At 35.8% G+C, this 57,671-nt stretch carries 49 protein-coding genes (1 of these 49 running past the window's edge); 3 read left to right on the top strand and 46 right to left on the bottom strand.

Going from position 1 to position 57,671, the window contains the following annotated elements; all coding sequences use genetic code 11:
- A protein-coding gene (locus tag K364_RS0103320) for an IS3 family transposase (protein ID WP_156946389.1) occupies positions 1-361 on the bottom strand; the annotation gives its coding sequence in 2 pieces (ribosomal slippage) (positions 1-121 and positions 121-361; 1,161 coding nt in all); it reaches 799 nt to the left of the window's first position.
- Between the two features lie 300 nt (positions 362-661).
- Here K364_RS0103320 and K364_RS0103305 point away from each other — a divergent pair.
- Positions 662-3,169, top strand: coding sequence for a DEAD/DEAH box helicase (locus K364_RS0103305; protein WP_004103232.1), 2,508 nt, complete (start codon positions 662-664; stop codon positions 3,167-3,169).
- Positions 3,170-3,349: 180 nt separating this feature from the next.
- Here K364_RS0103305 and K364_RS22745 read toward each other — a convergent pair whose 3' ends face one another.
- The 4 genes from K364_RS22745 to K364_RS0103280 all read right to left on the bottom strand — a co-directional run bounded on the left by K364_RS22745 (position 3,350) and on the right by K364_RS0103280 (position 7,199).
- Positions 3,350-5,143, bottom strand: a complete 1,794-nt coding sequence (locus K364_RS22745) for a recombinase family protein (protein WP_035267768.1) — start codon at positions 5,141-5,143, stop codon at positions 3,350-3,352.
- A 74-nt stretch (positions 5,144-5,217) separates the two neighbouring features.
- Entirely contained in the window at positions 5,218-5,352 is a 135-nt protein-coding gene (locus K364_RS27500; protein WP_277995535.1) for an SHOCT domain-containing protein, read from the bottom strand.
- A 563-nt stretch (positions 5,353-5,915) separates the two neighbouring features.
- Positions 5,916-6,332, bottom strand: a complete 417-nt coding sequence (locus tag K364_RS0103290; protein WP_028306826.1) for a sigma-70 RNA polymerase sigma factor region 4 domain-containing protein — start codon at positions 6,330-6,332, stop codon at positions 5,916-5,918.
- A 315-nt stretch (positions 6,333-6,647) separates the two neighbouring features.
- A complete protein-coding gene (locus tag K364_RS0103280; protein ID WP_028306824.1) occupies positions 6,648-7,199 on the bottom strand; it encodes an ArpU family phage packaging/lysis transcriptional regulator in 552 nt (183 codons plus the stop codon).
- Positions 7,200-7,379: 180 nt separating this feature from the next.
- Here K364_RS0103280 and K364_RS0103275 point away from each other — a divergent pair, with 180 nt between their 5' ends.
- Positions 7,380-7,808 carry a helix-turn-helix domain-containing protein gene (locus K364_RS0103275; protein WP_028306823.1) on the top strand — a complete coding sequence of 143 codons (429 nt, stop codon included), beginning with the start codon at positions 7,380-7,382 and terminating at the stop codon, positions 7,806-7,808.
- 63 nt (positions 7,809-7,871) lie between these two features.
- The gene (locus K364_RS0103270; protein WP_028306822.1) at positions 7,872-8,378 is read left to right on the top strand and encodes an ImmA/IrrE family metallo-endopeptidase; all 507 of its coding nucleotides are present in this window, start codon (positions 7,872-7,874) and stop codon (positions 8,376-8,378) included.
- Between the two features lie 28 nt (positions 8,379-8,406).
- On the opposite strand, the gene K364_RS0103265 is transcribed toward K364_RS0103270, so the two are convergent.
- The 41 genes from K364_RS0103265 to K364_RS22690 all read right to left on the bottom strand — a co-directional run.
- On the bottom strand, positions 8,407-8,652 hold the full coding sequence (locus tag K364_RS0103265) for a hypothetical protein (RefSeq protein WP_028306821.1): 246 nt from the start codon (positions 8,650-8,652) through the stop codon (positions 8,407-8,409).
- A gap of 54 nt (positions 8,653-8,706) precedes the next feature.
- Positions 8,707-9,684 (bottom strand): hypothetical protein, encoded by a 978-nt coding sequence (locus K364_RS0103260; RefSeq protein ID WP_028306820.1) that lies wholly within the window; start codon positions 9,682-9,684, stop codon positions 8,707-8,709.
- On the bottom strand, positions 9,681-11,957 hold the full coding sequence (locus K364_RS0103255) for an argonaute/piwi family protein (protein WP_028306819.1): 2,277 nt from the start codon (positions 11,955-11,957) through the stop codon (positions 9,681-9,683). Before K364_RS0103255 ends, K364_RS0103260 begins: the two co-directional genes overlap by 4 nt.
- Positions 11,958-12,186: 229 nt before the next feature.
- A complete protein-coding gene (locus K364_RS22740) occupies positions 12,187-16,914 on the bottom strand; it encodes a DEAD/DEAH box helicase (RefSeq protein WP_051533785.1) in 4,728 nt (1,575 codons plus the stop codon).
- Positions 16,911-19,736, bottom strand: coding sequence for a hypothetical protein (locus K364_RS0103245; RefSeq protein WP_028306818.1), 2,826 nt, complete (start codon positions 19,734-19,736; stop codon positions 16,911-16,913). The genes K364_RS22740 and K364_RS0103245 overlap by 4 nt, the downstream gene beginning before the upstream one ends.
- Before the next feature lie 201 nt (positions 19,737-19,937).
- The gene (locus K364_RS0103240) at positions 19,938-23,177 is read right to left on the bottom strand and encodes a type I restriction endonuclease subunit R (protein ID WP_028306817.1); all 3,240 of its coding nucleotides are present in this window, start codon (positions 23,175-23,177) and stop codon (positions 19,938-19,940) included.
- Between the two features lie 49 nt (positions 23,178-23,226).
- On the bottom strand, positions 23,227-24,432 hold the full coding sequence (locus K364_RS22735) for a restriction endonuclease subunit S (RefSeq protein WP_051533784.1): 1,206 nt from the start codon (positions 24,430-24,432) through the stop codon (positions 23,227-23,229).
- The gene (locus K364_RS0103230; RefSeq protein ID WP_028306816.1) at positions 24,425-25,243 is read right to left on the bottom strand and encodes a KilA-N domain-containing protein; all 819 of its coding nucleotides are present in this window, start codon (positions 25,241-25,243) and stop codon (positions 24,425-24,427) included. Before K364_RS0103230 ends, K364_RS22735 begins: the two co-directional genes overlap by 8 nt.
- A complete protein-coding gene (locus K364_RS0103225; RefSeq protein ID WP_028306815.1) occupies positions 25,230-26,789 on the bottom strand; it encodes a type I restriction-modification system subunit M in 1,560 nt (519 codons plus the stop codon). The genes K364_RS0103230 and K364_RS0103225 overlap by 14 nt, the downstream gene beginning before the upstream one ends.
- 90 nt (positions 26,790-26,879) lie before the next feature.
- Positions 26,880-27,344, bottom strand: coding sequence for a hypothetical protein (locus tag K364_RS22730; RefSeq protein ID WP_207640821.1), 465 nt, complete (start codon positions 27,342-27,344; stop codon positions 26,880-26,882).
- Positions 27,345-27,446: 102 nt separating this feature from the next.
- Entirely contained in the window at positions 27,447-27,710 is a 264-nt protein-coding gene (locus K364_RS22725; RefSeq protein WP_051533783.1) for a hypothetical protein, read from the bottom strand.
- Between the two features lie 130 nt (positions 27,711-27,840).
- Positions 27,841-29,253, bottom strand: a complete 1,413-nt coding sequence (locus tag K364_RS22720; RefSeq protein ID WP_051533782.1) for a DUF4062 domain-containing protein — start codon at positions 29,251-29,253, stop codon at positions 27,841-27,843.
- A gap of 466 nt (positions 29,254-29,719) precedes the next feature.
- Positions 29,720-29,929, bottom strand: a complete 210-nt coding sequence (locus K364_RS0103200; RefSeq protein WP_035267765.1) for a helix-turn-helix domain-containing protein — start codon at positions 29,927-29,929, stop codon at positions 29,720-29,722.
- Between the two features lie 145 nt (positions 29,930-30,074).
- Positions 30,075-30,716 (bottom strand): helix-turn-helix domain-containing protein, encoded by a 642-nt coding sequence (locus tag K364_RS26045; RefSeq protein ID WP_084295468.1) that lies wholly within the window; start codon positions 30,714-30,716, stop codon positions 30,075-30,077.
- Between the two features lie 22 nt (positions 30,717-30,738).
- On the bottom strand, positions 30,739-31,752 hold the full coding sequence (locus K364_RS0103190) for a hypothetical protein (protein ID WP_028306813.1): 1,014 nt from the start codon (positions 31,750-31,752) through the stop codon (positions 30,739-30,741).
- Entirely contained in the window at positions 31,730-31,897 is a 168-nt protein-coding gene (locus K364_RS26905; protein ID WP_169734734.1) for a hypothetical protein, read from the bottom strand. The genes K364_RS0103190 and K364_RS26905 overlap by 23 nt, the downstream gene beginning before the upstream one ends.
- Positions 31,898-31,940: 43 nt before the next feature.
- On the bottom strand, positions 31,941-33,779 hold the full coding sequence (locus K364_RS0103180) for a VirB4 family type IV secretion system protein (protein ID WP_028306812.1): 1,839 nt from the start codon (positions 33,777-33,779) through the stop codon (positions 31,941-31,943).
- Entirely contained in the window at positions 33,779-34,000 is a 222-nt protein-coding gene (locus K364_RS0103175) for a hypothetical protein (RefSeq protein WP_028306811.1), read from the bottom strand. The genes K364_RS0103180 and K364_RS0103175 overlap by 1 nt, the downstream gene beginning before the upstream one ends.
- A 64-nt stretch (positions 34,001-34,064) precedes the next feature.
- A complete protein-coding gene (locus tag K364_RS0103170; protein ID WP_028306810.1) occupies positions 34,065-34,739 on the bottom strand; it encodes a TraC-like domain-containing protein in 675 nt (224 codons plus the stop codon).
- An 11-nt stretch (positions 34,740-34,750) separates the two neighbouring features.
- Positions 34,751-35,131: a DUF3846 domain-containing protein gene (locus K364_RS0103165; RefSeq protein WP_028306809.1), complete on the bottom strand. Its 381-nt coding sequence runs from the start codon at positions 35,129-35,131 to the stop codon at positions 34,751-34,753.
- A 17-nt stretch (positions 35,132-35,148) separates the two neighbouring features.
- Entirely contained in the window at positions 35,149-36,414 is a 1,266-nt protein-coding gene (locus tag K364_RS22710) for a C40 family peptidase (RefSeq protein WP_035267763.1), read from the bottom strand.
- A gap of 71 nt (positions 36,415-36,485) precedes the next feature.
- On the bottom strand, positions 36,486-38,210 hold the full coding sequence (locus tag K364_RS0103155; protein ID WP_028306808.1) for a DUF8193 domain-containing protein: 1,725 nt from the start codon (positions 38,208-38,210) through the stop codon (positions 36,486-36,488).
- 70 nt (positions 38,211-38,280) lie between these two features.
- Positions 38,281-38,823, bottom strand: coding sequence for a DUF6550 family protein (locus K364_RS0103150; RefSeq protein WP_028306807.1), 543 nt, complete (start codon positions 38,821-38,823; stop codon positions 38,281-38,283).
- Between the two features lie 86 nt (positions 38,824-38,909).
- The gene (locus K364_RS0103145; protein WP_035267813.1) at positions 38,910-39,458 is read right to left on the bottom strand and encodes a hypothetical protein; all 549 of its coding nucleotides are present in this window, start codon (positions 39,456-39,458) and stop codon (positions 38,910-38,912) included.
- A complete protein-coding gene (locus K364_RS0103140) occupies positions 39,455-39,865 on the bottom strand; it encodes a DUF4320 family protein (protein WP_028306805.1) in 411 nt (136 codons plus the stop codon). Before K364_RS0103140 ends, K364_RS0103145 begins: the two co-directional genes overlap by 4 nt.
- Positions 39,866-39,876: 11 nt before the next feature.
- Complete coding sequence (locus K364_RS0103135; RefSeq protein WP_028306804.1) at positions 39,877-40,749, bottom strand: hypothetical protein; 873 nt, start codon at positions 40,747-40,749, stop codon at positions 39,877-39,879.
- 19 nt (positions 40,750-40,768) lie between these two features.
- Complete coding sequence (locus K364_RS0103130) at positions 40,769-41,710, bottom strand: type II secretion system F family protein (protein ID WP_028306803.1); 942 nt, start codon at positions 41,708-41,710, stop codon at positions 40,769-40,771.
- A complete protein-coding gene (locus tag K364_RS0103125; protein WP_028306802.1) occupies positions 41,707-43,071 on the bottom strand; it encodes a CpaF/VirB11 family protein in 1,365 nt (454 codons plus the stop codon). The genes K364_RS0103130 and K364_RS0103125 overlap by 4 nt, the downstream gene beginning before the upstream one ends.
- Entirely contained in the window at positions 43,068-43,919 is an 852-nt protein-coding gene (locus tag K364_RS22705; protein ID WP_035267760.1) for an AAA family ATPase, read from the bottom strand. Before K364_RS22705 ends, K364_RS0103125 begins: the two co-directional genes overlap by 4 nt.
- The gene (gene cpaB, locus K364_RS0103115; RefSeq protein ID WP_028306801.1) at positions 43,909-44,724 is read right to left on the bottom strand and encodes a Flp pilus assembly protein CpaB; all 816 of its coding nucleotides are present in this window, start codon (positions 44,722-44,724) and stop codon (positions 43,909-43,911) included. The genes K364_RS22705 and cpaB overlap by 11 nt, the downstream gene beginning before the upstream one ends.
- A gap of 14 nt (positions 44,725-44,738) precedes the next feature.
- Complete coding sequence (locus tag K364_RS0103110; protein ID WP_242841643.1) at positions 44,739-45,308, bottom strand: prepilin peptidase; 570 nt, start codon at positions 45,306-45,308, stop codon at positions 44,739-44,741.
- Positions 45,305-45,571, bottom strand: coding sequence for a helix-turn-helix domain-containing protein (locus tag K364_RS22700; RefSeq protein WP_035267757.1), 267 nt, complete (start codon positions 45,569-45,571; stop codon positions 45,305-45,307). The genes K364_RS0103110 and K364_RS22700 overlap by 4 nt, the downstream gene beginning before the upstream one ends.
- A gap of 16 nt (positions 45,572-45,587) precedes the next feature.
- Complete coding sequence (locus K364_RS0103100) at positions 45,588-45,911, bottom strand: hypothetical protein (protein WP_028306799.1); 324 nt, start codon at positions 45,909-45,911, stop codon at positions 45,588-45,590.
- A gap of 128 nt (positions 45,912-46,039) precedes the next feature.
- Positions 46,040-50,605, bottom strand: a complete 4,566-nt coding sequence (avs2, locus tag K364_RS0103095; RefSeq protein WP_035267753.1) for an AVAST type 2 anti-phage system protein Avs2 — start codon at positions 50,603-50,605, stop codon at positions 46,040-46,042.
- 225 nt (positions 50,606-50,830) lie between these two features.
- Positions 50,831-51,607, bottom strand: a complete 777-nt coding sequence (locus K364_RS0103090) for a hypothetical protein (protein WP_028306797.1) — start codon at positions 51,605-51,607, stop codon at positions 50,831-50,833.
- 175 nt (positions 51,608-51,782) lie between these two features.
- Complete coding sequence (locus K364_RS0103085; protein WP_028306796.1) at positions 51,783-51,992, bottom strand: hypothetical protein; 210 nt, start codon at positions 51,990-51,992, stop codon at positions 51,783-51,785.
- Between the two features lie 12 nt (positions 51,993-52,004).
- On the bottom strand, positions 52,005-52,838 hold the full coding sequence (locus tag K364_RS0103080) for a conjugal transfer protein TrbL family protein (protein ID WP_028306795.1): 834 nt from the start codon (positions 52,836-52,838) through the stop codon (positions 52,005-52,007).
- A 316-nt stretch (positions 52,839-53,154) separates the two neighbouring features.
- Positions 53,155-53,550, bottom strand: a complete 396-nt coding sequence (locus K364_RS0103075) for a DUF6262 family protein (RefSeq protein ID WP_035267751.1) — start codon at positions 53,548-53,550, stop codon at positions 53,155-53,157.
- Complete coding sequence (locus K364_RS22695; RefSeq protein WP_035267808.1) at positions 53,543-55,078, bottom strand: tyrosine-type recombinase/integrase; 1,536 nt, start codon at positions 55,076-55,078, stop codon at positions 53,543-53,545. The genes K364_RS0103075 and K364_RS22695 overlap by 8 nt, the downstream gene beginning before the upstream one ends.
- Positions 55,075-57,330, bottom strand: a complete 2,256-nt coding sequence (locus K364_RS0103065) for a tyrosine-type recombinase/integrase (RefSeq protein WP_028306793.1) — start codon at positions 57,328-57,330, stop codon at positions 55,075-55,077. Before K364_RS0103065 ends, K364_RS22695 begins: the two co-directional genes overlap by 4 nt.
- The coding region (locus K364_RS22690) for a tyrosine-type recombinase/integrase (protein ID WP_035267748.1) at positions 57,323-57,671 on the bottom strand (349 nt) is incomplete at its 5' end. The genes K364_RS22690 and K364_RS0103065, both read right to left, overlap by 8 nt.

Genomic DNA, 57,671 nt, shown 5'->3' with positions numbered 1-57,671 from the left:
CTCCTACCTATTTCTAAGATTTGGCACATCTTCTTGACGGGAAATTCGGAGCTAAGTTCTTTTATTATTAAATACTTTATTTCACGTCTCTGCTGAAGATGGCCATGGCTTTTTTTAATATTGCATTTTCAACCTCTAAGTCTTTAATCTTTTTTTCTAATGCTTTTTGATCGGCATCAGCTGGCCGAAGATTTCCTTTGCCGGGAAAGGCGTCTTCTCCATGTTCACTATATTGCTTGACCCATCTTCTAACTGCTGTAGCACTTACTCCTATATCTTTGGCTACATCTACTGGCTTTTTACCTAATTCTGTAACAAGCTTTACTATATCTTTTTTATATTCTTCTGTAAATTTACTCATTGCCTTAACACGCCCTTTCTTATCTTTTATTATAGATCCTTTCTGCGTGTCCGGCAAACTCTCTACAGTCTAATGTTAATTCTTCCTCAAAACGGCTTTGCAGTTCTGGTTGATGAAGCAAAATATGCCGAGTTTGCAAAAAAGATTTCAGAAGTAAATAATATTAAAGTGGTATATTTTGTAACAAACTCGGAGGAAGCTTTCCGCGAAATGACTGATGGCATAAAAATAAAAAATACATACCAACTATACCGAGATTACATTGATAACTTTGTGTTGGGAAGTAGGAGGGATTCATAAATGAGAGTTACTTTATTTCCATTTCAGGAAACGGCTCTTGCAGAATTGCATGAGAAAATTAATAAAGCTCATTTAATGTGGAGCGAAAAAGACCCTCAGGTAATATCGTTTTCCGCACCTACGGGTTCTGGAAAAACTATAATTATGACTGCACTTTTTGAAGAAATCCTATATGGAGGTTCAGATAATATCGGCGATCCGAATTCAGTGTTTGTTTGGCTTTCCGATTCGCCGGAACTTAACGAGCAAACGCGATTAAAAATTGAAAGCAAATCAGACAAAATTCGTGTACGGGACTTAGTAACTGTAGATTCAAACTTTGATGCCGAGTATTTGGAGGGTGGACGTATTTATTTTATTAACACACAAAAACTCGGTTCTGACAAGTTATTAACAACTAAGTCCGATACAAGGCAATATACAATTTGGGAAACACTCACAAATACAGCTAAACGCATTCCCAAACAGTTCTATGTGGTCATTGATGAAGCACATAGAGGGACTTATACATCTGCTCAAGCAGAAAATAAAGCACAATCCATCATGCAAAAATTCATCAAAGGTAGCGAAGAAGACGGACTTTGTATTATGCCTTTAGTTATCGGCGTGACCGCAACACCCCAGAGATTTGATAACTTAATTGCTGGGACTACTTCGACAGTACAAAAAGTTATTGTTCCACCTGAACAAGTACGTGAATCGGGGCTTTTAAAGGACAGAATCATTATTCATTACCCAGATATCCAACTTGGTGCCGATATGACAATGTTCAAAGGTGCAGTCGAAAATTGGCTTAATAAATGTGCTCACTGGAAAGCTTACTGTGAACGTGAAAATGAGAAAATGGTAAACCCTATCCTTGTCGTCCAAGTCGAAGATGGTAATGAACGAGAAATAACCCGTACCGATTTAGGGATTTGTATCGATTTGCTGGAAGAGGCAATGGTACGCAAGTTATTGCCCGGTGAAGTGGTACATACCTTTAATGATTATGGTACGATCAAAGTGCGTGACGTTGAAATTCATCAAATTGAAGCTTCTAGAATCGAAGACGAAGAAAATGTGAAGGTTGTGTTCTTCAAAATGAACCTTTCCACAGGTTGGGACTGTCCTCGTGCTGAAACAATGATGTCATTTCGTAGCGCGCAGGACTATACCTACATAGCACAGCTTTTGGGGCGTATGATTCGCACTCCTTTGGCAAGAAGAATTGCCTCCGATGCTGAACTTAATAATGTAAGTCTGTTTCTTCCATACTTTGATAAAGATACAGTAAAAAATGTTGTTAATGCTCTACATGATAGTGAATCGGTTATGCCCACTGAAACTGGTACAAATAAAGAGCTTATAACACTCGGGCGCAACCTCGCTTATTCTGATGTGTTTGATTCAATGGATAAGCTCATTACATACCGCCTGGATTCATCCCGCAAGCAAGCACCGCTTAAGTTATTAATACAGCTTTCTAGAGCATTAACAATGGATGGTATTGATTTGGAAGCACAAAAAGCCGTTAAAAATGCAGTTTTATCAAAAATGGACGAAGAAATTGCTCGCATAAAAGAAAGTGGTGACTTTGATGGTCGAGTTGCTTCAATCACTGGATTTGCTCTTAATACGCTAACATTTGACTATGGAGAAAATGCTTATTCATTTGATGAAGCTACACAAACCATGACTGTTACCGAATTTGACATTTCTCGACATTTTGAACAAGCTGGAAGGATATTGGGAGAAGGCTTACATAAGGAGTATTGGATTCGCCACAGTACCCGAGACCATATTGAAGTAAAGATTGAAGTCATTGTGCTTACAAGTGATACTGCTGCTATGGAGCGAATAAACGCCTTTGCAGAAGAGAAATTTATTAGTCTATATGAGAATAATAAACGCTCTATTGCAAGATTAAATGAGGCTCGAAAAAACATCTATGAAAGATTAATAAATGCTTCCGCTCAACCAATAGCTATTCCTTGGGTATTGCCAGATTCAATCGATTTTTCAGTTTCAGATAACAGTATAAAAATTGATCGACACCTCTATTGTTCTGAGGATGGAACATTCCAAGCATCACTAAACCCATGGGAAAAGGGAGTTATTGAAGAAGAACTAAAAAACGGTGCCGTTTGCTGGTTACGTAATCTTGATCGTAAAAAGTGGTCACTTGAAATCCCATATGAGGTCGGCGGTGTTATCACTTCTATGTTTCCTGATTTAGTGGTAGTGAGAGCTGATGTACAAGGTTACATTTTTGATATTCTAGAACCACACGACCCCAGCCGTAAGGACAATTATCCCAAGGCAGTTGGCCTAGCAAAATTCGCAGAGAAACATTGGGATAAATTTGGAAGAATTCAACTTATCCGGCAAAAGAAAGGATTAGACGGTCGTGAACATTTCTATAGACTTGATATGGCAAAAGTAGCTGTTAGAAATAAAGTTCGTGGCATTACATCAAACGAGGAACTTGATAGAATTTTTGATACGGATGCTGAGCGAGAAGATTAAATTATACATCCATCCTGCACCCTCAACCCCCTGTAAAAAAGGGGGTTATCTAATCTGGTAACTCAACTATTAATTTTCTGGACGGTTGATATGTTCCCTCAAGCAACCAAAATAAGGGTTTCCTGACATTGCCACATCCGGCAGATCGGCCTCGGGAAAAACTAAATGTCTGGAAACCCTTTATTTACAAGCTTTTCTGTTCTTTATTTCTAAACCCTTGACATCAATGTGACGCACTCCACATGGCTGGTTTGTGGTATAAGAATACGAATTGTTACTGTCGTCTGATGATAAAGAACACGTTTTTTCGTTTGTTGACCCCTCATCCGATTTTTTATCACCTTTACAATTCCCATCAAGTTTTATCCCGGTTTTAAGAACAAAAATCACAACATAGGGATTCTTATTTCCATCTTCATCAATGTCACCCAATATAACTTTTTCAACTAAGCTCTCAAATATTTCTCTAGCAAATCTCTCAAGGGGAGTTTGTGTATTGAAAACTTTACGGAAGGCTTTTATTCTCTTTTCCATTGATTTTTCATTATCAAGAGTTATTTCTACATTCATCTTCTCTTCTTTTAATTCTGTTAACTTTTCTGATAGCTCCTGATATTTGTCCTCATAATCATCTATATCAATTGTTCCGTTTATTCTTAAATCAACTAGATTTTTTGCTTTCTTCTCTATTGATGATATTTCCTTCTTTATTTTTTCCAGGTCTTTCTTGTGAGCATTAGTGTCAAGAGCTTCTTCAATATTAGTCAGGAATTCCTCAATCATATCCCGGTTATCTTTATTAATCCTATTAAATGCCTGTACAAATGCTTCTTGCAGATATTCTTCTTTAACACCTTTGCTGTGTGCACAGGCTTTTCTTCCATGTTTAATACTTGTACTACATTGCCAGTTATAATTTTCATGATTTGTTCCACTATGCCATTTTCTTCTAATAGCAGTACCGCCACAAAAACCGCATTCAATCATACTACTGAAAGCATGTTTCCTGCTATATTTTTCAGTCCTGCCTTTATTATTAAAACATGAACTTCTTTTTCTTAAAATTTTCTGTGCTTCCTCAAACAGTTCTTCTGATATTATCGGTTCATGGTGATTACTAACATAATACTTTTCTTCTTCACCCATATTCTCTAATCTTCTATGAGTTATAGGATCTACAGTAAAAGTTTTTCCCATTAATAAATCGCCTTTGTATTTTTCGTTTTTAATAATTCCCCTTACGGTACTTTCATGCCAACGTTCATTTCCCTTTTTAGTTTTACATTTCATATTAGTTAACTCTTTTGCAATAACGAAAGCTCCAGCCCCTTCAACATATCTACGGAATATGTAACGTACTGTTTCAGCCTCTTCTTCATTGATAACGAGTGTTTTATCAATAGGATTATAATCATATCCTAAACAGCCTTGAAATCCAATCATTTCTCCACGTTTCATTTTCATCTTTAAACCCATTTTTACATTAGAAGAGATTGACTCACTCTCCTGCTGGGCTAATGAACTTAATATTACCAACAGCATCTCGCCATTCATTGTTAATGTATTAATGTTTTCTTTTTCGAACAGAATTGCGACATTATGTTCCTTCAACAGCCTGACATACTTTAATGTGTCCAATGTATTTCTTGCAAATCTCGAAATAGACTTTGTAATAATTAAATCTATTTTTCCTTCAAGTGCATCATTAATCATTTTTTGAAAAGCAATTCGTTTAGTTATTTGTGTTCCACTTATTCCTTCATCTGCATACACTTCTACAAGTTCCCAGGTCGGATTTGATTCTATCAACTGTTTATAGTGCATAACCTGTGAATTATAACTCAATAGCTGTTCTTCAGAATCTGTACTTACCCTGCAATATGGAGCAACTCGTATCTGTTCTGCAATATTTGCACTTTTTCTTCTTCTATTTAACAGATTACTATCTGCTTGAATAACTTTTACATCCCCCATACCCATACTCCTTTCAAACGTGTTCTTATTCAACTGTATGTTCATTATAGTATATAATACGTACAATTTCCAGTTTAACTTGCCTTAGCTCCATATTTTTCTTTTATGTAATTTTTAATTTTCTTGTATTCAACTTCTGTTATGAGCTTTTTACTGATAAGCTGATTTAGATATGCTATCTGTATACAATACTTCATATTATTATCCATTACCTGACCCCCTTAATATTGCTTAAAAGCAGAACCAATAATCAATGCAGCACATTGGTTATTGGCTCTGCTTTTAAAATAAAAATTAAAGGCAAGAGTATAGCTTAGCTCCTGCCTTTATTGCTTCTTAATTTATTTGGTATTGTATTTGCCACGCACCCCAATACGGGAATATTTCAGGCTATCTGCGGTTTGCAGACAACATAGGTATCTAAACCTCTCCCTCACCGAGCGAGCCGTCATCCATACGAGAAGTTAGGACTTGACGGAAGTATCATTATCCCTCTTGTGGATCATGGCGATTTATCAGAACCACTGATAATTTAAAGCCAAAAAAAGTCGCTTAGGAATTATAAAAATCCCTTCATGGCGTTTTCGCTTACGTCGCTTTCCGCTAATCACAGCCACAAGAGTAACGTACCTGAAATATTGTATATAGGCAGAAAAGAAAAACACTCTCTGCCGTTTTTCAAAGAGCATAGAAGGAATAAAAATATCCCCTCACCCTTTAGGTCAGTCAGAGAGTGTTTTTACGGAAAAACTTTTAAATTTTTTTTCTTTGCCTATAACTTATTCAGAACATCATTAAATTTCCGGCTCATTTCCTTGATTGATTTTTCTATTCTGTACTGAATGGATGTAACCGGCATAGCATATTTTTCAGCCATTTCACGGTACTTCATTTTATTAAAAAAGCGGTCAGTAATTATTTGCTTGTCCGTAGATTCCAGTCCATTGATAAGCTTGTCCAACGCTTGAAGATACATAGCCCAAATCACGTCTTCTTCAATAGGCACTATTTCCGGTAATGTACCCTGGTCATTTTCAATTCCATCAATCAGCATTGAATCCCACAGCAACTCATGCCTTCTACTCTTCCTGCTTTGCACGCTTTCTTCTCTTTTTAATTCGTCCAAGCATTCTTTCACCTGCTCATCAACCCATATTTCCTTACCTTCATAATTGATCTTTACTTCCATTATTCATTTCCTCCGTTTTTCAAATTTTTAGGGAATTGAAAAACAGAGGAATTTATGGAGAACGGCAGTGCTGGTTGACCTCGTACAGCATATTGACAACCCCTTTGTCCCAAAACGAAAAAAGGAGCCGCACAAAATTGTGCGACTCCTCTAATCGAGTCATTGTTATAATTTTCCTTTTTAAAAAAGGGCATAAAAATAGCCCTGTCACGTTATAAACGTTTCAGAGCATAAATTAACGCCTTTTTATTCCAGTATAGCAATTATAACAGTGTCAAAGTATGGTGTCAGTAGCAACCAGGTTTCATTTTAGTCTCAATATTCCAGCACATAGACCTGCTTTAGTTCTTTAGCTAACTTAGGAATTAAAAATCCCCACAGTATAGTTCCAAGTAGTCTGATTGCTCTTTTTTTTTCTCTAAAATATGTAGATCTTGAAACACATAAGTATTCAAGCATTTCTTCTTCACTATATTTATATGGACTAATATAAGCTTTATAAAGCAGAGAATAATACCTCTCACCATTATCAGGATGTGATTTCAACATAATTAATGCCTTGTCAACCAGATTGATAATACTCCTGCTTTCCTCAATACTTTGTAACCGGCTTTCAAATCTGGTTTTTGACAAATATAAATCAACATCAACCAAGCTGTTAATCAATTCATCCAGATGTTTTTGTGTAGAGTATAAACAATCTTCTCTAACCACATCTAATGATTGGTTTATTCTCCATAGTACTTTATTATACAAAGTAAGCAGCAGCTTGGTATTGTGATACACATTAGGACTGATTTTACTGTTATTAATGCAGGATGTCCTATGAATATCCATTTCCTTATATAAACCACTTTCCATTTCCATAATTTACTTCCTCCCTTCGCTGTATCTTCCCTTGACAGAAGTTACTTACTGATATATCATATAAATCAGTAAGTAGTTACTTATCAGTATACACAAGAAGTAAAATAGTGTCAATAAAAACCGGAAATTTATTTCTGATATGCAGAAACAACTTACTTATTACAACAGGAGGATGATACAATGAATTTTGGAGAAAAAGTCAAAAAACTGCGCAAAGAACTAGGATACTCACAAAAGGAATTGGCTTCAAATATTGGAGTATCTACAAAATCAATATATAATTATGAAACAGATAACTTATTTCCAAAAGATAAAAAGGTTATTCGAAAACTTGCCGAAATATTTAATGTATCAGTAGATTATTTAATAACGGATACTGATAATAGAAATGCTCTTTCCAAAACAGAAGATAATTTTATATCGTCTGCTAAAGAAGACTTTGGGTATAAAGGTAAGAAAGAAGCCGAAGCACTCGTAGAAAAAACAGCAGCAATGATGGCAGGTGGTTCATTGTCAGAAGAAGACCAGGATGCATTTTTTCAATCAATAACTAAAATATATTTTGATGCCAAAGCTAAAGCAAGAGAAAAATATGGTACGAAAAAATAAATCTGAAGAGTAAGAAGTATACGGCATTAACCGGAATACTTATGGGTGAAGGTAGGTGAAGTAATGATTAATATCATTTCAACTGAAGTTGAGAGATTAATAAAAAAATATAGAACTCGCAATCCATTTGAGATTGCCAGTGGAATGAATATTAATATTGTCTTTGAAAACTTAGGAAATTTGAAGGGGTATTATTTTTACCAGTCACGCTTTCGCTATATAGTTATTAACCAAAAAATAAATGATAAATTTAAGAGTATTATATGTGCCCATGAATTAGGGCATGATAGACTTCATCAGCATTTTGCGAGAAATACTGCCATCCGGGAATTCTCTCTTTTTGACATGTCATCAAAGCCGGAACGGGAAGCGAATCTATTCGCAACCGAATTGCTTATCCCGGATAATACGATTATGGATTTTGCAAAGCAGGAATATACATATGAATTCATTGCAGCAAAACTGGACATACCCGTTGAACTTGTTGATTTTAAGAGCCAAATTTTAAAAAACAAAGGATATGATATAAATCCAATTCAAATAGCTAATAGTGAATTTCTTAGAAAATAGTTTTCTCGGGGAAAATTATTTTCTTTTTTTATTCCTCATTTTTTACAGCATAATAACCTCCGGCTTTTTTACTTCCACGTCTTTCAATTAAACCCTTATTAGATAATTCTTTTATCTGTTTTTCTATAGTACTAATAGCACGATTATCTAATAATATTGAAGCATCTTTTGCTTTAATTCCTGGGTTATCTTTTATTGTGTCAAATAAGGATTTTAATCCGCTATTTAATCCGCCGTTTAATCCGCCATTTTCTATTTTATCTGCTAATTCCATTGTATCGCTAGATACTTTCTCATAAGACTATCAACCCAATATAACCTATATTTTCTATATTAATCCCCTTACTTTTTTTATCAATTTAGAAAAATATTGAGATAGCCACAAAAAAATCTTTTTGGTATTCTTTAGTATAGCTATTGGTAAGCCGATTACTCCAATTACACCAATCCCTGCAGGAATATACCATAAATTTTCATCCTTTATATATTCATAAACAGATATTTTGTATACTATAAAAATATAAAGTACAGCAACTGTTATTAATATCACAGAAATCAAAATGAAAGCATAAATTTTACCAAGCTTTTCAGCTTTGTTTATAGCCTTTCTATAATTGTTTTCGACGCTTATTACACCAAATTCAAATTTTTGAGCTATCAGTTTATCAATAACGCCACAAGCTAAGCAATCAAAAAAATCATCATTAAAATATGGGACTCCCATTTTCCAAATTTTTTTACTGAGTTCACATTGCTGAGTTAAGCAAGAATTCTTTTGTTTTTTTTCATATGACAACCAGGATTTAATTAAATTACTTTTATCTGATTGAATTCCAACAATAATATTTGAATCATTAATATATTCTTCCATCAGTTCTGCAAAGCCATAGTCAGTCTCTCGAAGTGTTGCAGATTTTTTATACTCAAAAAGCAACTTTTTAAGCCATTCGTAATGCTGTTGCAGTTTTAAATTCTTTACGGCAATTACCAATCCCATTAAAGCCATTTCATCATATACTAGATTATAAGTAGGGGATATCGTTTTCTGTGATATTCTATCCAATCCTTCTTCTAAAGATTGTAAAAGATTGAGTTTAATAGACCTATATCCTGCAAGAATAAGATAACAAATAGAAGCTACATTTTTATAGTCATTCAAGTCAACAATACTCTTTTCGATTTCTTCATCTGACAAATTTACGTAACCTTCTCCTAATGTATATAGCTTAAAACATTTCCTAAAAAACGTTTCATCCTCATTAAATAAAAAGTCCCAACTTTTGTTTTCAATAGCATTATCATTCATAAAAACCACCTATTATATTTCAACTTATTCAATAAGAAGTCCGAATCCCATCCTTTAATATCTCGCATATTACCTAATATTTTTGCTATCATCTGTGAATACCAAATAGTAACAGGTAATGGTGCACTTGAAAAGCTTCGATATGACATTGCAGCAAAATTAAATACTTGTTGTGATAAATAGTCTAAATCAAGAAAAGTAGACTCTCTGTGTAATTTCAACATGATAGGCTTAGCCATTCCATGACTTGCCATTTTAATATCTTTTGCATCTGTAAGTTGGATAAGACATTCGTTATCATCAAACTTTACACCAGTTCCTTTCTTCAGCATCCATTTTCCTTTTAAAGAACCATTATAAGAAGGAATACCTGCTTGTTCATCATCAATTAAAAACAATGGTGGTTCCTTTGCAATATGTAAAAAGGCATAAATAATATTCAAATCCCTGCTTAATTCTAACATAAGTTTTTTTATAGCATTAGCCTCACTGTTTTTGAAAGGCTTAAAACAGTGAAACACAAGTCGTACATTATCACCACTCCGCCATCCCTCATTTTTTTTGATATCGTTAAATACTGACCGCAGATTATAAAGTAATGCTTCAAAATAATCTTTAAAATCAACTTCTGCAGATTTACTGCTTAGCATATATCGCCCATCACTATTAAAAACGGTAGTTATGCCAACAATTCTTTTTTCATATTTAAATCTATCTTTTTTTATTATTGCATTCCCTAATCCTATCACCAATTCTCTGTCAATACTTTTATTTGACGGAATAACCCAAGGAGTTCCTCCCATTTTCGCATAACAAGCCAACGATATATTATTTAGAATGTAGACAATTTGTTCATCTCTTTTTTTCATTGTTTCTATATTGATTCCCTGGACAGGTATGTCATTCGCCATAAATTTGGCCTTTGCTAAATAATAAGGGCTTTCTGACGCTGGTAACAGTTTATGTTTTTCAGATGTTTGAATAATTGCCAAATCCCACTTTATAGTGTTTTGTAAGCATGATCTTATCGCCTTTTCATAATCATCTTTACAGTCACTATTAAACTCGTAAACAGACCAATTTATTGAAGATAGTTTGAACTTTCTAACAAAACCTTGACCATAAGGTTCAAAATGTCCTGATTTAATTGAAGGCAATCCTTGCTCAAATTTTTTTAAAAATTCAGTTACAATTCCTCTATCTGTTTTTTTACATATTACTGCAATATTAGGTGTTTTAGGTGTATATGTAATACTGTCATAAGGCCCATACTTTTTCAATCCCCTATCAGCATATGTATCTATTTTATCTTCACGTAAACTAAATATATAAGTAGGATTTTGTGCATTTATTGACTTCCATTGGCTATTGTCCGAGGAAAAAATATTTGTAAATCTAAATGAAAATCCTGATTTACTGTTGAAATTTGTCTTGATTAACCATTCAGCAATTCTATTAGCAGAACTAAATTGAGAATCAGCACTTTTTCTTGAACCAGAAGAATTCTTAATAATTTTAATTATTTCTTCAAATTTTTTATCTCCCAACAGCTCTCTCATTATTTCATTTCTATTCTTAAAGTTGTTTTCAACATAAATATCACTAAGTAGTTTCTTGCTTATATGTCCACTCTTTTCAATAACAGCTTCATCTCCATCTATATCAATAATAACTCCTAATAACACTCTTGATTTGGACAAAATTGAGATTGTTGGATCTGAAAACTCACAAACAAATCTGTTTTTAAGTTCAATTCCCTTGTCATGTAAAAATTTGCAGTTCAGTTTATTGTCCCACCTGTAAAAGGAATTAATTATAACCCCAATAAGGGCTGAGTCCTTATCTGGATAAAAAACTCTACTATCAATTTTTATGCCTTTTTTATACCCAAATATTGTTCTATATTCAGGTGGAACTACCTGACTTATTAAGTCATCTTCATTTTTCTCAGATATAAAAGTGATGGTAGTATACTTTTCAATCTTTCTTCCTATTTGATATATTTCTCTGAAAACAAGCTCATGGACAAACTTTTTAACTAATATCGTATCCTTTATTGGATTTACAGTATATTTTTCGGGTGTTACAACAGAATCGTCAGTCAGTGGAAATATTATAATCTTTTCTTGTCCTTTTATAGAATACCTAAAGAAAGCATGTGTCTCTTGATATCTATTCCTATAATCTTTAAGTTTTTCTTCAGTATAATCATCAATATATAAGTCAAAGGTTTTATTTAAAATGTTTGCTATTAAAAAATTACTTTTTTGCATTTTTTTATTCCCCTTTAATATTATCCTAAAATAGTAGCCTCAAATTTTCTAATGCAATGCTCTAAGAAATTTATTTTATGAGCTAATTCCTTTACAATCAGTTCAAGCATTTAATAATGAAATTCCTTAATGTCTGGAGAATACCCTATTGCCTATAGAGTTTTGCAATTATATTGTTTTTACTTCTTTTTCTGTCCAGTACGTTGATGCATTATCATTATTATTTAGATTAATTAGACAGCATCTCACTCAACCAATAGATTGCATTATATCTTTTTAAATCCTCGTGATATTTTTGATTATAATAATTACAAAGGCAACTATAACAAGCGGTATCCTTTTCATCCCCACCACAAGTACAGCTTTCAACTATTTTTAAAGATTCTCTTAGAACACCCGTTATCACGCTTAGGTCTTCTGACCCTAATCTTCTAACATGACCAGCTCCACCGGGAACATTATCAAATATAATAAAGCCAGATTCAAATTTCCCATTTATCCCTTTACGATAATGCAAGCAACCTGAGATATCATTCCTTTCTATACCCAAATATGAGCTAATACCTTCTAACAATGCATATAAAACAGAGTATGCTTCTTTTCTCGGGATATAGAAATCTGTAACAGAAATTTGAACAACATCCGTTTTAAATGTGTGTCCTAGAGCATGGCGCTTAAGTATTGTATTAGAACATTCTTTACCATATGGATTTTTATGTGGTTTTAAATCTTCAAATGTATTTCCTCTGCTTTTATATATTTTTGTATAACCGCACTCCTCACAAACATAAAACTCCGAATTATTGAGAACAGTTAATTCATCGTTTGAAGTAGAACAAATATTTATTTCATTTTTGCCAATAATATGAGTTATTTTATTGATTTCTCGCTTTTCCTTTTTATCTCCAATATAATGTATCTCTCCTTTATAAGTTTTCTGGGGTTTACGAGTAGTTGCCACTTCTGTTTTAGGTTCAATAACAAATCCATATTCAGGCCAAATGAAAATTCCTTCTTTGGGCACAATATCACCACATACTGGACATTTACCCATAAACATTTCTTCATCATCATAATCATATAGACAAACATTCATATAACCACATTCTTTATTAGGGCATTGTCCATAGTTAAACTTAGTCCAATCCTTTGACCCACCATAGATTTTTCTTATGTATCTGCTCGTATAGATTTCTCCATCGGCAATCACCTCAGAATCCGGCGCATATTCAGAGATAGCAATTAACAAATCTCGTTGCAATTCGATATGATAGTTCTCATTTTTATTGTTATAATCTACTGATGGTAATAGTTCAACGGTATCTACAGGGAAGCCATATTTCGGGATAACATTTTTTCTTGACATAAATGTCAAAATGTTATCCTTTTTAAGCTTGCCAATTATATATCCTACCTTACCAATTGCAGAACCAACATTCTTGCCATTTAATTGTTCGTTTATAAGGCGCTGTTGTCTTTCTTCTAAGGAATTAATGTCTGAAAAAAAATCATCCTTTGCCTTTATCAAAACACCGTTTCCACCGATTAAATCATTTATCCACTCTTTATTACTTTTGAAGATACCTTTAGGAACAAAGTCATCTATAAAAGTCATCAATTCTATTGGCTCACTATTTAAATATGAATCAAACCTATCAAATCCATCATTTAAAAAGAAATCTTCGACATTTTTAAAATACTTTGGTTCTTTCTTCCAGAAAAATGCCAATGCAGAAGCAAAAATATGTCTTTTAATGATTTTTTCATTCTCGACCTTAAACTTTGGGGGATATATCTTTCCTTTAATCATGTTAACAGGTTCTCTAAAAAAGTTTAAATCATGAGAACTCAGGCGACAAAAAGTAAGGGAATATGCAGCCGATTCAGTACGTCTACCAGCTCGTCCAGCCCTTTGAGCATAGTTAGAAGGACTTGGCGGCATATTTTTCATAAATACCGTTTCAAGCTCACCAACATCTACACCCATTTCAAAAGTGGTAGAACAGCTAAGTATGTTAATTTCTTTACGAACAAACTTCTCCTGATAAACTCTTGCCGTTTCAGAACTTAATTGTGCGGTATGCTCTTTAATAGTTAGTGGTGAAATATCAAGATTCAAGAATAGCTGTCTGTAATGATTATCGTTTAATTCCTGATCAATATTGCACTCATCTAATTTTCCATCACACATATACTCTGGGCAAACATTTCTTATATTGTATGGCGTAATTCTGTTACATTTATCGCATTCATACCATTTAATTCCTGAACTAAGCCCATTTTTTACCTTAAACTTCGATAAATTCAATTTATATTTATCACCATCACAAACTATCAAAATATCACCTTGGCTAAAAACCTTTTCCCACATACGTTTCAAAAACCTATTCGCTTTTTCTCTATCCCAACCGGTAATTTTTTCAATATAGCTTGTCCGTCCATTACCTTTATTACCTTTTGAACACCAGCTTTGTACATACGTCAATTTTTTATCAGAAAGCAACGTCATATAGCTATCATGTGCTTTATATAGAAAATACTCCTTATCTCGTTCAGTCAATTTATTATAGTTATACCACAGTTTACCATTGTTTCTAAAGCTATTAGCAAGGATTTTTTGCAAGGCTTCGGTTTCCTCTGTCGTAAAATCATGCAATGCATCTTTTACTGGAGCAAATTCAAATGAAAGTACACCTAACCCTTCAAGTCCAAATCGTCCATCATTATTACATACCTCGTATAGGATAGTTTTCCATGCTTCTCTCTCACGTTCGTCCTCATCATTAAATATTTTATATTCATTAAATAGAAGCACCAATTCATGCACAAATCTTTCAATACTCCATCCATCTGGAGGAATAGCATCAACATTCCTTTTGAGAGCCTCTACGATAAGTCGCTTTCTTAAAATATTATTATACGAAAAGTCAAAATAGCTCGCAAAATAAGCAGCTTCCTGCCTACTATCCGAAAAAACAAGATATTGCTTGGATAGATGGTTTTTCCATTTATTAACCTTGGTAATACCCCTACTTGTTCCAAACTCATCGTCATCTTTTATTTCTATTATTTCTCTTTTGACTTCATAGGACGGTAATTCCTCATAAAGGCTAGTACCAATAACGCTGGCTGCCGCTTCTTGCCCAATATAGAAATCTCGAAGAACGCTGATTTTATTGTTGACAAAAGAACAGGAAGGGCATTTATGCAAAACTTTCCCTTTTGGCACTATTTTTTTTACTTTATTAAGGTAAATATGTCCACAATTACAAGGTTTACCATTATGCGAAGTAACACGGTCAATAGCACCGCATAAGCTGCATAAATAATACAATTCATCATCGGCGACAACTTCAAACTCATCTTCTTCAGATTCTTCGTCACGAAAATTTTCAACTGCCAACATAAAATACTCTTTTTTTATATCGTCAACCTCTTTACCTCTTGCAAGCTGCCGCAATACATTATTTTCGTCAATATAGCCGACAATAAACAATTCACCGCAATTCTGACAAACAGACAATTCATATGCCCTGTATTTAACATCCCCAACCGGTACAAGTTCCATTGGCTCAACAAACAATTGCTTGTGCGGCTTTAAGGTAATATAAACTCCTTCAATTGCCCGTACAAACATGTGGTATCTTGCTTCAAGAACGGACTCATTATTCTTTATAGCTTTGCTTGCAACCGTAATAAAATTAACCAAATCATCAATATTTAGCTGTAAATCTGTCGTTAGCTTATAAACTGTCTGTGGATTATTTTTCAAGTAATTCTTTATCTTATAATAATTACTATCGTGCCTAATAAGCTCAAATAAAAGCTCGTTTATATTATCAGAATAAGGCATATCTATGTTATTTACTTTCAAAAACGAATATATCTGATTTACTGTTTCATTTTTCTCTAATAGTTCCTTAATTTCAGAATACAAGCTTAATTGAATATTTTTTACATCAGTTTGTGGCACTACAGGCTTTCTCGTCGCTCTAACAACGGATGAAGCGTCAAAATCAGCTCCACAACATAGTAGCTTTGCAAAACTGACAACATCATCATTGTCTTCTTCGTTGTTACCCAACGTAGCACTAGTTAGAATATATTGCAGTTTTTCTTTTGTACTTAAAGAAGCTTCCAATCGCCGTAAAAGCATCGATACTTCGATACCAGTTGCTCCTGTATATGTATGAGCTTCATCAAGGACAATAAATCTCCAGTTATTTGAGTTTTCGCCACCAAAAAAAACTTTATCTCCAGGTCTAATCATTAAATACTCTAACATTGCATAGTTTGTGATTAAAATATGCGGAGGAGTTTTCTTCATTTGCTCACGAGAAATAAGCTCGTTAGGCAAAGGTTCTTGCTTATTTAAACTTTTATATTTTGCCAAGGCGTCTTTATATTTTGGTTTTGTTTCTCCTGTATATGCACCAAAGGTGATATATTTGTAGTTCTCAAGTAAATCTCTCATCCGTTTTAGTTGGTCGTTAGCTAAAGCGTTCATAGGATAGATAATCAACGCCCGAACGCCGCCGGGAGTGAGTATATTATTTTGTTTTTGTTCTGTTAGATGATTAAGAATAGGGATTAAAAAGGATTCCGTTTTACCTGATCCCGTACCCGTAGAAACCACTAGATTTTTACCCTTTATCACCTTGTTAATCGCTTCCTCTTGGTGTGCATATAAAGGTCTTTCCAGTGGTAACTTGCGGCTTTTTATATTAAGCATCTCAGGACATAATATCCCCTCGTTTATTAACTCTATTAGTGTATGCCCCTTTTCAAAGGTATCAGATACATCAAGATAAGGCCCTTTTGCGATTTTATTTTTTTGCTTTAATATCTCCTTAAGCTGCTTCATATAGTTGTTATCTTTAATATAAAGTGAAGTGTTTATGTAGCGTATGTATTTATCAACAATTTCACTCGACGCCTTTATGGGATTAAAATTCATGACAATCCCCCCAAATTCACAATATAATAATCTGCGGTTTGATACCGTTTCCTATCTTTTTGTCCGCCATCCGGCATAATATGTTTAGTTTTTTTATCATAAATAAAACCATCGTCACTTTGTTCTCTAATCTCTATAGTAAATTGATATTCATCAACATCGATAATTTCAATTTTTACCGGATTGTTCTCATTTATATACCATTTAAACAACTCGCCGGTTTGCATTTTACGTTTATAAAAGAAAGCAGATGCCGTATATAGTAAATTTTCCTGTTCAATTCTAATGCTGTCAAAAAAGAAATTCTCCACTTCAAACCGTTTGTCAAAGTAAAAGCAGTTATCGATCTTCACTTCTTTACCTTTTAGCAAAAGATAGAATTTATCTCCTACTATAAGCGTGCTTTCGTGTAAGAGCACTTCATCATTTCCTGACTCACCAAATTCATCTTCTTGCTTTTGAGTAATTGTAACGTTATAAAAGCCGTAAGGTAAATTTATAGGTTCTTCAAAGCTATTAACACCATCAAATTGTTTCTTAAATACCAAATAGCCGTTTTCCCTTGAGGTAATCTTGATTTGCAAGCTCCCTTCCCCAATAAATTTCCAAAATCCAAAAACCGCCTGCAGATTCTTATTGTAAACAAAATCCGCTTCTGTGACTTTGGGCGTGAAGGTAATGCTTGCAAATTTTATATATTTCCCAGCAATCTCCACACCTACTTCAAAATCTTTTTCTAATTCAAAAAAACTCTTTAAATCGTAATAAATTGCTGTGTATCTTTTATCTCCATTAACTGTTTGTTCTTTGTTAATTAGCAGGTTTGGAGTATTAAAGTACCATTTTAGAGTAAAAATATAATCATGAATGCTATTATGCCAAATAACTGTTTCGTTGTTTTCAGGTGAGTAATTACCTAGCTTCCATGAAACAACCGGTAATTCAATAACCATTTCACATAAAGCCCCGTCAATTTGGCATTTGATTCTAGCAATGTTTTCTGCACCACAATGAACTGAAAAAGGGAACTGAATATCATGAAAGCAAATATTATCTCCTGTTATTCTTGAAATATTAACAGTTTTTTCGTTATAGTATATTTCTTTTTCAAAGTTACATCTAAAGTCGGGGATAATTATAAAATCCTCTTTAATTATCAGCTTTGAGTCTCCTGCTTTGCGAACAGTTAATGAATAAAATTTATAATCCTGCACTTGTCTTTCATTCAATATACATGAAATATAATCGTCACCAGAGCCGTCTTCAACCATAAAAAACTTAATTTTACCAAAGCCTGACAAGCGTAATTGGTTTTCATTTATGTTTACAACATATTTTTTAGCATTGACAGTACCCTCACACCGAATGCCAAAGGAAGGCAATGCAGTAAAAATGTTATAAGATTTCCCTTTATGATATATGTAAGCCCCTTTATATTTATATTCGTAGTTTAATCGACTTTCGTACATTTGCTGTTCAAGAGAATAAAACCTATTATCCAAAAGAAAACTGGAATTCTCACGTAAAAACAATACATAAATCACATAATTATCTTGAGTTATTCTATCAAAATTACAGTCCGGCACTAATTCTGTATCTAATGCGGCAACAACTTTAATATCTCCAACACAGAGGTCTTTTCCATTTATCTCGTCCAAACCGTCTGAACTAAAAAGTAGGCCACTCCTAAAAAGTGTTTCCTTTGAATCATAAACAATTTCGGTGCCACTAATTATTTCATATCGAAGCTCATTATATATACGATTGAGTTTTATAATTTCTTCCTCAGTCCTAAACATAACATGTCCAAATACCTTGAGTTTTTTGGTGAACTGAGGTAACAATTCTCCACCATTATATAAATTCAAAATTATTTCATTTTCAATCTGGTTTAATGTAAGACGCTGCTGTGGAATGTTTAGTATAAGTTCCGTTTCTTTTAGTTGGTAATATGCTGAAATAAATCTTTTTTCACGTCTAGTTTGTTCCTCCTTATGAGTTCGCATTTCTTTTAAATCGACTTCATAATTAACCAATTTTTCTTGTTGTTTATTTTTCCACCATGAAACAAATTCTTTAGAAAATAGTTCTGAATCTTCTGGAAACATACCTTTAAAGGATACTTGATCGATGTGAAAAATAGTCTTATTAATAAAATCTTTCATTATTTTTCTATGATTTAAACAGGCAACACGAAAAGGCTTTGTTAACATATAGTGCTTGCTTATTTTGATACCACTTGACAAAATATTATCACTTTCATCATCAAAATTTATGTAAGCGTTAAAATATTCAAACATAATGTCTATATACTCATCAATTAAGCTTGCATCATATTCTTCTTCCAAATCCCTTAAATAAGCATCGTACAGGAAGTTATACAATTTATATGCAGAGATACTTGGTATAACAGCATGGCAATCAACAGTTCTAACGTACTCATGTTGTTTGTCGTTCATATAAAAGAAATAATCGTTGAATTTTAAATATTTTAAAAGAATATCTTTGCTTTTTAAAACACTTTTATAATCAATGTCCAAAATATTACAAACAATAACCCAAAATTCACGTTCGCCTTCTTCGGACACCTCTCTAATAGCAATCTGAACCAATGTCAGAACAATTATTAGGCAACACTCAGAATAGCTTTTAATTATTTCAACAGGATACTTCTGTAAAAGGGAGCGAGAATGTATTTTTAGATCATCATATTCCTCATCAGAAACCTTGATAAATCCTAATAATATTTTGTCATCATATTTATTTTGCAATCTTTGAATCCGCTTTTCAAATCTATTCCCAAATTTCTCATAAATATTCATTATATCTCGCTCACCCCCAAAAGCTATTTCTATAACATTTTGAGTTGTTTATTAATATTGTCTTGCTCAGATATTAATTTCAATATCCGTCTTGGTTTTTATTTCTAAAGTAGTACTTTTATTAAATCTCCTTAATATTAAGCCGTATTATGTAAATCTGAACTATCCAATAATTTTAGAAAGTTCGCTCTAAGAAACATTCTATCTTTTATTGGTTAATTCCTCTGCAATAAGTTCTGCCTGTTTTAATACTGTTTCTGTTGCCAGTTTCTGCATATCCGGGGGATATCCAAATTGCCTTAAAGTCCGTTTTACAATCACTTTTAATTTTGCTTTTACGCTTTCTTTTATTGTCCAGTCAATTGATGCATTGTCTCTCACTTTTTCAAACAATACAACAGCCAACTCTCTCAATTTATCTTTTTGCATTAATTCTTTGGCACTATTATTATTTGCAATGGCCGTATAAAAAGCGTATTCATATTCTGACAAGCCCATTTCTTGTGGCTCTTTATCCATTTTTTGAATATCCTTACTGAGTGCAATCAACTCTTCAATAACTTCTGCAGCTGTCATTATTTTATTGTGATATTTTTTAATTGAACTTTCTAGCATTTCCATTAAAGCTTTACTTTGTACCATGTTCTTTTTAGTCCTTGATTTTATTTCATCATTAAGCAATTTCTTAAGGACCTCAAGAGCAACATTTTTATGCTCCATATTTTTTACTTCTAAAAGAAATTCTTCTGAGAGTATAGAAATATCGGGTTTTTTAATCCCTGCAGCATCAAACACATCAATTACTTGCTCTGTTACTAAAGCTTTATCAATAACTTGCCTAATTGCAGTATCCATTTCTTCATTTGTTTTGCTAGTGCCGGTACTATCAAACTTGGCTAATCTGGATTTAACAGCCTGAAAAAACGCAACTTCATCTTTCACATCCATTGCTTGTTCATGGGGAATAGCAATGGCAAAAGCTTTTGAGAATGCAGTTACTTCGTCTATATATCTTTTTTTGCCGTTTTCAAGACCGAGAATATGTTCCTCTGCTGCAAGGATTATAGATAGTTTCATCGATGTATCCGCATCAAAATAATTCTCATAAGAAAATCCATGGTACATCTGCGAAACAACTTCCAGCTTTTCCAACATCAACTGAACTGCTTTTTCCTGAGCAATGGCAGGGTCGCCTTTCCCTCCACTATCAGAATAAAAAGCTAATGCTTTTTTCAGATCAGAGGCAATTCCAAGATAATCCACCACAAGACCGCCGGGCTTGTCTTTATATACTCGGTTAACCCTGGCAATTGCCTGCATTAGGTTATGACCTTTCATAGGCTTATCAATATACAAAGTATGCATCGAAGGAGCATCAAAACCGGTAAGCCACATATCCCGAACAATCACCAGTTTTAACTCATCTTCTGGATCTTTCATCCTATCTGCCAGTAATCTTCTCTGCTCTTTTGTTGTATGATGCTTAGATATTTGGGGTCCATCAGAAGATGAAGAAGTCATCACCACTTTGATAACGCCTTTTTTCAAGTCATTGCTGTGCCACTGAGGCTTAATCTTAACAATTTCATCATATAGGTCAGCAGCAATCCTTCTGGACATGGACACTATCATACCCTTGCCATCAAATACTTCCTGTCTTTGTTCAAAATGATTAACAATATCCTGAGCAACCAGATTTATTCGATTTTCACTACCGATTAAGGCTTCCAGTTGCGTCCATTTTGTCTTGGACTTTTGGGTTTCCGTCAACTCGTCCTTTTCCATTTCATCATCCAAATCAGCCACCAGCTTTTTTCCCTCTTCGCTGAGATTTATTTTAGCCAATCTGCTTTCATAATAAATCCTTACCGTTGCTCCGTCATCAACAGCCTGGCTTATATCGTAGACATCTACATAATTGCCAAAAACAGCAGGTGTATTTACATCCGTGTTTTCAATAGGTGTCCCTGTAAACCCAAGGTAGGTTGCATTAGGTAGTGCATCACGCATATATTTCGCAAAACCATAGACTATTTTTTTGCCTATGATATTTCCCTGCTCATCCTTATCATCGACTGTCTTTGCTTTAAAGCCGTATTGTGTGCGATGAGCTTCGTCTGCTATAACAATAATGTTTTCCCTGTCGGAAAGTTGCTCATAAACATTGCCTTCATCCGGTTGAAACTTTTGAATAGTTGTAAATACCACACCACCCGAGGCAACTTTTAGAAGCTCTTTTAATTGTTCTCTGTCTTCTGCCTGCACGGGCTCTTGTCTGAGAAGTTGCTTTGAAGATGCAAACGTATCAAACAACTGATCGTCCAAATCATTCCGGTCTGTTATGATCACTACTGTTGGGTTATTCATGGCAAGAACTATTTTCCCGGTATAAAACACCATAGATAATGATTTCCCACTGCCCTGGGTATGCCAAACTACGCCACCTTTACGGTCTCCAACCGGTTGTTGTTTTACACCAGGCACACCATAGCTTTCCGGTGTTTCCATTAAGATATTTGTACCATCATTCACCGTTAGAGATAGGTATCCTGCAGCTCTTAATGTGGACTCGACAGCTCTGTTTACTGCATAATATTGATGATAAGCCGCTAATTTCTTGACAGTCTCAATGGTGATGATACCGGTTTCTTTGTCCTCTTTTTTGGATTTTTCAAATACGATAAAATGGCGAATCAGATCTAACAATGTTCCCTTATTGAGCATACCTTTAATTAGTGTTTCCAGTTGTCCAATGAGATGGGATGCTTCTGTTTTACCGTCAGATGATTTCCAGGTCATAAAGCGACTTAAACCTGCGGAAAGGGAACCTGCTTTGGCTTCCAGACCGTCGGATATTATCATAAAAGCATTGAACGTAAAGAGGCTTGGAATAGCTTGCTTGTAGGTTTGTAATTGTTGGTAAGCTGCTTTTACTGTTGCATTTTCATCGGCAGGATTTTTCAGTTCAATTATAACCAGAGGTATCCCGTTTACAAATAAAATAATATCAGGGCGTTTATTTACTCCGTTTTCAATTATAGTAAACTGATTGGCAACTATAAAATTATTATTTTCAGGTTTACTAAAATCAATCAGCCAGACTAAATCTCCTCTGTCGTTTCCATCTTGCTGATAGCTTACTTTTATACCTTCTGTAAGCATCCTGTGAAATGCTTCATTATTGGTTATCAGTTCAGGTGAATTTAAACGTTGTATTTGTTTGATTGCATCTTCCCGGGCATCAGTAGGAATTTTAGGATTTATTCTGCCAATGGCTGTTTTCAGGTGTTCCAGCAACAGCACATCTTCAAAGGATTGTCTTTCCGGTGCATCACTATCTGGTGCAATATCTGGGGCATATATGTATTGATAGCCTGATTTTTCTAATAACTCAATGGCAAATTCTTCTATCACATTTTCAGTTATTCTATTCATCACCATTCTCACCTTCTTCCCATTCAATAAATGCTTTATGCTTTTAACTTTTCAATTAGTCAGAGCCTCGTTGATCTTTATAATCAACTCTAACTTCACCGCTGATTAGTTTTGGTAATAACGTATCCCGCAGTTGTTCTAGTGTGTAGACTTGTTTTCTATTTACATCTTTCTTTTTCCAATACCCTTCAATGATTCTTGTAAACTTGATTATTGTTTCTTTCGGTGGCAGTTGAAATTCTGGCCTTTGAAGCCCATCTATTGCAAGCATATTTACTGTTGATCCATTAGTTGCTGAAATAATTTGCTCTCTTACTAATGGTGTCATTAATAAATAATAAATAAATTCTCTTGAAAGATAGGTTTGTTTCTTTGGACAAATCTTATAAATGTGTTGACTGAATAAACCTAAGTTGCCAAATAAATCAGGTACTACCGCTGGAAATCCAATTAATTTAAATTCATGCCCTTGCTCAGTATTTGTTACAATTATATCCCTAGAATTAATTAAATGTTTTTCTTTGTATTCACCTTTATAAAATTTAATACCTTCATATTTATAACCTCCTCCTTCACAAACAGAATTCAAGTTATGCATTGGTAGCCCGAAATCTCTTTCAGTTAAACCACTTCCTTTATAACTAATCCCACGAAAAACTTCAATATGTTGATCAAGTGTCGTTTTCTCCCAACCATCGTCTGTTTCCTCGACAAACCACTGTCTAAAAAGTGTTTCTGCCATTGCTTCGAGAGTTTCATTTTGACGATGCAGTAGATCTATTTTATCGTCTAGACTGCTTAGAACGGAAGCTATTACTTTTTGTTCTTCCTTAGAATTTGGGATATTCCATAATGACTGGCTCATAAAATTCCAATCGGCCCGGGGCATTCGTGTTCCTGCTTCACCAGAATTAGATAAATCAACAAATTCTTTATTGGCAAATAAGTAGAATAAATATTTTTGGTCTACTCCATTTTTTGAACGTACTACCCAAATATCTGTAGAACACACACCACTAAATTTGGGTATGATTACTTTTCTAAAGTACGGTCTCAATTTACCAAAAAGAATGTCTCCTTCTTCAAAATAGAATTTATTACTGGTTATATTATCAGAACATCCAATACCATTAAGTCTTAAAGATTGCTCCTGTATATGTTCCAAACCAATGTAAAATAATCCATCACCTTTTTGCGGGCTATACTTATCTTTAATAAGCTCAGCCACGTCCCCCAATTTTACTTCCTTCCACTCACTCATTGTTATTGCCCTCCAGCCTTTTAATACTTGATCCATTTGTTAAAATTCGCATTTGCTGTATGGCAATCTTATTAAGCCTTTCAAGACGAGTTTCCTGTGGCAGTCCTTCATTGATAAAAAGAGCATTAAGATTTTCAAGATTAGCAAGGCAGACCAACTGTGAAACATCAGCATAGTCTCTTATATTTCCTTTCTTATCAAGGTTTTGATCCCGCCACTGTGCAGCTGTCATTCCAAAAAGAGCCATGTTTAAAATGTCCGCCTCAGATGCGTAGATTCGGCTAATCTGTGATTTACTCAGCTCTGTCGGTATGAGGTTTTCTTTTATGGCATCGGTATGAATACGATAGTTTATTTTGGTTAGATTTCTTCTTATATCCCAACCAAGCTGTTTTCTTTCTTCGTCTTTAAGCCGCTGAAATTCTTTTATGAGATATAGTTTGAACTGTGGGGAAATCCAAGAAGCAAATTCAAAAGCGATGTCTTTGTGTGCATAAGTCCCGCCGTATCTTCCAGCCTTAGCAATAATGCCCTTTGAGTTTGTTTTTTCTACCCATTGCTTAACAGATAAAACAAATCTATTTAAACCAGCCTGATTTTTAATTCCCTCGAATTCGGGGGAATTAAAATCCGGGTTGTATATTTCTTCCCAAATACCAAGGAATTCAATAGTGTTTTTATTTCTTAACCATTTTTCAATCAGAGCTAATCCGTTTTCAATATTCTTAACCATATCAGTTAAAGATATAAAGTCGTTTTCCTCGTATTGATAATAGGCGATTTCAGTCCCTAGAACATTAATCTTTGCCACTCTTTATCACCACCTTGGCAAGATTTTCAATAATTAATGCATTTAACTTTTCTTCTTCTTTTAGTTGTTCTTCAAACTCTTTTCTTAGCTTTGTAAAGCGTTCATTAAAATCAAAATCATCTTCATCATCAGGCAAACCGACATATCTACCCGGTGTAAGCACATAATCAAGTTCTCTAACCTTTTCAATAGATGCAGAATTACAAAAACCTTTTATATCTTCATAATTTCCTTCAGGATTACGCCAATTATGATAAGTCTCCGCAATTGTTTGGATATCTTCTCTTGAAAGTTCTCTCGTCCTTCTATTTATTAGGTGTCCCATATTTCGAGCATCAATAAACAAAATTTCATCTGTTCTATTACGAAATTTTCCATTTTCCTTATTCCTGCTCAGAAACCACAAGCTGGCGGGAATTTGTGTATTCAAAAAAAGTTTTGCAGGTAGATTTACAATACAATCTACCAAGCGGGCTTCAACAAGCTCTTTTCTGATATCACCTTCACCGGAACTTTTAGAAGTCAAAGCACCTTTCGCCAGAACAAAACCGGCTTGTCCACTGGGATTAAGATGATAGATAAAGTGCTGTATCCAGGCATAGTTTGCGTTACCAACGGGCGGTGTACCATATTTCCATCTGCCATCTTTTCTAAGTAAATCGCCGCTCCAGTCGCTGTCATTAAAGGGCGGATTAGCAATTACATAATCGGCTTTCAAATCTTTATGACTATCGTTTAAGAAAGAACCTTCGTTGTTCCACTTTACTTGAGAACTGTCTATCCCCCTGATGGCAAGGTTCATTTTTGCTAACCGCCAGGTCGTCTGGTTGCTTTCCTGTCCGTAAATTGAAATATCGTTTACTTTTCCTTGATGGTCTTGAACAAATTTTTCTGACTGAACAAACATACCACCTGAGCCACAGCAAGGGTCGAATACTCTACCTTTATATGGCTCTAACATTTCTACCAATAACTCAACAACACTTCTAGGGGTATAGAACTGTCCACCCTTTTTTCCTTCAGCTAATGCAAACTCGCCTAGAAAATATTCAAAAACATGACCAAGAATGTCGGCACTTCTGGCTTTTGCATCACCAAGAGCTATATTTCCTACTAAGTCAATCAATCCGCCTAAATTCGTAGGGTCAAGATTACCTCTTGCATAAACTTTTGGCAGAACATCTTTAAGTGACGGATTCTCCTTTTCAATAGCATCCATCGCTCCATCAACGTCTTTACCAATCTCCGGGAGTTTTGCTCTTGATTGTAGATATGACCAGCGGGCCTTTTCGGGAACAAAAAAGACATTTTCTGCTTTATATTCGTCTTTGTCTTCAGGGTCAGCACCAGCATATTCCCCTTCACCTTTTTCTAATTTCCGGTACAAATCTTCAAAAGCATCAGATATGTATTTTAAAAATATTAAACCTAAAACAATATGTTTATATTCGGCAGCATCAATATTTTTTCTAAGCTTGTCTGCTGCTTTCCAAAGCTGTTTTTCAATTGGTTCTTCTTTTTTGCCGTTCATATTATTCTTCGCCATTTTGCACATCCTTTTCGTTATTTTGGGTTTCAAATAATTTATTTCTTTTTTTCTAGCTCTTTTATATATCTACCTGAAACAATTCTTGCCTTAATCCCATAAGATAGACTCAGTCCCGCCCTCATACAAACTATATTTGCCACACTTAGGACAAGGATACTTTTCAAGGTTAATTTCTTTCTCCTGCCAACCGTCAACCACGATGATATCATAATCAATCATTTTTAATGCTGTCTTACACTTTGTGCATTTATATTGCACTTCAAAACTACTCCCGTCATATTCTACACGGATATAAAATTGCCCAAAGAATTCCCCGCACTTCGGACAACGGTATATCTCATGACCATAATCATCTGAGATTTCTGCATTTTTTTCATTCAGTAATTCTTTAATATGTGCAAGCATCTTTTTTGACCGAATTAGATAGGGAAGCAAAGCGAACTCTGAGTCAAAATCTCTAAGATTATAAGGACTGTACATCATCCCAATTCCTATTCTAAAATCTTTTGTATAATCACATTCTCTACAACTAATTCGAAAACTGCTACCCATACTACCCCTCCTACAAAATCCAAGGCTTGACCTCAAAGGCAGCCAATTTGAAAATTTGATTCTTTAGTCGTTTCCCTCTAGGTGGAGGCTCTACTGTACCTATTACTTTTTTGACTGTATTATCTGAATGGCGTATTTTACACTCCCATGCCCAGCCATCACAGACTTCAATGGCAGGTATATATTCGGGGCAAAGATGTTCCACTTGTCTTTCTGCATGTACACATAGTTAGATTGCCTTACTGCTTTGACTTGCAGTTCATGAATTTTTCCGTTTTTCCCTTTAGCAATAAAATCTATACCATGATCATCCACTTCCGATGTATAGACCTTAAATCCATAGGATGCAAAACTCCATCTTTGCATAATATTCTGCATATCTGTCCAATTATAACTTATTCAGCTTAAACCAGTTTGTGTCCGGCATACAAGAACTGCTCCCCTCATCCAACCTCATGACGCTACTCTTCCGTAATTGGCTATTTGAGTAGCTTTCCTACAAATAGTTCTCTACATCAAAATACTTGACTGTTTCTTCAATAGTAACAGGTATAATAATTTCATCTCTTGTCTCATATTCTTCACATATAATTGACACCTTAATTTCATAACTACCTGCTTTCCTCGGTACAATTATATAATCTTCATCCTCAAAATTTAACTCATTGGTGTGAAGTAAATCATCAATGTTTATTTCAATTGTATTATCTTCCTCTGACACTGATAATGACTGACGAATGTTAAAGTTACCGAGTGTACTGCCTGCTATTTCACTTAGAGCTAATCTACTGCTAAACTGTTCTCCTGCGATTAAATGTGAGCCAAAAGCATTAACTATTTTGCTAAGATTTGTTACAGATTTAAATGCTGGACTCTGCTTCAACATCTCTTCTTGCCGTCTTTCTTTTGCTAAATCATATAGATGCTCAGGTAATCCCTCTGGTTTTTCTATTTCATCTAAATTTAAATTAGCAGCTTTCATAATTACAAGTTCATCAGGAAATTCAATGACTATATCAATGTCGTTAGCTTTTCCGGTACCATTATTAATAACAGTGATTACAGGTTTATTGTGGTTGTCTTTTAGATATTTGTCCGAACTGATTTCATCATTGTAATCATCCAATCCATAAATCTTACTCAATTGAGCATTATATTCATTTATATCATTAAGCTCTAAATATTTGGAAACTTCTTCGGGTAAATCTTCAAGTTTAACCGGCTTGTATAATTTATAGTCATTTCTTCTAGTGATCACAAATTTTAAGTCATTACTTCCATCTATTTGAACATCTATTCTAGGACTTCGAGCCTTAATCATATTTTCAAGACGTTTAACTTCATCTCTAAGAGTATGATTTTCTTTACTAAGTCGAACAAGTTCATCTGACATTGCATTAATATCCGCTTTATTTGCCCTTACCCACCCTATACCTTTCTTAGAGTTCATAGCCTTGAACAAGGATAACAGAACTTTACTCTCCAAGTCTGAAATATCATTCCAAAAATCAACCATCTTGCCTATCTTAGCTTCTTCTTTAAAAGCCTTTAATTTTTGAATCAAATCAGGTTCTTCGTCTCTTTCATCAGGCTTTGTTGCTACATTGTCATTTCTTATAAATATATGTATTGGAATTCCTTTTTCTTTTGCATACCTATATTCTTTTTCAGTATAACTGATGCCTTCATTCGTTAAGCTGCCGTATCTATGTCCGATAATTAGCACATAATAATCCGATACATCAATGGTTTTCTTGATTACTTCCCATTGTTCCTCATCCCCTGCATTAAACATTTCCATTCCTATGGGAATATGATACGAACTTAAAATAGCCTTCGTAATTTTTTCACGTGCTTCTTTCAAATCTATATAAGTTGAACTAATGAATACTTGATATTTTACATCCATACAATCACCCATTTATTAATAATACTCAATCTCTTTATTTTTCTTTCACTCCAACTTTTCTAACCTTTTCATTTCTTTTTCTCGCTCGTTCGGCCCAATATTCTTTTCTCTATAAGTAATTTCTCCCTGTTAACAGTATTAAAGCATGTCCTATTATTGTAACTACTAATGCGATGACAAATAAAATAATAAACGCTTGCTAACTTGTTGTGTAATGAGCTCATACATATTGAAAAGTATCAGGACTATCTATAAAAATATTAAATAATGATAATAATAAAAAACGGTAGCTTAGAATATTTTGTGTAAATGGTTTTTAAAATTAAATTTGGTAATACTAAAATGGCTCTTACTCATTGCATTTCCATCCTTAATTTTAAAATCCCTGAAAGTCCATGCTTTACAATTTCTAAAAGCAAGTCTGCTCTAGCCATTGTTCTACTCCTTTCTTACAAAATGTAGAATTTTATTTATTAAACTTTTCAGTAATATTTTTAGTAATATTTTTACTAATGCAGTATTCATGAAGTCTATGTTTTGCTAATTTACTTGGAGAAGTTTTACCATTTTCCCATCTGTTGATGGTTGAAAAGCTAATGTTCAAATCATGGGCAAGTTGTTCTTGACTAATACTCAATTCTCTTCTTATTTCCTTTACTAAATCTCCAAAAGACATAAATACACCTCCAATTATCCATGATATATTATAGCATATGCTATAGCATCATACAACAACTTTACACTATGTTGTATTCATGTATCTATAGAGGTTTAAAATAATACTTCTTTTTCAATATCCCAGATCGTTACCCTGTATAGTTCTATGGTACTGCAAAATTGTCGCCCTCCCTGCGACAGTTATGTAAGGCAAGTACATCATTAACAAATTCAGTATTATTTTCTGCTATATATTTCTCCAATTTTTTACTTTCATTAAATAAGTAATAGCTATTACATTCGCCACCCTCATGTAATATTTTCTCGAAAATAGATTTTGAGCTACTGATATTTTTCTTTGCTTCTGTGCTAGCATTTTCTCTTACACAAGTACCGTCATTTTTTCTCTCATAGAATGAGAAATTGACATACTCAACACCTACGCTTTCCGTTTCATGTTTTTCTTCTTTTGTCTCTTCTAGTGGTTTTTCTAGTGTAGAAGGTGGCTGTTTTTGCTCATCTTCATTTCCATCATCAGGATTAAGCACAAGGGTATAAAGATTGGAACTCTGCCCGCCATTTTCCCTGAACCGGTAATCTTTCTTTACATATCCTGCATCAATAAGATCGTTTATCGCTCTTTGTACCGTCCTTGCACTCATGTTGCAGTCTTTTGCAATGGTTTTGACCGCTGGAAAGCAGGTGAATTCCTTATTGGCACGGTTTACAAGGTAGAATACAACAAGGGTAGCCCTTTTTGTTAAATTAGCACTGTATATTTGGTTAATTATGTCTGCTTTATTCATCAACGATAGCCTCCTTTCTACTTTAGGTGATTCTCTCGAAAATATATTCACTTAAAATATCCTTCCAGATACGGTTATTGACGGTGCCGTCAAATAGATCCGGCGAGTAGTCGGCAAAATGGACTATGCTATTTTCAATTTGTAAATCATTTTTTAAGCTAACCCTGCCACGTTCCGGAATAAAAGATAGTATTATATTGATAGATAATTCCTTAAGCTTCAAAATCGCATTATACAAGGCTTTGAGTTCATACGGTTTACAACCACCGCATACAATAACTACCTTACTATATTTAAGAGCCTTTAAATTCCCATCATTAAGCACTCCAAAGTCAAATACACTTAAGTCACTGTTTTCTTTGTTCCCTGATTTAATAGTCATATAATTTACGCCTTTGTATCTGATACACTCATCCTCAGCCTTCATCCCCTTATATACATTAGGCAAAGTATTCAAGTGATTATTGGCATTGGCCTCGATATAACTAACCTTGGCTCCGATAGAAGCTAAATAGTTTGCTAGATTCATTGCTGTTGTAGTTGTGCCAATCCTACTTAATACCCCTGCAATACCAATTGTTATATTTTCCCCTTTAAACGAATATTCCGGCATTAATTCTCCTGCAGCAGGACCTTTTATTATATCGTGATAACCCATTCCTTCGTCACTGACACACATAACGATTTCAGATTTTATTTCCTCAATTTCTGTTGCTGTTATGATGTTATAAATCCCTTCTTCAACAAGACGTGATACAAAAGGATTAGAATAGTTCATGCCTTCTGCAAAGATAATTAGCCGGGAATAATACATGGACTTAAAAGCAATAACGGCTTCCATGATTTCATCCTCTGTATCTTTTAATGCTGACAAATCAATTGCAACAAAAGAATAGTGGCTTAAATTTCGCATATCATTGATAACAAATTTCTTCAGGTAAAACTCGCCGGAAAGCTTTTTGACGATAATCCCCTGCTTCTTTACAAGGAAATCAAACAGCCCCACATTCTGATTACTTGTCATGTATAGCAACATCGTTTTTTACTCCTTCCACTGTAATAATAAAATCAGATGGAATATTTCTAGGTTCTTTTTCCGGCTTATAAGTAAACAGCAATATAATTCCGATAATGGCCAAGATAGCGTATATAATCAATTCTATTAATAGTTTTTTCTTCATTCCTCTCTCCTCCCCATATTTATGAATTATTAAAGCAGGCAGATTATCTTCCGCCTGCTTTGCCCATATACTCAAATTTATATTCCGGTATTTCAAATGTTACATGAAGTCGTTTAGAACCAATTATCACAAGTGCACTACCCCGTTTTTTGCTTGCTAAAAGTTCTTCCTCTACATCAGTGAGATTGTAAAGTTCCTTTGTTTCCTGCAAATTCTTCCCATCACACCCCATCAGGATTTTAAAGCATGGTATGTCAAGAAGTGCCTGTCCATACATTTTTATAGCAGGATCGAGAAAGTCAACAACGGAATGACTGATAATTGCTACGCCTGCTTCATATTTTCTTGAACGCTTTTCAACATTTCTTAAGAATACAAGGGATTGGGGAACATTAGGATCGATCATCAGATAAGCTTCATCAGCTATGAGCAGCACTCTTTCATTCCTGTTTTTGCTCATCTGCTGCCAACACCAGGTAAGGATATTAAAATACTGTGTCCTCTTGATATTGTCCGAAGTATTCTGTAAATCGTGAGTATCAAGGCAGATACATCTTGTATTGGTTTGAATAGAACTGTAACCGTTCCAAAGAAAAGAGTCGCTTCCCTTGGCAATATCTTTAAAAAGCACAGCAAGATCAGCATAAACATTGGGTTCGCTTTCCTTTCGTGTTTTTTCTTTATCCTGTGCCTTTTTTTCAATGAGTTTATACAGGTCTAAAAATATGGGGAAATCTTTATTATTTAGCTTTGATACATCCGTGTCCCATGTTATATCAAAGATATGGTAAAGCTCTATCAAGCAGTCTTTTAAAACAGCTTTTTGCATATCTGTCAGAGACGGCAGGTATAAGCTAAAAAATATCTCTATATTTTTAATATAGATGGCCATATCACCCATACCATGACCATCATCTTTATAAACCTCGTCATCATCATCTACCGGCGTAGGGCGTATTTGCAAAGGATTAATTCTACCGTTACTTCCACCACCGGCATTTATCCAGTCACCATTGAGAGCTTTGCATAATTCCTTATATTCTCTTTCAGGATCTATGAAGATTATTTTTGTCCCTTTCATATATTCTGATAAAGCAATATGTTTGACTGCCGTACTTTTACCCACTCCTGCAACACCCATAATTGTAAAGTTGGTATTGGTTCTATCGTTGCCACGCTTCCAAGGGTCAACCACAATTAAACCACCGCTTGTATCACGTCCAAAGTAATAGCCGGTTCTGTCATTATATCCTGAACTAGAGAAGGGAAAACCGCCGACAAAGCTTGATAATGGAATAATTCGCTGTACAATCTGATCAACACTCTCTTCCCTTGTATAAAAAGGAGAAAGGGTTTTAAATGCTTGCTCCTGCAAATTTGCAAGCCCTCTTGGTTTACACTTGGCTATTGCACAAACACTCTCGGTCTTTCTGCAAACTTTATTAAACAGTTCTTCATCCCTGGATATAGGCATGATGGTAATACCCATAAGCCCTACCGTCTCGCCATTTTGGTCAATCTGCACCATGATACGTTCACCGTCTTTTGCTGCTCTTTCAGCTCTTTTCTGTACTAACGGGTCTTTTGCACTTTCAGCAGTACCACGGCTTTGGATAACGCTTCTCGAAAGGCTTTCAATAAAAGCACCGTTGTCGATAGGCGTAAAAGATATACTGACAATGGTGCCGGGAATGTTTGTAAGCTTGGCAAGCCAGCCAAAGTCTACTTTTTGCGGATATTTAACAATTCCATATACTTTTCCGGTATTTTCACCTATAACAAGACTGTTTCTCTTTATTTCAAATCCCATTGGTGTAATAATATTTAAAAGTGCATTATTTAGTGATATTTCTATTTGTGTATTCTTTTTATTCTTAATCATTATTCCATCTCCATTTCTTCATCATAATGATTATCTAAATATTTGTCCTCTGATAGTATTTGAGGATTAATCGGTCTTCCTATTTCATAGCTCTCTTGTATTTCTCTATCAAATTCCTCTTTATCTTTATAATACAGCGTTTCCATAACCTCGCCTTTCATAGAATAAAAATCAATTTTCCCATAAAAATTACTGGCTTTTTCATTGTCTATATATGCCATAATAAATCCCCCACGTTTTTAGCTTTACAAGTTATGCTATATCTTTTTTAATATATTGCTAACCCTAAATTAAAGGAATAGTAGCCTCAAACTCACTATCCTCAATGTTTGAATAAGCAGGATTATTTATCAGATTGCAAAGCTTTACAATGTCATTTTGTTTTAAAATTTCACAGCGGATGTTACTGCTCTCAAATTTAGATACAAACTCATAGCATCGTTTTGAGATATCTCGTTCCACGCTGTTCTCATACTGCTCCCATAGCATGATATAAAATTGCCTTTCCACCACTTCTCCCGAAAGGGCATAGTTACTCATAACAAGCATTTCATTTCTTAGCAGGTCTTTTTGTTTGCGGTCGCTTGTCGTTCCAATAATTTTGGTATATTCATTAATAAGCGGTGATATATCCACCGGACGGGATACGGCAAGGAATTTAAATGGTTTCTGCTCACTTGATAATTCCGCTGTCAGACTCTTGCACAACTGCTTTTTCTCTTGCTCAGAAAGCAACTCAATACTGATTGGATCAATTTTTATATACATGACGATATATCCATCTCTTGTATACAAGTATTTATCCTTTATATCTTTGACATTTACGAAATCATTGGCAGTTTGCTGTTCAACGCTAACTGTTTGCTCTCTTCTACCAGAGCTTACTTTCATCATAAATAAAAAAATGCCACCGCCTATCAGGCAAATGGCAATCACAATAATCGGTATAATCGGATTCATCATTATCCTCCTTACATCTCCGGTTCATAATCTGCGTCCAGACCGTAAACCTCAACAATTGCTGTTTCCTCTACTTCTTCATTGGTATATTCCTCTGGTTCTTTAAACCGCTCATAGAACTTTTGCAGTTGTTCGTCCGTAAGAGATATAAATTCGCCTTCACATCGGTCACAACCGCAAATAAAAAACGTGCCTGCTATTATATCTCTGCCGACACGTCGATTACCTTCAAGTCCCAGTAACTTTCCTTCTTCATTACATATAAGAGTAGCATTTTCGTCAATATCTACCGGTTGAATTAAGCCTCCAACCACCTTTTGCATAGCCGATAGGCTGTTATTAATTTTTGCTTCATAAGGTTCTTTCCTCGGTTCAATAATTAAAATTCTCATTTCATCCTATCCTTTCATTAGTGTTTTATTGTGATTTCTTGTGTTAAAACTACCGGTCTCCTGAAATATCTAAATCCTGTTGCTTTGGCTTCGGTTACATCTACATTGTTGGAACCCGATGCACAATGAGCTACCATTATCTTGTCACCTTCCTCAATACTGACTACAATACCCACATGGTTAACCTTGCGGGTACCGGGAATATAAAAAACAGCTATATCTCCAGACAGCACTTGTTGTTCAGATATGGGGATGGATAACTCCCACTGCCTCGTTACACCGTGCCCTACCGTGTCATTTATGTTTTCGACCGGTACACCTGCATTAATAAATACCCATGTAACATATCCTGAACAGTCAAGCCCAAATGGTCTACTCGTTCCGGTTGAGGAGCTACCCGGTGATGTGACTTCGCTCATTTCTCCCCAGCGACTATCCCAGCCGATCACGTGACTTTTTCCACCCCAAAAGTAATTCACTCTTCCCACAATACTGTAAGCAGCCATTACAACTTTTTTTCTTTGCAAATCCAAATCTGCTGGTAACATAGCTCTTATTTTTGAGATCTCCTCCTGTGTCAACACTGTATTACCAGTTCTTCCGGTAGCACCTGACATTAACATGGCATATTCACTACTTCGAATTTCAGCAAGCAGCTTTAACTGGATTTCATTAAAATTAAAACCGTCCACTACTTCTTCACATGTAAGACTGTCTACATATACTTTTTTTATTTTTCTTGTCACTGTTGTAGATTCTGTTTTGGTTTTACCATTTTCTCCAGCTGTTTCAGTCACTATTTCCTTTTCAATTTCCTCAATCTCAACAGTTATTCTATTCATATCCCGGTAAATATCTTTGAGCCTGCTTATTTGCTTTTTATTTAACATTGCCACCTGTTCGCCATTTTCATTATCTGTATTTGCTTCCACTGCAAATAAAGCCAAAACTTCCCCTGAATTATCAATAATGGTGCCATCTTCACTTCCCATAATAATAAGCTGTATGTCATCAATACCATCCTCCGGAATTTGTTCTGCTTCTATCCTCTGGGAAAACTCATATTTAAGGTTTTGCATAACAGTACTGATTGGTAAACTTTCTACTCCCGCACCCCCACCTGTTATTGCAAAGAAAATGGCAAAGGGTGAAGCAAGAATAAGTAGAATTATGATAAATGGAACAAGCACAGCACCAATGACAATGTTTCTTACATTCCTGTCCGTTGCTACTTTTTCAGCTGCAAGTAGTATAGCCTTAACTGTTGCCGGATCTAACGCCATGAAAAACACCTCTTTACGCCAAAAAGACGCAGATAACTATTACCTGCGTCTTATCAATAAATTAATCTTCTTTATTTTTTCGGACCAACATGCCAGTCATCATATAGGCTCCCTTTGATTGTTATTTCATCCGTTAAGTTTATGGATAACATGCCATCAGGTGTCCAGGCATCTATCACTTCTGCATAAACTGTATATTTTCCATCGGGAAACCAAACTGGCGTAAAATGCACTCTTTGATTATAGGTAGAATATTTATTACTTTTAAGTTGAAATTTTGCCGAATACCCACCTGTTGTTCTCTCCAGCAGCCTTAGATAATCTTGATAGTGGAACTCAGGATAATAGGATAATACATTTTGCGCACCTGTAATATGTGAACTTGGAGCATTAGAATTAAAGTTTGTGGATACATCCATATTAATCCCATAGCCTGATTTCATAGTAGATGATGAAGCTGTAGGCACCTTGTTGTCCGGCTTAATCTTGATGGTTGAGGATAGACTTGCACTATAGCTTATCCACTCATATTTCCAATCTCCATTATCTACCCAACTTCCGTTATCTTCCCAATATCCTCCACCTTCTCCATCGTCATACCAATCCCAATCCGATTCCCATTCCCATTTCGGTTCCCAATAGCAGTCCCATTCTCCCCAAGTAGCAGTTGTCTTTTGAGGTTTATTAGGAATAGCAGGTATTTTAAAACCTTCGTTTCTATCATTAGCAATTGGGTTTGGCGGCACTTTCTCATTGAGATCTACTATATTAGCTGTAATGGTTGATTTGCTCAACGATGCACCACTTACGCTTACATCAATCTTCACTGTTTGTGGAGTAATAGGTGTACGCCATTTAAACCATACAAGCTGGGATTCTCCTTCTGGAATATAAATATTATTAACTGTATAGGTTCTGCCATTTACTCTAAACTCTACTGTAATGGGATTATCAGGTGTACGTCTTCTTCCTGTGGTTACTGTAACAGCAGTTATAACGTCTGTATCGCATCTGTATTCGTAATCATGGCTACTTATTTCAGGAACTTCTTCTATTTCCCTAAAACTAACAATCCCAAGACCCAATGATGATTTAATCTGAGCATTTGTAACATTTTGATTGGTTGATCCAGACCATATTGGGAAACCTAAATCGGATTTTTCCAAAAACATTGCAAAAGGTAAATTTTTATGGGATAAACTTCCCATTTCACTTCTAAGTCCACCACTTAATTGTTCATCATATAAAGCTGCTTCATGGGCTGTCATCCCCATTTTTACTCCTTGAAAAGTCATGTAGGCTATAGGCTCTAAGAGAATCTTGTATTCTCCATTAATCAATGTCTCAAAATTAATTTCTGTAATATCTGCTATTAATTTGACTGCATATTCAGAGCAAAAATAGCTTTTTATAGCATCTATATTTACATTGCCATCAGTGCTTATTATTCGTGGGATTGGATTAGTAGGATTATAATATCTGTAGACGCTTGTATAAGGGATTATTGAGCTACCGCTTACATAAGTGATTTTGCTTTTCTTGCCGAAGTGTACTTGAGTACTATCCTGATTTCTATTTGTAATGTCTATGGGAGTGGTAACTGGAGTATTGTCATAGTTTTTTATGACAGTTACTCTTACCCCGTCATTTCCAGAACTCCAAAAGTTTTGACTAGTTCCACTTCCTACATCTCCCCCACCACCGTCAAAATTGCCATCTCCCTTAGCGAGAACATCTAGTGGAAAAATACTTATCAACAACACAAAGATAATGATAAATATTATTGTTTTTTTCACCCTGACACCTCCAAAATAAAAGAGAGTACAGCATTTGCCATACTCTCATTTTACTAGCTCTATTCTATTTTTAATTCATATTTCCAATTTGCTTATTAATATCTCCCTCAGAATCAACGATATGCCCCTCTCCTCCACCGCCTTTATCATCAACCCATCCAAATCCAGGTATATATATTTGACCTTTATTATTTCTTTCGTCACCCTTTGGAGTTTCAGGCTGGGCACTTGGTTTTACCTCTTTTTCCTCATAGATAGGTACTTTATTCTTATCAGTAATATCATCCTTTGACTCTGGTTTTTCTTTAGGTGGTTCAGGTATTACAACTTCCTCTTTTTTCTTGGAGCTGTCGGTATTGGTGTTAGGATTTATAGTGCTTTCCTTTTCATCTATTATAGGACCTTCAACTTCTGATGGCCCTTCAATCCCATTAATCTCGTTTTCTTCTATTTTTATCTGCAACTCTCCATTATCCGCTATAGCAACATTGATATCTTCATTGTTATCCTTTTCTATGAAGGGTGATATTAAAAGACCGCCCATAACGATAACACTTAATAATAAGAGAGAAACCACTATATTCTTTCTTGTATTTATATTTAATCTTTTCATTTTCTAACGACCTCCTTTTCAGCATAAAAAGGTTAACAACGCATTTTTTTACTCAATTCAACTTTTATGTAAGTGATATATTCACTTTAAAATTTCGACGTATATCCTGCTAAAACCTTCAAATTTGTTTTTAAAGGTGGTAGTTTATTCCACCCAAAGGATAATGGCACTTCAAGGATTATAAAGGCTTCTGCTTCAAACCTTTGAACATTTTCTATATTAGATGGGGCAAAGGGAGTATTTTTAAGATTAACATTAAGATTTGACAGCCTAAATTCCATTTCTCCCCCAGTTGTTTTAATATGATATATACCTTCGGTTTCAAGACCAAGCAAACTGTCAAGTTCAGTATATACATCCCCTGTATCCAATTGGCTTTGCCACTGATCTGAATCAGATAAATAGTATCCTCCACTATAGCCTTCACGAAGTCCGTTATATAAATTGTCGTAGTTTTCTGTGGCTACTGAAATAACAGCAGTTTGCAGAGCATCTCTAACACCCTTTGCAATTATTTGAAGCCTCATGTATTCACTCGCAGCACTAAATATAAGGATCAATGACATAACTATAGCACAAGCCAAGGGAAGGGCATTTCCTTTTTTCTCCTTCAATAACCTTCTTACTTTTGTCATTTCCAATAGACTTCACTCCTTCCCTTTGCCTTTGAAGTAAGTTCAATAGGAAAAGAACCGAAGCTAAAAAAGCCTATATCTACAGTTTGTGTTACGGTTACAGTCATTTCATTATTTAATTGAATTTTATTTGTTCCACTGATATAAGCAGCTTCCCATGAAATATCAGGATTAAGTCCGGTTTGTTCTGTTAAATCTTGTGCTTTTTTAGTTACTTCAGTTCCGATGCGGCCTGTAATCTGAGCTTCTCTACATAGCTCATTTGCAACAGTGTTTAATTGGTTTTTGACGATAAATACAGGAAATATTTTTACTGCAAGGGCAATTACTAACATAGCTGATATTACGATAACAACTGTATCAATGTATCCTTCGCCTCGTTTGGATTTTATTAAATTTTTCAAAATTCCCACCTCCCCTAAAACATATCTCCAAGGGTTTTAACGATTTCAACACCCATTACAGCAAGATACATAAATATAAAGCATAAAAGCATGGCAAAGGAATACTTTCTTATTTTTGCAGGTTGTTTGGCAGCTATAGTTTTAAGCCTTTGCAGTTCCAGCTGTTTTAGGTCATGGGATAGCATTTGAAAATATACTACCGAGTTATCTCCACGAATTACCCCAATTAATCCTCTTACAACCTCGGATAAAGATGAGCTTCCAAGTCTTGTTTCAAACCTTGTAAGAGCCGCTTCATAACTGCCAGATTTCATATCTGCAACTGTTATTTCCAATTCTTTTTTCATGCTTTTCCCTGCACTCTTTTTATAGGTTTCTAAAATTGATAAGACATCTCTACTTGCCTTTAGCTCTTGAGTAAGGGTAGATGCAAATCTAGGCAATTCGTATTCAATTTCTTCTTTCTGCTTTTTAACAGCTTCTTCTGCCCTTCCTATTTCCTTGAAATATACCGCAATACTTAAAAATAATATTATGGGACTGATTATTGGTAAAATTAATAAAGCAGGAATTATACTCAGTAGTATAAGACCTGCTTTCACAAAGGCTTTTGCTATATAGGTTTCCGGGGATAAATTTATCTGTGCTGACTTTAAGCTGGTAATCATTTTCCGCTTCTTGTAAGCATTGATTTTAATAAATTTAGCTAGCTTCGTTGATATATCTATTACCCATACATCAAAGTTCTTTGCTTTTTTCTTTTGACGTCTGCTTACATTTAAAATTGCTTTAGAAGCTTGATAGGTTGGTAGTTTCACTAAATCTGCCATAACCATATAGGACCCAAAAGAAAAAAAACACATAAAAGCAATTAATATACCTAACACCTTGTCACCTCCATTCCCTTTAATCTTGTTGGACTTTCCGATATTCAACAGGTTTGGTCAGTTTAATCACCGCTGCCAAAGAGATAAATATTGCCATGGCACATATTGCCAGTATTGCTTTACCTATAGCTGTATACATCAAGGTTTCATACCAGGATTTATTCAAGAAATACATCAGTGGAATATTTCCTACAAGAAGTATTGTCATGGTGATAAACTCTTTCATGGGCTCATAAAGCAAATAATCCAGCTCCGCTCCCACAATGCGCATATCTGAAAGTTTCGATACGATTGGATTTAAGGTATTTTTTAAGTTTTTGTCCTCTTGGCAAACAATAACAGTATCTACCCATTCCCTGAATACATCATTATCTATTTTTAGCTTTAAATTTTCCAGAGCCATTTTAATATTTGAATTGATAAGCTTTGTTTGTGTCAAAAAGCTCTTAAAAACATCTGCAACCGGTGGATTAATATAAGCTACATTTTCGTCAACTGCTGTGATAATACTTTCACTTCTTAGATAGGATGTAGTAATTACAGAAAGTGCTGTTTCAAGCTCTGCATTTAACTGTTTCTTGTAAAATGTAGCTGTAAATTTAATATACCAAAAGGGTATGAGCGAAAATCCTCCAGCAAGTACTGGAATTAAAAAGAAGTTATTCATGGATATTGCTATCATTACACCCAAAATAAATAAAGCAAAAGATGCTATACATAAGCTTGAAAACTGATTACTCTTATCAGTAGCTTCTAGAATTTCCTTGGTCTCTTTTACTAGAAGTTTCAACCCTTTTGGCTTCTTCTTATTTATAGCTTCTTTAACCCTTGATTTTATGGTTTTCTTATTCTCTTTAAAGGGTTTTGACAGAGCTTCTGCAAATTCAAAGGGTGATAAGGAAAGGAGTATAAAGCTACCTGCCACAAGCCCTAAGAATGCAATTAGATTTAATAAGGTCACTTCATTTCACCTTCCTTTCCTTCCTCTTGGAGTAGTAACTGCTCTAATATGGTTAAAGGCATACCATTTTCAAGCAGCCTTTTTTGCAGGCTCTTTGATAGGTTGTTTACTTTCTTATAATTTCCGATTATCTTTAGCTTTCCATCTACGGCTTTGTTTTCTTTAATATTAAAACGAAAAAGAGTGTGAAGCTGCCTTCTTCCATCGGGCATAATTTCACACTCTGTTATTTCCATTATTTTTCTTGAGTTATCTTCAAGTTTTTTAGAAAACAGGACAATTGGAAAGGCTTCTGTAACCAATGAATACAAGGTATCATCATTAATATCATATTTCATTTTACATAGCGTTACTATTCTGAAATATGTTGCTTCACAGCTATTTGCATGAGTGGTTGTTATGACTGCATGTCCGGTTCTTGCCGCTTCCTGGGCTGCAAAAGATTCATCCCCTTTCATTTCCGCAACACATATATAGTCCGGATTTGCTGTCAATGCACTTTCAAGAAGTTTTTCCTGATCGATATTTTGTCTTTTATCCTCACTGTAACGAGTAACGGTATGCACCACATTATTGATGATATTACCCTTTTCATCTTCTTTAACGAGGTTAAATTCCCGTGTACCGTTTTCTATAGTAAAGATACGCTTATCGTCAGGGATGGTGGATAACAGCCAGCTCATCAAAGTGGTTTTCCCGGAACTGGTTGCACCAGTAACACACATGCTTAAACCGTATCTAAGGCAAATACTTAAAAAATCAAGCATTTCTTCTGTTGCTGTACCATGCCTAATAAAATCTTCTTTGGTTAACTTTTGCGGATTGACAATACGGATGGATGCGGCAACACCGCTGTCCTCATCAATAATACCATTGCCGAACACGGTTATTCTGATTTTATTTGATAAATGACCTCTTACAATAGGCTGTGAGTTATCTAATATCATCCCGGATTTATGAAGCAGCCGCCTTATTACATCAATGGCATGGGAAGGCGAATTGAATTTTTCTTTTGCAGGCAGTATTTGACCATTGGTGTAGGTTATTTTAATGTCTCTCCAATGGTTGATATTGATTTCTTCTATATCATTTCTAAACAGATATTTTGTCAGGAATGAAAACTCTGCCATCTCTGAGTATAATTTTTCTACAAGCTCATCGAAGGACAGTCCTTCTACCCCAAGAGAATAGTCCATCAGATATTTTGCAATATATGATTTGATCTGCTCCCGCTGCTCTTTTGGGTTACTGGATATAAGGGTAGAATATTTGCTTGAAATATACTCTTGAACTTCCTGAAGTATGTCGGCAAACTGCTTTATATTCTGCCCTGTATTGAAAAATATTGCCGCATTGTTCATGACCTGCCTCCTCTCATGCCCATCAAGACTTTATCTAAAAATGAAGCTCCTGCCTCTTTTATTTTTTTTGTTTTAGCAGGTTTTGGTTCTTGTTTCACTTCCAAGTTTTTATTCAATACAGAAGTAATTATCTGTTGAATTGTTTGCGTATATTTGATACTCTGCTTTGATTCAAGGGTTCCAAACAACCGTCCGGTTAAATACTGTTCTACAATTTCCTCTATATAAGGCAGTTCATACATAACCCCATTATATTTTTCTGCCATCAGCTCACTGGGTTCATCTGCTTTTACTTTAGACAGCACTTTGATATGCCTGTCTGTATTAAAGCGTCTGTCAGCAAGCAGGGGCAGGGATGAATTGAAATAGGACAATGCCTTTAAATTACAATTTGATAAACGAATCACACTGTCCGCTAATTCAATGGCAGTTACTGAAAGCAGATCAGAAATGAAAAACGCCGAACAATCAACTACTACATAATCTGCAATATGACGTAAAAGTATTAATAAATCTACTGCTCTGTCTTTAGCATATTTAGCATAAGTAAAGCTATTTTCCCCCTGTGAGTATCCAAGCAGGCTAATATACTCATTTTTGTCCAGTGTAATACATTTCGATAAAATCTTTTCTTGAGTAATTTCTGGAGCCGAAAGTAAGCTCCCCAAAGACTTTTCATCTGTATTTTTATCTGGAAGCACCATCATTAAATCAGGAGCAATAGTATCACAGAACACCAGTATGACATTTTTCTTTTTTAAAGCTAGTTCTCTGGCCATCTTAATACTTGTAACTGTTTTTCCTGACGATGGATTACCCCAAACTGCAATTATTTGATTATTCTTCATTGATTATTTCTCCCTCCGTTTTTTCAGATTCTAGCCCGGACACGAGATTATCCTCTGATTTATCGTCTGCTTCTAATTCGGGATGCAAAATCCTATTAATAACTCCCTCCTGCTCATCCAAAAATTTTTGTGCATTTTCTTGGCTTCCCCTGTAAACCAAAGTAAAATGTATTTTACTTTTTTCTTCAAGTTCTGCAAGCAGTCTTGCTTGTGTTGGGTTAACAGCTAATGTTACAGTAGAAGGCAGTTCCCCTTCTTCGCCTGTCATATGACTGGTTTTATCTAAGCCTTGATTATTAGTTACCGCAAGAACCTTAACGTATTGAAGTTCAACAGGTACAACCGTTTCTCTGAATTCTCCGTAATCAACTGCAATAATGGATACTATATCCCCTTTTTCAAGCTTCCCGGATAAACCTGTAGCAAAGGATTTAATAGTTACTGATATGGCTCTTTGTGCTCCATTAAACTCATATAAGTATTCATTTTCCGCTAATGCATTATCAGAAACCTTTGTATTTAGTACATAGTCACCTTTGAATAAATCTGCTTTTGCATATTTGCCGACTACATTATCCTTGTTTTTCAGCACTGATCCGGGCAGGTTATATCTGCCGACTTCTACGACTTCCACTTGTGCATTGGTTATCAATTCACCTTTTGAAACGTCTTTTGTTATTCTTACTACTTCTGTTTTGGCCTGTAACGCCTTATTAAACATTGGCGTTAAGGCAAAACAGATAATCAGCGACAACACGATGCATGTAAGACCTAATACTGTTCTGTTTCTCAAAATATTCTTCATTGAAACAACCTCCATTACATTATTTTAAGGTATGCAATAAAACACCCGATTGATAAATAGGGTGCAAGAGCAAAAGAAATATTTTTATCCTTGGCTTTGATTTTGTAATATACTCCGTTTACAATCACAGCCAATACAAGTCCGATAATACTTGCAGTGAAGCCTCCTTTAATGGCAAGTAAGAATCCGCTGGCTGCCATCAGTTTTATATCCCCACCGCCAATGCCTTTCGGCTTTATAATGGCAGTTATCATGTAGGGAATAGGTACAATTAAAATACCTGCCAGGGACTGTACCGGCGAAAAGTTAATCAGACCTATGATCAATATAAAAATGTGGACCATATCGGGAATGATTTTTGTCTTTGCATCATAGCAACCGGCAAAGATTAGTATTTGGGCAAACAAAAAACCTTTGATGATGATTATTTCTTCACCAAAGGTCTTAAAAAGAGCCAGCATTGCGATAACACTCAATATTACTGAAAACGGATATTGTTTTTGCTGTAACAGATACATCAGCAAAATATCTGTTAAAATGCCCATTACCAAGGCAATTATCAGCCATGTTAACATATTCATCATTTAATGATATATATGTTGGCAGCCCGACCGCCATCCTCACGATACACAGACCTAATATGAATATATCCGGCTTCCTCAAGCCTGTGTAAATTTCTCCTTACCGTATTCTTGCCAATCTTAAGTGTTCTGCTGATTTTACCGACCGGTATTTGAACTTCTCCGCTTTCATTTGCCAATTCACTGAGTAGGGTGTAAATGTACTTTCCTGAGATTGTGGTTTCTAAGTTTCCTGCCAATTTGTATTTCATCATTTCTTCTTTCATATTGTTGTCACCGACTTCACTTCCATTCATCTAAATATTTGTACTTATACTTCTTTTGGGACCTGAAAAACCTAATCATAAATCCTATCTGATCCACCACCGATATGTTTGTTTTGTCCTTAGTAAGCATCATTACGCTTCCTGCAATAGCAGTTAATATAAAAACCACGGTAATTGCAGTATTTTTAGTTATCAAGTAGATAACACCATCAACCAACGCTGCAATTAATGTAATGATGATTGTTTTGAATAATTCCTCCTTTCCGAATCCATCAAAGATTTCTACTTGTGTTTTTAATCCCTGGGGGATATATAGGGTGTGTTTTTCATTGTCTTGCATAGTTCACCTCCTGAAAAGTTGGCATAAAAAAACACCTAGCTTATAATGCAGGTGTTTTTTCAGAAAAATATATATTGCTTAAATAAATTTATTAGCGCATCACAGAACATATTCAATGTATACCAACATCATCTATTCCGCCCTTTCTCTTCTTCAAACCATAATTCACCTTTTAATTCATCATTCAATAAAGTAAAAATACCACTATAAACTAATCTTCCAAAAAATTTATCAGCTCTAAAGGTAAACAATTGCTTTTCTCCACCAATTAGCCAAACAATCTGTAGATCATTTTCTTCGAGCCACTGTTCCATTATATCTTTTCTAATTAAACCGTAAGATGGTCCTTCATACATAGTGCTCGGATCAATAAATACTAATTCTCCTTTTCCATTTATCCATTTTCCAGGGTTCATACTATTAACTAAATTTAAATCATTAATTAATTTAGGAGACGGCATATAGAATCTTATTGATTCATCAATAGAATGATCTACACTTCCACTTTCCCATTCATACTCTAACACAGGAACATGATATTCTACGTTTATTCCTCTATCCCATTCATCATCTTCATTTCTCCATTCAGCTATATTTTCATAGTATGGATGCCAAGAATATTCTCCAAAGTACCCTTGATTACCTGTAGAAGAAATGCCAACAATATCTGGATCACATAAAGGTTTACCTTTCATATAAGACTTTAAATTCTTATAATCATTTTTATGGATAATGCATGAATTAATCCTATACCAGCCATCTTGTTTTGGTATAACATCTTTTTGGCTAAGCGGTTCCTGATCCCATTTCGAAAATCCTTGCAACACTATCCATTGAATATTATCTTGTGGATTAGTAACAGTTAATAGTTGCTTAAATGGGGGGACTATTGACTTATCCCAAAGCCATTCAATTTGAGCTTCTAGTTTATCTTCAACAAATGGAAATTTATATGGTTGCCACCAAAACATTTTGTCCCATTTATCCCATCCACTATCCCCTGTTTTGCTAAGCCATATCGTTGGATCAATATCTCTTTTATGAATCTGCCATGGTCCAAAAAATTTATGATCGTCTAAATCACTATATCCACGATCAATCCATATCAAATTATCAGACATTCTTGCCAGAATCTCGTGAAATGCAATCCATTGATATTTTTTTCCTATGCGTTCTATCCTTCCGCCTTCTCTACCGTGACCTCCTCCATTAGAATACATTTTCTCAAAATCTGCAAATAATTCATCTGACCATCCTAATTCATATGCTTTTTTACAAACCCACCTTTGTGCCCATTTTCTACTAAATGCTGCAGGTCTTTCCCCGTTATTCAAACCATTTAACCAACGGAATTCTTCCTTATCAATTTCATTAATAACATTGTTTATGTCTTCCTTAAGACACTCCCATGAATCTTCTTCTATATTTTCTTCATTTTCACTATCTGTTTCGTCCCATGCTTCCTTAGATAATTGCTCTAACCAACTTTCAATATCTATTTCCTCACTTAACCTATTAGCTTTCACTTGATCATCTAAATATTTTTCATATCTAATTCGCAATTTGTTCGGCAATTTCTCTGCGAATATTCGTTTCAATTCAATTCCAGTCTGTGGCTTCTCTTCAGTAATAGCTGTTGGAGACCAATCATGGACACAACTCATTGTGTAGTTACCAAAATCCCCTGGAAAGCCCATAAGAGAACTTTTTATTGAAGACGAAAATTCATCGCCAATAATCTTATTAATTTCCTCTTTTGACGGATTTTCTATAGGCCAATCACTAAAATAAGGTGGTCTAAATATTTCGGGATTATCCAGAACATCATTTAAAAGATTTTTGTGATATGCAAATTCCATTATTCCTCTTGCATAATCTCTCAATAAGATATCAGGATATGGCCTGTAATCTTTAAATTGATGATTATATACACAAACCGATACATCTTTAATAATTAGATTACTATCTAAATGTACAACCACACCATAAATGGATGCATAAAGCCTTTCTACAAGATAAACATCATCACAGTTATTAAATTTTTCTATAAAACTCACTATGTGTTGAGGAATATGATATAACACACGGGCTAATGATTTAGTGGCTTGATCACGTACTTTTCTATTAGATGTCGTTGTCATCCATAGTAAAACAACTGCTGTCAATCGTAACCTCTCTAATTCTACTTCTTCCAATTCAGCATTCAATGACCAGTCAATTAATGTTCTTACAACAGTTTCTTCGCCATATTCATTTTCAGAATGATCATTTATTGCAACATAAGTAGACCAAAAGGCATCTCTTTTTGGCATATCCATCCTACTTAAATTTGCATCTAAAAAATCTGCATTCCATGGATGTTCAGGCTCAGTTGATAATGCCAAAAGAATATCTAAAGACTGATTGTTATAGCTATAATGCTGTACTTTATTAAGCATCTCAAGTGATTTTTCAGTAACTGATTTGCCTGTTCTCCATAAAATTACATTTGTAAATGTTTTTTCAAAAAACCAATTATATTCATATTCTTCTTCATCATCAAATTCCATAAATTCAAGAAACTCTTTATTAAATTTCTCAGGAATACTAATTCCTAATGCCTCAATTATTCCACTGTATTTATACTTGTTATTTTCATTAATTATTTTTCCAATTGTACCATCTGGCAAAAATAATTTACCTATATCTTCTTCTGTTGCACAATTTTCTATTATATACATTGCTATTGCATAATCACTAAAACGCTCATATGTAAATCTAACAACCTCAATTCCCCGTTCTTTTTCAACATGACTGGGTATTACGTCAAAAGCAAGTACACCTTCGTCAATGAGCAATTCAAAAAGACTTTCTCCAATATTAGGTTTGGGATCTATTTTCGTTATTATCTCTCTAGCTTCACGAATGGGTAACCCCGATATATAATCTGGATATAATTCACTTACAAATCTCCTAATTGCTTCTACCACAATATGTTCACTACTTCTATATCTTTTCTTTCTGCTAATAACTCGTTCAGCACTTTCAATGTAAAATTCATATAATTTATTGAAACCATTTAGACCTTTAGGAAATTTATTTTCTCCCATTCCCTTTATAGCTTTACAACATGTTTTTAGAAATAATGGATTCGTAAATTCAGGGGTTAGGATGGGGGTGCCCGGTTTTGAAATTCCTTGTTTTGCCAAATACTTAAATGCAGCTCTATGCTCATATCCGCGAAACCCATAATGTTCTATTTCAACTAGTTTATTATCATTTTCTGGTATTAAATAATCTTTGTATGTACTTCTACAACTCAAAACAACTGCAATGTGTTGATAATCTTCAAGTTCAGTTAAAAATTGTATGATATTATCATGCCAAGCTTCTCTATTAATTCCTTCATTTATTGCATCGATTACTATTAATAATCTTGTATCTTTGCTTTCACCCAAAGAATCTAAAGCTCCTAAAACAGTTCGATATGGATATTTTGGTAACCCTAACTCAGAACATATGAAGTCAAGTGGATTACCTCCTAAATAATGTTGCCCTAATAAAAACAAAGTTGGAAAGCCTTCATCAAGTCTTTTCAAGGATATATCACACAATAAGTGTGACTTTCCAATACCAGCTTCACCTAATAGTAACATTGATTTATTTTTTCCAGCAGAAATGGCTTTATCATTTAAAAAGTCATTGATATCATCTATTTTTTTAGATATTTTACGTAAATCATATGATATTTCTTGCAATTTCTTTTTTAATTCAGTGTCATTTTCCTTATATGAAGCTTCAAAAATAGTTTCATTGCAACTATTTACTTCTTTATATATAGTTTCAGTGAGGCTAACTAATCTATCAATGCTTTGAAAAATCTCTCCTCTATATACAGTAGACAAGAATTCACTATAGAATTCTTCAATATTTTCATTTAACTTATTCCAAATAGTTTTATCACTAAATGAATCAATTCTATGTTTAAATATCCTTTTGTACTCCTCACTAATCTCACTTATAATATTGCATTGACCCCTAAGTTGTTTTTTCCATCTATTTGTTAATCCTAAACAATCAAATTTATTAGCAATTGGAAGTTCAACATGAAATTCAGGTGTAAATCGTTCTCCTAATGTTTCTTTTGATTTTTGTGCGATTCTCAAAAGAATTTCAGTACTGATAATTGGTTCATTAAACCAATAGAGTGCTCTTCCTGCAAATTCCGGTTTGTCTACTTGCAACATTTGGCTTATTTCATGCTTGCACCAATATTCAAATTTAACTTTCATTCCCTTTTTACTGGCTAATTCTTCCCATGACTTTACATGTTCAACCCACTTATCCCACGAAGAGTTAACAGTTTTTCCTTTAACTGTCTTCCGGCTGTCTGTCCAATCCCTAGGTAAGCAAATATAATACTTTGTCAGTTTAGGGTGCTTCTCCAATGCAGTCTCAACTGATTTGGAAATTTGACTCCATTGACTGTCAGTCATAACATTCAAAAAGTATTTTGCTTGCCATGCATGTTCTGTTTCATCATTTAATTTCCAATAACATTCAACACCTGCGTCACCGCCATCGCCCTCTTTTCTAACAAAATATTGAGCATTATCTGGTGGTTTTAGATGAGCAAGCTGACAAACTAATTCTTCAAATCCTTTATCTTGACTTCCGTCATGCTTCCTTATATTTGGAAAATCTATATTAACCATTCTAACCTCCTTACTTAACTTCATTTATTTAGATAAATAAAGCAATTATAGCTCTTACCAAATATGTTAATTTACTTATAACTGTTTTTATATTCCTAAAACTTTTAACAATATAGAAATGCGCATAGCTTTTGTAAATATGTATTATTACTGATATTTAATTCTAAAATTATAGTATTACGTAGCCTTTGTATATATCTACTTTAAATGATTCTGTTCTTAAACTTACCATGCCCAGAATACTTCACCGCCTTTTTCACCGATATAAAAAGTTGATGTTTTAAACTGTGCGGTCTCCCTCTCCTTTGAAGACGATATTGCTGCAAATTTTAATCTATGAGTTCCATCTGTCTCAAGCAAAGAATAATCATAACCTCTTCTAAAAAACCCTAGTGCCATTCCTAACATTGGATTTACCTTAATATCAATACTATATTTTTCATCCCATCTTATCCAATTTTCATTTGGAGCTGGATACCAAACTCTTATGGTCTTTGCACCTTTAATATGTTCGAAACTTTTAAAATAAGCTCGTCTCATTTTTTCATGATCTTTTAGTATTAACTTAATCTCTTCTACATCCCAATCTTGAATTTCGGGAAGTTGTTTGCTCATATTTTCTAGTTTGTTTTTTAAGAATTTATTTGTTCGTAATTCTTTATACCAATTATTAATTATTGCATCAGCTAACGCTATAATAATATCCGGGGAAATAGTTAATTGAAAATCCAAAAATTCCATTCCAATTGATAAAACAAAGTCATTAAATGAAATCTTTTCTTTATTTGTGTCAAACGTCTCATAATAAAATCTCAGCATAGTACGATGTGTTGCTAATTCTTTTCCAAATCCTGTATCAAATTCTTCTGAGTATGCTATTGCTTTCTCGAATGCTCTACACCATGCATCGATACCATATAGCTTATTTATTTTTTCAATAACTTTATCTCCAAAAATCTTAATGAATAAATCTAAGACTTTTTCTCCTATTATTGCTAGCATTAATTCACCTTCTCAATTATATTTATTATTTGAAATCAAAAAATTAAATTAATTTTTACATAATATCTAATTGGATAGGACATACCATCATTCAATTTCTAGTTTTTAGATTTCCATATATATTAATTTCAGTATACCATAAAAACCGTCGTTTCTGTTATATATCAGGCAATTTTTACCCATAATATCCCAACACCAGCTCTTTAATCTGCCAGATGCATTCTGCCAATACATAGAACACAACTGTATTTCTTCCTCTTTTTCTAAACATCGCTGCTTCTTCCTCAGAAGTGCCCATACGGATAAGACAGTAGATAATTCTGAGGGTAGAGCCGGAACGAATCAGCATAACAAAGGCATCTGCCATCTCTTTTAACAAATCCATACAGCACCTCCCCTATTTCTTGAAAGTTGATTTTGCAATCTGCACAAGCCTTACTGATTGATAAACTGTTCCCATTCCTCCACCATGTCCACCGGATACAATAATAAATTCTTGTAAAAATCTTGGCGTTCTAAGTGCAAGTAGTAATGCAGCAATCCCCCATAAAACATGAGTATTAAGCATAAGAGCTACCCCCATTTTAGCTAATACTATCTGCACAAGTACTGCTAAAGTTGATTGAAAAAATTTCTGTATATAAGTCCTGAAAACACCTTTATCGGCATCCATTAAACCAACACAAGCCAGTGGTAATCCGACTCTCAAAATAAAAATCTCCAGTCCCCTTGTAAGAAACTGAAGATACAAAAGAAAAAAGCATATGAAAAATATGAGAGAAATAATTGCCGTAAATAATCCTGCACTTGAAATACCAGTAATCACTGCTGTAAAATCTGTCTCCATACTATTACTGATAACAGCAATCAGCTGATCAGTTAAATCCTCAATAATCTCAGCTAACCATCCATAAAGTGTTGGAAAAGAAACAGCTATGGCTAAAGCTTTAAAGAACCCTGTAAGAAGGATTAATGGTTCAGTATCTGCATCACCTTCGGTCCACAAAATATATTGCTCAAATCCCTTTTTTAAAAATTTTAGCACGATTAAAGATACACCAAACCCGAAGAAAATATCAAATATCTGACTTAAACCACTGGTGCCAAGTAATGAATCCATATAACGATCTGCATAAAGAGCAATGGATACCAAGTCGTTCAAAAGTGAATTCACATAAACTAAACACCCACTCAATAGACCTGCTATAAGCAACACTAATATTACTTCCACCTATCACCACCTCCCATATTTAATAGATCAACGGTCTATAGAGTTATCTCCATCTCCATAGACCGTTTAACCACAGAATTATCCTTGAAAATCGAACATTTCTTTAATTCGATCCGTTAGAGTTGGAAGCACTTTTCTGCACGGTCGATTGACACGATTAAAGTATGCGGTTGTCGGTGGTGCGAGAATGGTAAACTGAATATGCTTGTTTTTCAAGATAAATTCCTTCTTTCATTTTTGATTTTTAAATAAAAAACACGACCAAACCTCATAGTTTAATCGTGTTAAATATTTCAGTGAAAATAGAATCGGTTTTCTACTCCAGTGACTGCCGCTGCATCAGGAGATACAACTTGCCCCTTAGCAGTTCGCATTCACTTTTCAAAGCGGTATTTTCTTCGGTTAGCCGACGAATCTGTTGTTCCTTTTCCTCAAGCTTTTGCTTCATTCGTTGTTGAACAGTGGATTTAGGCGGCGTGCGCTCTGCTCCGCAAGCTTCTGCGGCTACAATTCCCTGACTGACCAAAACAGCCCGGATATGCTTTTTGCCGAAAACAGACCGCGACAATCCGGTATAGTCCATAAGATTCTTAATCGTCAGCCTGTGCCCTTCGGCCCGAAGCTCTGAAATTGCTCTCAGGACAGTATTGACCGTGGTTTGGCGCTGGTGCTCCTGCCGGGCAATAAGCTCCTTGGGTACTTTGCTATTCATCTTTCTCACCTCCCAGCAGTTTGGCTGCGATCCTCTCAAATAAATCCGCGTTTCTCAACGCATTGGCGTGAATGGCCGGGAAATCCGAGAAACGGTCTGCTTTGCTGCGCCATGCGGACGCTTGTTCCTCGAAATAGGAAAGCTGATCTCTGTCCGGGATAAAATGCCCGCACTCAAGACAATCCCACATATCGCTTTTGCATCCGGTAACGTCGCCGCAGATGCCTCCCGGAACCTTATGGGCCCGGAGGTTTTTAAGCAGCCGCTTTTCAAGCATTTCCTCCATATGGAGAATTCGTCCGCCGAACAGGATATATGGATTATCCGGCGGCTTTGGCTCATTCAAAACATACCGCTGCTTTTGCAGGATGGTCTTAGGCTTTAAATCCAGATGGGAATAGGCGTTCCATATCATGGCGTTTCCGTGGTGGCCCGTCATGTCGGCAATCTGTTCCAGCGTGAAGCCTGCTTCCAGCCGGTCGGTAATTCCGTTGTGGCGGAATTGATGGGATGTCAGGTTGTAGACCTCCCCATTTTCATCCAGGACGCCGTACTGCTCACAAATTCTTTTGAAATGGTAGTCCACAACGGCAGGACAGACACTTTGAACCCTGCCCGGCTGAGAAGCCGTGCCGTTTTTGTAATGAAGCACCCTCCGATAGGTAAAAAGACAACCGCGTTTGTTTTCAGGCAAATGCTCCTGCAATTTCTCGGCTACTGTCTGTTGTGCCCGAAGCAAATCCAGAAGATATCCGGCAATCCCCGTATCCTCAATGTGGACAGAACGCAGGATCGGTTCCATGTTGCCTCCGTTCTGCTTCCATGTTGGGATAAAGAGAACGAAATTCCCGTTGTACGGCTTTACGCAGTCGATTGCCATGGCCAGCACTTCGGATATCCGGGACGGAATGAGCCGCAGCAGCCAGTAAATACACCGGATGTGCAGATCTATTTCTTCTTGCCGGAAGATACCGTCCAGCTTTTCAGCCACCTTATCCGGGATATATTTGGAGTCCAGCTTTTCAGCTCGCGCATATGGATTGCAGGCAAAAGGATTTTTGCAGGGTACCCCGTCAAACCCGTTCATCATGCGAAACAGAGAACCTGCCTCGCGCCAGATGTCCCGTATGGTACTGTCCGCCAGGCTGGATGCATCCAGATGCTCTTTCAGCCTTGAAGCCGTCCGTATGTCACAGCCCGAAAGCAGGGGGGCCGAGCAGGCTGCGGCCAGGAACTTCAAGAATGGAACCAGACGGGCTATCCTTGACCGGATCGTTCTGACCGTATCACCATGCAGCAGCCGCAGGAGTGAATAGTATTTCACCATTTCTTTGTAAGCAGATGGAACGGCAGAAAAGTAGATGTTCATGTAATTCTTCGGCTCCGCCGCACTTCGCATTCGTTTGTCACACACCCATGTGTCCTCATCGAAGTGAATATTGCTGCCAAGCTGCGGCAAAAGGGCAAAGTACCGGCTCTTTTGCTGCTCGTCGTAGTTTTCGATGTATTTGTATTGCGGAAGATTCATACCGAGGCACCTCCTTCTATGGCGTTTACAATGTTTTCATAGCAGTTAAGAAGGAATGTTGCCTGTCTGTATTCTCTGAATTCCTCATAGTCCGTAATACCAGCCTCAGCATAAGCGGCGAGGAGGCTGTTCACAACCTCGCGCTGTCCGTTCATGAGACTCTGCCAGTACGGAAGATACTTGGGTCCTGTACAAAGATTTTTGCAGTTTACACAGTTGATCAGGCTGCTCCTGCTTGTACAGCCGCCATCGGCCAGCTTTTTCAGGCAGAATCCAAACTCCACCCGCCGTTGTTCCAGTCGGAAATCCATATACAACAGCCTGCGTTCTTCCTCTGTGTACTCCGCAAGCTGTTCATCCGATAGCAGAAGATCGAATTTTTCCCGGAAGAAGCTTGTATTGAGCTCAGCCAGCTTCATTTTCCGGACTTCGGCGTAGTAATTTGAGGCAGTGTTTCTGCTAAGATGTCCGAGCCAGTAAGCAAGCTCATCCACGGACGCTCCGTTTTCAATCAGGGTAACCGTCAGTGTTTTGCGCTGCTGTTTGCTGGTAAAATGCCATAGCCGGCCGTTTTCATCACGGAGGTCATATTTTTCAATGAGCCTGTTGATGACCAGCAGATAATTGCTCATACTGATCATGCTGGCCCGAAAATTCGGCCGCTTGTTGACAAACAGATACGGCACGCCAAGTTCCTTCCGCCACTCTTTCGTTTTGTGAATCTGTCCGGAGATTTCATCTGCCAATGCTTTCAGGATGAGCACTCTGTGATAATCCGGCACACCGGCCTTCCGTCTGGCGGTCAGGGTTTTGTACTGCTTGTACTTAAGTTGGACAACACCCTCATACTGTGACGGTTCCAGACAGTCGGCCTCCAGAAAAAGCACCTCCTTCATACGCATGCCTGTGGCAGAGAAAATCCGGTACAGCAGAGCCTGCACCGGGTCAAGTTCATCCAGATGCGCATCGATCTGCTCCGCAACAGCCTCCGGAATGGCGGCGGTCCGTACCTTGTAGTCCTTTGCGTTATGAAACCGGTAACGGGAAAAGGGGTTGTCGTGTGGAACGGGGCTGCGCATTGCTTCATCCCGATGATTGCTCATCAGATATTCCATGAGTACCGACAAAATGCTGAAAACCCTCATGATATTGGATACCGACTTTCCTCCGGCTGTTTGTCCATATCTGCGCTCCATGCTCATGTACAGCGACCGGACATCAACATCATCCACATCCGCGAAAAAACGAATACTTGGATTGTTATCTGTGAGCAGATTGGCCGCGTACGCTAAGGTAGTAATGGCACGGTCTTTGTCGGCGGTGATGCTGTAATATCTGTGCTTCATGAAATACTTGATTTCAAGCCGCAGGGAAGGTGAACGAATTCCTGTAAAATCAATGGTTTCCCGGTGCAGGGACGGCCCGTGCCTGTGGAACAGCGTCCACTTGTCACTGGACATATCAAGCTGCAGGTGGTTTTCAGCAATGAATTTTTGGCACTGGATTTCAAACTCGCGGCGAACTTCGGCAGCGACCAGTGTTACAAACCTTGGATGAAAACGCGGGCTGGAAATGGATGTGTCGCTGCCAAGCAATTCGTGGCAGAAGCTTTGCGTGGTGATGAGCCTGCGCTGCCGTGTAAATCTGCCTGCAATAGAATTAAGATAATCTGTGACGACCGGCTCCGGCAGAAGGCAGAGGTATTGTGTTATCCGCAGGGGACCAATTCGTTTCCGTATGGGGGCAAGCGTTTCCTGTCCCAGAACCTTCTCCCTGATCTTGTTTACCCAGAAGGATGAAAAGCATTCCTCAAAGATATTCAAAAAAATCTTGCTGTCACACGGGATGTCTCTCAAGATCGTAATCGGACTATCCGGCTGTTCAACCAGCCTGTTTCGGAACATGAACTCGAAAACAGGAAACATAGCCGTTTTGTTGGAGATGAAACATTTTCCGGCCTGTTCCCACTGCTCGACATATAGCTTTGAATAGTGCTCAAACATTTTCAGAAATTGCTTTTGATACACCTCAATGCCGATTCGTACCAGAATGTTATCCGTTAAGATGCAGGCAATGTCGCGGAGCATTTGCGGGCAGCTTTTGTAGGTTTCATTCAGCAGCAGTTCCCGGTACCGTTCTATCGTCCGGCCCGTCAGCTCGTCATCGACGCGCTTTCGTCTCTGAAAACGCAGGACAGTCCCGTCTATGTCCCAAAAGGCGGTACAGGTCTTAATCTCAAGCAGTTTAATCATTGGCGCCACCTTTCTTCCGGTGCAGCTTTTCCATAACCGCTTTGGCTATGACCTGATTGTTGTGGTTCCGGTAGTGGACGATGGAATCGGCGGAGCGCCAGCCGAAGCTCTCCATAATGACGGCATCGGTGATGCCATCCTCCGGATGGAGTGCCTGACGCTCCAGATACTCCATCACCTTTGTACTGCGTCCGCTGTGCGTTCGTATTTTCTCAGGGTCAAGGCCTGCCCTTTGGGCGCATCTTTTCAGGATGGCGTAGTAATTGCCGTAGCGAAGCGGCTTCCCCTGTGTACTGTCCCGCTGCAGGTTGATGAAAAGAAAATCGCTGATGACGCCGCTC

This window comes from Desulfitibacter alkalitolerans DSM 16504 (assembly GCF_000620305.1).
GTDB classification, from domain to species: Bacteria; Bacillota; DSM-16504; order Desulfitibacterales; family Desulfitibacteraceae; genus Desulfitibacter; species Desulfitibacter alkalitolerans.
The sequence above is the reverse complement of the archived record's forward strand: the minus strand, read 5'-3'. Positions and strand labels throughout refer to the sequence as shown.

Bases quoted from the DNA above. Each gene is read 5' to 3' on its own strand.
- K364_RS0103305 (WP_004103232.1), top strand. From the start codon at position 662: ATGAGAGTTACTTTATTTCCATTTCAGGAAACGGCTCTTGCAGAATTG.
- K364_RS22745 (WP_035267768.1), bottom strand. From the start codon at position 5,143: ATGGGGGATGTAAAAGTTATTCAAGCAGATAGTAATCTGTTAAATAGA.
- K364_RS27500 (WP_277995535.1), bottom strand. From the start codon at position 5,352: ATGGATAATAATATGAAGTATTGTATACAGATAGCATATCTAAATCAG.
- K364_RS0103290 (WP_028306826.1), bottom strand. From the start codon at position 6,332: ATGGAAGTAAAGATCAATTATGAAGGTAAGGAAATATGGGTTGATGAG.
- K364_RS0103280 (WP_028306824.1), bottom strand. From the start codon at position 7,199: ATGGAAATGGAAAGTGGTTTATATAAGGAAATGGATATTCATAGGACA.
- K364_RS0103275 (WP_028306823.1), top strand. From the start codon at position 7,380: ATGAATTTTGGAGAAAAAGTCAAAAAACTGCGCAAAGAACTAGGATAC.
- K364_RS0103270 (WP_028306822.1), top strand. From the start codon at position 7,872: ATGATTAATATCATTTCAACTGAAGTTGAGAGATTAATAAAAAAATAT.
- K364_RS0103265 (WP_028306821.1), bottom strand. From the start codon at position 8,652: ATGGAATTAGCAGATAAAATAGAAAATGGCGGATTAAACGGCGGATTA.
- K364_RS0103260 (WP_028306820.1), bottom strand. From the start codon at position 9,684: ATGAATGATAATGCTATTGAAAACAAAAGTTGGGACTTTTTATTTAAT.
- K364_RS0103255 (WP_028306819.1), bottom strand. From the start codon at position 11,957: ATGCAAAAAAGTAATTTTTTAATAGCAAACATTTTAAATAAAACCTTT.
- K364_RS22740 (WP_051533785.1), bottom strand. From the start codon at position 16,914: ATGAATTTTAATCCCATAAAGGCGTCGAGTGAAATTGTTGATAAATAC.
- K364_RS0103245 (WP_028306818.1), bottom strand. From the start codon at position 19,736: ATGAATATTTATGAGAAATTTGGGAATAGATTTGAAAAGCGGATTCAA.
- K364_RS0103240 (WP_028306817.1), bottom strand. From the start codon at position 23,177: ATGGTGATGAATAGAATAACTGAAAATGTGATAGAAGAATTTGCCATT.
- K364_RS22735 (WP_051533784.1), bottom strand. From the start codon at position 24,432: ATGAGTGAGTGGAAGGAAGTAAAATTGGGGGACGTGGCTGAGCTTATT.
- K364_RS0103225 (WP_028306815.1), bottom strand. From the start codon at position 26,789: ATGGCGAAGAATAATATGAACGGCAAAAAAGAAGAACCAATTGAAAAA.
- K364_RS22730 (WP_207640821.1), bottom strand. From the start codon at position 27,344: ATGGGTAGCAGTTTTCGAATTAGTTGTAGAGAATGTGATTATACAAAA.
- K364_RS22725 (WP_051533783.1), bottom strand. From the start codon at position 27,710: ATGCAAAGATGGAGTTTTGCATCCTATGGATTTAAGGTCTATACATCG.
- K364_RS22720 (WP_051533782.1), bottom strand. From the start codon at position 29,253: ATGGATGTAAAATATCAAGTATTCATTAGTTCAACTTATATAGATTTG.
- K364_RS0103200 (WP_035267765.1), bottom strand. From the start codon at position 29,929: ATGTCTTTTGGAGATTTAGTAAAGGAAATAAGAAGAGAATTGAGTATT.
- K364_RS26045 (WP_084295468.1), bottom strand. From the start codon at position 30,716: ATGAATAAAGCAGACATAATTAACCAAATATACAGTGCTAATTTAACA.
- K364_RS0103190 (WP_028306813.1), bottom strand. From the start codon at position 31,752: ATGTTGCTATACATGACAAGTAATCAGAATGTGGGGCTGTTTGATTTC.
- K364_RS26905 (WP_169734734.1), bottom strand. From the start codon at position 31,897: ATGAAGAAAAAACTATTAATAGAATTGATTATATACGCTATCTTGGCC.
- K364_RS0103180 (WP_028306812.1), bottom strand. From the start codon at position 33,779: ATGATTAAGAATAAAAAGAATACACAAATAGAAATATCACTAAATAAT.
- K364_RS0103175 (WP_028306811.1), bottom strand. From the start codon at position 34,000: ATGGCATATATAGACAATGAAAAAGCCAGTAATTTTTATGGGAAAATT.
- K364_RS0103170 (WP_028306810.1), bottom strand. From the start codon at position 34,739: ATGAATCCGATTATACCGATTATTGTGATTGCCATTTGCCTGATAGGC.
- K364_RS0103165 (WP_028306809.1), bottom strand. From the start codon at position 35,131: ATGAGAATTTTAATTATTGAACCGAGGAAAGAACCTTATGAAGCAAAA.
- K364_RS22710 (WP_035267763.1), bottom strand. From the start codon at position 36,414: ATGGCGTTAGATCCGGCAACAGTTAAGGCTATACTACTTGCAGCTGAA.
- K364_RS0103150 (WP_028306807.1), bottom strand. From the start codon at position 38,823: ATGAAAAGATTAAATATAAATACAAGAAAGAATATAGTGGTTTCTCTC.
- K364_RS0103145 (WP_035267813.1), bottom strand. From the start codon at position 39,458: ATGACAAAAGTAAGAAGGTTATTGAAGGAGAAAAAAGGAAATGCCCTT.
- K364_RS0103125 (WP_028306802.1), bottom strand. From the start codon at position 43,071: ATGAACAATGCGGCAATATTTTTCAATACAGGGCAGAATATAAAGCAG.
- K364_RS22705 (WP_035267760.1), bottom strand. From the start codon at position 43,919: ATGAAGAATAATCAAATAATTGCAGTTTGGGGTAATCCATCGTCAGGA.
- cpaB (WP_028306801.1), bottom strand. From the start codon at position 44,724: ATGAAGAATATTTTGAGAAACAGAACAGTATTAGGTCTTACATGCATC.
- K364_RS0103110 (WP_242841643.1), bottom strand. From the start codon at position 45,308: ATGATGAATATGTTAACATGGCTGATAATTGCCTTGGTAATGGGCATT.
- K364_RS22700 (WP_035267757.1), bottom strand. From the start codon at position 45,571: ATGAAAGAAGAAATGATGAAATACAAATTGGCAGGAAACTTAGAAACC.
- K364_RS0103100 (WP_028306799.1), bottom strand. From the start codon at position 45,911: ATGCAAGACAATGAAAAACACACCCTATATATCCCCCAGGGATTAAAA.
- avs2 (WP_035267753.1), bottom strand. From the start codon at position 50,605: ATGGTTAATATAGATTTTCCAAATATAAGGAAGCATGACGGAAGTCAA.
- K364_RS0103090 (WP_028306797.1), bottom strand. From the start codon at position 51,607: ATGCTAGCAATAATAGGAGAAAAAGTCTTAGATTTATTCATTAAGATT.
- K364_RS0103085 (WP_028306796.1), bottom strand. From the start codon at position 51,992: ATGGATTTGTTAAAAGAGATGGCAGATGCCTTTGTTATGCTGATTCGT.
- K364_RS0103075 (WP_035267751.1), bottom strand. From the start codon at position 53,550: ATGAATAGCAAAGTACCCAAGGAGCTTATTGCCCGGCAGGAGCACCAG.
- K364_RS22695 (WP_035267808.1), bottom strand. From the start codon at position 55,078: ATGAATCTTCCGCAATACAAATACATCGAAAACTACGACGAGCAGCAA.
- K364_RS0103065 (WP_028306793.1), bottom strand. From the start codon at position 57,330: ATGATTAAACTGCTTGAGATTAAGACCTGTACCGCCTTTTGGGACATA.